At 58.9% G+C, this 56,653-nt stretch carries 58 protein-coding genes, 1 tRNA gene and 1 pseudogene (1 of these 60 cut by a window edge); 43 read left to right on the forward strand and 17 right to left on the reverse strand.

What is annotated here, in order from left to right; all coding sequences use genetic code 11:
- The 8 genes from K1X75_14220 to K1X75_14255 form a co-directional block, all read left to right on the forward strand.
- Positions 1-257, forward strand: a 257-nt coding sequence (locus K1X75_14220) for a hypothetical protein (GenBank protein ID MBX7059218.1), incomplete at its 5' end; no start/stop codon positions are given.
- Positions 258-506: 249 nt separating this feature from the next.
- The gene (locus K1X75_14225; protein ID MBX7059219.1) at positions 507-1,004 is read left to right on the forward strand and encodes a hypothetical protein; all 498 of its coding nucleotides are present in this window, start codon (positions 507-509) and stop codon (positions 1,002-1,004) included.
- A 55-nt stretch (positions 1,005-1,059) separates the two neighbouring features.
- Entirely contained in the window at positions 1,060-1,926 is an 867-nt protein-coding gene (locus K1X75_14230) for an alpha/beta fold hydrolase (protein MBX7059220.1), read from the forward strand.
- Positions 1,927-2,053: 127 nt separating this feature from the next.
- Positions 2,054-2,536 (forward strand): hypothetical protein, encoded by a 483-nt coding sequence (locus tag K1X75_14235; protein MBX7059221.1) that lies wholly within the window; start codon positions 2,054-2,056, stop codon positions 2,534-2,536.
- Positions 2,537-2,704: 168 nt separating this feature from the next.
- Complete coding sequence (locus tag K1X75_14240) at positions 2,705-3,250, forward strand: hypothetical protein (protein MBX7059222.1); 546 nt, start codon at positions 2,705-2,707, stop codon at positions 3,248-3,250.
- A 62-nt stretch (positions 3,251-3,312) separates the two neighbouring features.
- Positions 3,313-3,864 carry a hypothetical protein gene (locus K1X75_14245; protein ID MBX7059223.1) on the forward strand — a complete coding sequence of 184 codons (552 nt, stop codon included), beginning with the start codon at positions 3,313-3,315 and terminating at the stop codon, positions 3,862-3,864.
- Positions 3,865-4,090: 226 nt separating this feature from the next.
- Positions 4,091-4,357, forward strand: a complete 267-nt coding sequence (locus K1X75_14250; protein ID MBX7059224.1) for a hypothetical protein — start codon at positions 4,091-4,093, stop codon at positions 4,355-4,357.
- A 130-nt stretch (positions 4,358-4,487) separates the two neighbouring features.
- Complete coding sequence (locus K1X75_14255; GenBank protein MBX7059225.1) at positions 4,488-5,090, forward strand: hypothetical protein; 603 nt, start codon at positions 4,488-4,490, stop codon at positions 5,088-5,090.
- Between the two features lie 87 nt (positions 5,091-5,177).
- On the opposite strand, the gene katG is transcribed toward K1X75_14255, so the two are convergent.
- Positions 5,178-7,355: a catalase/peroxidase HPI gene (gene katG / locus K1X75_14260; GenBank protein ID MBX7059226.1), complete on the reverse strand. Its 2,178-nt coding sequence runs from the start codon at positions 7,353-7,355 to the stop codon at positions 5,178-5,180.
- A 154-nt stretch (positions 7,356-7,509) separates the two neighbouring features.
- Between katG and K1X75_14265 the strand changes: the two genes are divergently transcribed.
- The 8 genes from K1X75_14265 (at position 7,510) to K1X75_14300 (ending at position 15,701) form a co-directional block, all read left to right on the forward strand.
- Entirely contained in the window at positions 7,510-8,136 is a 627-nt protein-coding gene (locus tag K1X75_14265; protein ID MBX7059227.1) for a hypothetical protein, read from the forward strand.
- 12 nt (positions 8,137-8,148) lie between these two features.
- Positions 8,149-9,189, forward strand: a complete 1,041-nt coding sequence (locus K1X75_14270; GenBank protein MBX7059228.1) for an adenylate/guanylate cyclase domain-containing protein — start codon at positions 8,149-8,151, stop codon at positions 9,187-9,189.
- A 46-nt stretch (positions 9,190-9,235) separates the two neighbouring features.
- Positions 9,236-9,859 (forward strand): class I SAM-dependent methyltransferase, encoded by a 624-nt coding sequence (locus tag K1X75_14275; protein MBX7059229.1) that lies wholly within the window; start codon positions 9,236-9,238, stop codon positions 9,857-9,859.
- A gap of 68 nt (positions 9,860-9,927) precedes the next feature.
- Positions 9,928-10,386 (forward strand): transcriptional repressor, encoded by a 459-nt coding sequence (locus K1X75_14280; protein MBX7059230.1) that lies wholly within the window; start codon positions 9,928-9,930, stop codon positions 10,384-10,386.
- Between the two features lie 165 nt (positions 10,387-10,551).
- The gene (locus K1X75_14285) at positions 10,552-11,541 is read left to right on the forward strand and encodes a TRAP transporter substrate-binding protein (GenBank protein MBX7059231.1); all 990 of its coding nucleotides are present in this window, start codon (positions 10,552-10,554) and stop codon (positions 11,539-11,541) included.
- Positions 11,538-12,104, forward strand: a complete 567-nt coding sequence (locus K1X75_14290; GenBank protein MBX7059232.1) for a TRAP transporter small permease subunit — start codon at positions 11,538-11,540, stop codon at positions 12,102-12,104. The genes K1X75_14285 and K1X75_14290 overlap by 4 nt, the downstream gene beginning before the upstream one ends.
- A gap of 162 nt (positions 12,105-12,266) precedes the next feature.
- Positions 12,267-14,180, forward strand: a complete 1,914-nt coding sequence (locus K1X75_14295) for a hypothetical protein (GenBank protein ID MBX7059233.1) — start codon at positions 12,267-12,269, stop codon at positions 14,178-14,180.
- Positions 14,181-14,222: 42 nt separating this feature from the next.
- Positions 14,223-15,701 carry a TRAP transporter large permease subunit gene (locus K1X75_14300; protein MBX7059234.1) on the forward strand — a complete coding sequence of 493 codons (1,479 nt, stop codon included), beginning with the start codon at positions 14,223-14,225 and terminating at the stop codon, positions 15,699-15,701.
- A gap of 7 nt (positions 15,702-15,708) precedes the next feature.
- Here the strand turns inward: K1X75_14300 and K1X75_14305 are convergent, their stop codons facing one another.
- From K1X75_14305 to K1X75_14315, 3 genes are all read right to left on the reverse strand, one after another.
- Positions 15,709-16,395 carry a hypothetical protein gene (locus K1X75_14305; protein ID MBX7059235.1) on the reverse strand — a complete coding sequence of 229 codons (687 nt, stop codon included), beginning with the start codon at positions 16,393-16,395 and terminating at the stop codon, positions 15,709-15,711.
- A 41-nt stretch (positions 16,396-16,436) separates the two neighbouring features.
- Positions 16,437-16,934, reverse strand: coding sequence for a YaaR family protein (locus K1X75_14310; GenBank protein MBX7059236.1), 498 nt, complete (start codon positions 16,932-16,934; stop codon positions 16,437-16,439).
- A gap of 70 nt (positions 16,935-17,004) precedes the next feature.
- The gene (locus K1X75_14315; GenBank protein ID MBX7059237.1) at positions 17,005-18,159 is read right to left on the reverse strand and encodes an amidohydrolase; all 1,155 of its coding nucleotides are present in this window, start codon (positions 18,157-18,159) and stop codon (positions 17,005-17,007) included.
- Positions 18,160-18,277: 118 nt separating this feature from the next.
- Here K1X75_14315 and K1X75_14320 point away from each other — a divergent pair, with 118 nt between their 5' ends.
- On the forward strand, positions 18,278-20,035 hold the full coding sequence (locus tag K1X75_14320) for a GMC family oxidoreductase (protein MBX7059238.1): 1,758 nt from the start codon (positions 18,278-18,280) through the stop codon (positions 20,033-20,035).
- Here the strand turns inward: K1X75_14320 and K1X75_14325 are convergent.
- Together K1X75_14325 and K1X75_14330 are read right to left on the reverse strand one after the other, a co-directional pair.
- Positions 20,004-20,729 (reverse strand): type I 3-dehydroquinate dehydratase, encoded by a 726-nt coding sequence (locus K1X75_14325; protein ID MBX7059239.1) that lies wholly within the window; start codon positions 20,727-20,729, stop codon positions 20,004-20,006. The two genes, K1X75_14320 and K1X75_14325, sit on opposite strands and share 32 nt — an antisense overlap.
- Before the next feature lie 75 nt (positions 20,730-20,804).
- Positions 20,805-21,326: an OmpA family protein gene (locus K1X75_14330; GenBank protein ID MBX7059240.1), complete on the reverse strand. Its 522-nt coding sequence runs from the start codon at positions 21,324-21,326 to the stop codon at positions 20,805-20,807.
- Positions 21,327-21,548: 222 nt separating this feature from the next.
- Here K1X75_14330 and K1X75_14335 point away from each other — a divergent pair, with 222 nt between their 5' ends.
- Positions 21,549-22,496 carry an RluA family pseudouridine synthase gene (locus K1X75_14335; protein ID MBX7059241.1) on the forward strand — a complete coding sequence of 316 codons (948 nt, stop codon included), beginning with the start codon at positions 21,549-21,551 and terminating at the stop codon, positions 22,494-22,496.
- Positions 22,497-23,012: 516 nt separating this feature from the next.
- Here the strand turns inward: K1X75_14335 and K1X75_14340 are convergent.
- A complete protein-coding gene (locus K1X75_14340; protein ID MBX7059242.1) occupies positions 23,013-23,165 on the reverse strand; it encodes a hypothetical protein in 153 nt (50 codons plus the stop codon).
- Between the two features lie 32 nt (positions 23,166-23,197).
- Between K1X75_14340 and K1X75_14345 the strand changes: the two genes are divergently transcribed.
- The 7 genes and pseudogenes from K1X75_14345 to K1X75_14375 all read left to right on the forward strand — a co-directional run bounded on the left by K1X75_14345 (position 23,198) and on the right by K1X75_14375 (position 31,669).
- Positions 23,198-23,671, forward strand: coding sequence for a hypothetical protein (locus K1X75_14345; GenBank protein ID MBX7059243.1), 474 nt, complete (start codon positions 23,198-23,200; stop codon positions 23,669-23,671).
- Positions 23,672-23,929: 258 nt separating this feature from the next.
- Positions 23,930-24,909: pseudogene (gene lpxC / locus K1X75_14350) on the forward strand (UDP-3-O-acyl-N-acetylglucosamine deacetylase).
- A 94-nt stretch (positions 24,910-25,003) separates the two neighbouring features.
- On the forward strand, positions 25,004-28,237 hold the full coding sequence (locus tag K1X75_14355; GenBank protein MBX7059244.1) for a SpoIIE family protein phosphatase: 3,234 nt from the start codon (positions 25,004-25,006) through the stop codon (positions 28,235-28,237).
- A 13-nt stretch (positions 28,238-28,250) separates the two neighbouring features.
- Positions 28,251-28,814 (forward strand): hypothetical protein, encoded by a 564-nt coding sequence (locus K1X75_14360; GenBank protein ID MBX7059245.1) that lies wholly within the window; start codon positions 28,251-28,253, stop codon positions 28,812-28,814.
- Between the two features lie 20 nt (positions 28,815-28,834).
- Entirely contained in the window at positions 28,835-30,151 is a 1,317-nt protein-coding gene (gene add, locus K1X75_14365; GenBank protein MBX7059246.1) for an adenosine deaminase, read from the forward strand.
- A 55-nt stretch (positions 30,152-30,206) separates the two neighbouring features.
- A complete protein-coding gene (locus K1X75_14370; protein MBX7059247.1) occupies positions 30,207-30,917 on the forward strand; it encodes a methyltransferase domain-containing protein in 711 nt (236 codons plus the stop codon).
- Positions 30,914-31,669: an isoprenylcysteine carboxylmethyltransferase family protein gene (locus K1X75_14375; protein ID MBX7059248.1), complete on the forward strand. Its 756-nt coding sequence runs from the start codon at positions 30,914-30,916 to the stop codon at positions 31,667-31,669. The genes K1X75_14370 and K1X75_14375 overlap by 4 nt, the downstream gene beginning before the upstream one ends.
- Positions 31,670-31,683: 14 nt before the next feature.
- Here the strand turns inward: K1X75_14375 and K1X75_14380 are convergent, their stop codons facing one another.
- Positions 31,684-32,055 (reverse strand): hypothetical protein, encoded by a 372-nt coding sequence (locus K1X75_14380; GenBank protein MBX7059249.1) that lies wholly within the window; start codon positions 32,053-32,055, stop codon positions 31,684-31,686.
- Positions 32,056-32,242: 187 nt separating this feature from the next.
- On the opposite strand from K1X75_14380, the gene K1X75_14385 reads away from it, so the two are divergent.
- The 8 genes from K1X75_14385 (at position 32,243) to K1X75_14420 (ending at position 40,636) form a co-directional block, all read left to right on the forward strand.
- Positions 32,243-33,811, forward strand: a complete 1,569-nt coding sequence (locus K1X75_14385; protein MBX7059250.1) for a hypothetical protein — start codon at positions 32,243-32,245, stop codon at positions 33,809-33,811.
- On the forward strand, positions 33,789-34,583 hold the full coding sequence (locus K1X75_14390) for a HAMP domain-containing histidine kinase (protein MBX7059251.1): 795 nt from the start codon (positions 33,789-33,791) through the stop codon (positions 34,581-34,583). The genes K1X75_14385 and K1X75_14390 overlap by 23 nt, the downstream gene beginning before the upstream one ends.
- 7 nt (positions 34,584-34,590) lie before the next feature.
- Complete coding sequence (locus K1X75_14395; GenBank protein ID MBX7059252.1) at positions 34,591-35,964, forward strand: sigma-54 dependent transcriptional regulator; 1,374 nt, start codon at positions 34,591-34,593, stop codon at positions 35,962-35,964.
- Entirely contained in the window at positions 35,961-36,746 is a 786-nt protein-coding gene (gene recO / locus K1X75_14400; protein MBX7059253.1) for a DNA repair protein RecO, read from the forward strand. The genes K1X75_14395 and recO overlap by 4 nt, the downstream gene beginning before the upstream one ends.
- A 43-nt stretch (positions 36,747-36,789) precedes the next feature.
- Positions 36,790-36,993 (forward strand): hypothetical protein, encoded by a 204-nt coding sequence (locus tag K1X75_14405; GenBank protein ID MBX7059254.1) that lies wholly within the window; start codon positions 36,790-36,792, stop codon positions 36,991-36,993.
- 90 nt (positions 36,994-37,083) lie between these two features.
- Positions 37,084-38,952, forward strand: a complete 1,869-nt coding sequence (gene argS / locus K1X75_14410; protein ID MBX7059255.1) for an arginine--tRNA ligase — start codon at positions 37,084-37,086, stop codon at positions 38,950-38,952.
- On the forward strand, positions 38,936-39,292 hold the full coding sequence (locus tag K1X75_14415) for an MGMT family protein (GenBank protein MBX7059256.1): 357 nt from the start codon (positions 38,936-38,938) through the stop codon (positions 39,290-39,292). Before argS ends, K1X75_14415 begins: the two co-directional genes overlap by 17 nt.
- A 9-nt stretch (positions 39,293-39,301) precedes the next feature.
- On the forward strand, positions 39,302-40,636 hold the full coding sequence (locus tag K1X75_14420; protein ID MBX7059257.1) for an MATE family efflux transporter: 1,335 nt from the start codon (positions 39,302-39,304) through the stop codon (positions 40,634-40,636).
- A gap of 21 nt (positions 40,637-40,657) precedes the next feature.
- Here the strand turns inward: K1X75_14420 and K1X75_14425 are convergent, their stop codons facing one another.
- Genes K1X75_14425 through K1X75_14435 form a run of 3 tightly spaced genes read right to left on the reverse strand, consistent with a single transcriptional unit; the run spans position 40,658 to position 43,659 of the window.
- Positions 40,658-41,302 (reverse strand): Crp/Fnr family transcriptional regulator, encoded by a 645-nt coding sequence (locus K1X75_14425; GenBank protein ID MBX7059258.1) that lies wholly within the window; start codon positions 41,300-41,302, stop codon positions 40,658-40,660.
- On the reverse strand, positions 41,299-42,381 hold the full coding sequence (locus K1X75_14430) for a cyclic nucleotide-binding domain-containing protein (GenBank protein MBX7059259.1): 1,083 nt from the start codon (positions 42,379-42,381) through the stop codon (positions 41,299-41,301). The genes K1X75_14425 and K1X75_14430 overlap by 4 nt, the downstream gene beginning before the upstream one ends.
- Before the next feature lie 27 nt (positions 42,382-42,408).
- Positions 42,409-43,659, reverse strand: a complete 1,251-nt coding sequence (locus K1X75_14435) for an amidohydrolase family protein (protein ID MBX7059260.1) — start codon at positions 43,657-43,659, stop codon at positions 42,409-42,411.
- 149 nt (positions 43,660-43,808) lie between these two features.
- Here K1X75_14435 and rpsT point away from each other — a divergent pair, with 149 nt between their 5' ends.
- The 4 genes from rpsT to K1X75_14455 all read left to right on the forward strand — a co-directional run bounded on the left by rpsT (position 43,809) and on the right by K1X75_14455 (position 46,541).
- Positions 43,809-44,096, forward strand: a complete 288-nt coding sequence (gene rpsT / locus K1X75_14440; GenBank protein MBX7059261.1) for a 30S ribosomal protein S20 — start codon at positions 43,809-43,811, stop codon at positions 44,094-44,096.
- A gap of 45 nt (positions 44,097-44,141) precedes the next feature.
- Positions 44,142-44,214: transfer RNA gene (locus K1X75_14445), tRNA-Val, on the forward strand.
- Between the two features lie 83 nt (positions 44,215-44,297).
- Positions 44,298-45,593, forward strand: coding sequence for a histidinol dehydrogenase (gene hisD, locus K1X75_14450; protein ID MBX7059262.1), 1,296 nt, complete (start codon positions 44,298-44,300; stop codon positions 45,591-45,593).
- Positions 45,594-45,605: 12 nt separating this feature from the next.
- Entirely contained in the window at positions 45,606-46,541 is a 936-nt protein-coding gene (locus K1X75_14455; GenBank protein ID MBX7059263.1) for a DUF72 domain-containing protein, read from the forward strand.
- Here the strand turns inward: K1X75_14455 and K1X75_14460 are convergent.
- The 6 genes from K1X75_14460 to K1X75_14485 all read right to left on the reverse strand — a co-directional run bounded on the left by K1X75_14460 (position 46,538) and on the right by K1X75_14485 (position 50,968).
- Entirely contained in the window at positions 46,538-47,122 is a 585-nt protein-coding gene (locus tag K1X75_14460) for a C40 family peptidase (protein MBX7059264.1), read from the reverse strand. The genes K1X75_14455 and K1X75_14460 overlap by 4 nt on opposite strands.
- A gap of 106 nt (positions 47,123-47,228) precedes the next feature.
- Positions 47,229-48,053, reverse strand: coding sequence for a class I SAM-dependent methyltransferase (locus K1X75_14465; GenBank protein ID MBX7059265.1), 825 nt, complete (start codon positions 48,051-48,053; stop codon positions 47,229-47,231).
- Positions 48,050-48,721 (reverse strand): J domain-containing protein, encoded by a 672-nt coding sequence (locus tag K1X75_14470; protein MBX7059266.1) that lies wholly within the window; start codon positions 48,719-48,721, stop codon positions 48,050-48,052. The genes K1X75_14465 and K1X75_14470 overlap by 4 nt, the downstream gene beginning before the upstream one ends.
- 43 nt (positions 48,722-48,764) lie before the next feature.
- A complete protein-coding gene (locus K1X75_14475) occupies positions 48,765-50,342 on the reverse strand; it encodes a hypothetical protein (protein MBX7059267.1) in 1,578 nt (525 codons plus the stop codon).
- A 4-nt stretch (positions 50,343-50,346) separates the two neighbouring features.
- Positions 50,347-50,688 carry an STAS domain-containing protein gene (locus tag K1X75_14480; GenBank protein MBX7059268.1) on the reverse strand — a complete coding sequence of 114 codons (342 nt, stop codon included), beginning with the start codon at positions 50,686-50,688 and terminating at the stop codon, positions 50,347-50,349.
- A 58-nt stretch (positions 50,689-50,746) separates the two neighbouring features.
- Positions 50,747-50,968, reverse strand: coding sequence for a hypothetical protein (locus tag K1X75_14485; protein ID MBX7059269.1), 222 nt, complete (start codon positions 50,966-50,968; stop codon positions 50,747-50,749).
- Between the two features lie 83 nt (positions 50,969-51,051).
- Between K1X75_14485 and K1X75_14490 the strand changes: the two genes are divergently transcribed.
- From K1X75_14490 to K1X75_14515, 6 genes are all read left to right on the forward strand, one after another.
- Positions 51,052-51,732 (forward strand): hypothetical protein, encoded by a 681-nt coding sequence (locus tag K1X75_14490; protein MBX7059270.1) that lies wholly within the window; start codon positions 51,052-51,054, stop codon positions 51,730-51,732.
- Positions 51,733-51,829: 97 nt separating this feature from the next.
- Positions 51,830-52,780, forward strand: coding sequence for a transporter substrate-binding domain-containing protein (locus K1X75_14495; protein ID MBX7059271.1), 951 nt, complete (start codon positions 51,830-51,832; stop codon positions 52,778-52,780).
- A complete protein-coding gene (locus tag K1X75_14500) occupies positions 52,780-54,354 on the forward strand; it encodes a hypothetical protein (GenBank protein ID MBX7059272.1) in 1,575 nt (524 codons plus the stop codon). Before K1X75_14495 ends, K1X75_14500 begins: the two co-directional genes overlap by 1 nt.
- 95 nt (positions 54,355-54,449) lie before the next feature.
- Positions 54,450-55,973, forward strand: a complete 1,524-nt coding sequence (locus K1X75_14505) for a SpoIIE family protein phosphatase (GenBank protein ID MBX7059273.1) — start codon at positions 54,450-54,452, stop codon at positions 55,971-55,973.
- A 20-nt stretch (positions 55,974-55,993) separates the two neighbouring features.
- Positions 55,994-56,479, forward strand: coding sequence for a hypothetical protein (locus K1X75_14510; protein ID MBX7059274.1), 486 nt, complete (start codon positions 55,994-55,996; stop codon positions 56,477-56,479).
- On the forward strand, positions 56,476-56,653 hold the 5' portion of the coding sequence (locus K1X75_14515; GenBank protein MBX7059275.1) for a hypothetical protein. It continues 191 nt past the right edge of the window; 178 of the gene's 369 nt are visible here — the first part of the coding sequence; its start codon is at positions 56,476-56,478; its stop codon lies beyond the right edge, outside the window. Before K1X75_14510 ends, K1X75_14515 begins: the two co-directional genes overlap by 4 nt.

The following is a 56,653-nucleotide window of genomic DNA, read 5'->3' on the forward strand; positions in this document are numbered from 1 at the left end:
TGCTCTTGCTTGTAACCGCCTGCCATTCCAAAGCAGACTACTACGACGGTCACACCAGAATCGATATCAAATTTTCCTGCGGCCATTGTCGCACCGAGCGCAATTACTGGATCGACGCCTGCCTGTTCATGACAATGGCTGCGAAGCCATCGCCAGAAAACGAATCGATTGAGTATGCGTGTTTTGAGTACGCCCTCGGCCGTGATGACTATTACTACTACAAACCAGGCAAGGGTCGCGTCGATTTTGTAGATTGAGCTATTGACTGGGGCCTTGTTCCAGCTTGACTTTGCGCTCGACTTTGCGAAGCCGCGGCGCCTGGTTGGCTGCCACGGTATGCTGCCGCACCGTCCTGGAGAGCTTTTCAGATGAGAGTATCCCCTCGTAGCCGATTTCAGAAACTCCTTCCTGTCGTGGCGTCTCCTGTTTTTGCATTTGTTTCCGCCTGTGCGCTTCCGTCGCAAGCGACGATCTCAGTTGCGGATTCCGCAGCCACGATTCTTGTCATGAATCAGACGCCCTGTCCCAACTACGCGATGCCGCTTCCCGAAGGGTGGCAACACGCCCTCAATCCGCTGGAGGGAATTTCCCTGGTTCTCTGGCCAAAAAGCGCCGGTTTTCAGAATGCAGATCGAAGGATCTTTGTAATCATCCGCCCCTCAACCGAAACTCCGGCTGAATTTCAGCGAGCCGATGCCGAGCAGCATCGCAGCGCGGGACGTATTGTCGAAGTTTTGAAGACGGAATCGATCTCCAGCGCGACGATGGGTCCGCTGGTCCAATCGGCTTTATTGCAACAAGTCCGCATTCACACGGCGCAGCAGGAATCGTTCGACCAGATGATCACGCTTTCCGTCAAAGGCGCCGGCGCCAGCAGCTATATCTTCAACACCTGGCTGGCCTGTGAAACGCGGCAATGTTTTGACCAATGGGCGGAGAGGCACAAGACGGCGATTGCCGGCCGTTTCGTTGTGTTTCAGGGCGCGGCGCCCGGCGCGCTTTGACTTTTTCTGGGAGCAATTTGACAGAGTGCGACGGCCGAGGAGCCTCCGAACAAAGATGACAGTCTTTCCAGAAGATCGCTATATACAGGTCGGCGATATCAAGACCCGTTACTGGAGCAAGGGCCGTCGCGGCGCGCCCGTACTACTGATCCACGGCATCGGCGGCTATGTGGAATCCTGGACGCCGACTTTTGAAGCGCTGGCTTTGCATCACAGAGTTCTCGCCGTCGATCTGCCTGGCCATGGCCGAACGGACAAGCCGCTCGATCTGCCCTACACCATCGAATATCTGGCCGGTTTCGTTGCCGAATTCATGGACGCGCTCAAGTTGCGCAAGGCGCATATCGTCGGTCATTCGCTGGGCGGCGCCATCAGCACCCGCCTCACTTTGCGTCATCCGCATCTGGTAGATCGACTTGCTCTGGTCGGCAGCGCGGGCCTCGGCAAAGAGGGCAGTATCTTTTTGCGTCTGGCGACCATCCCTGGCCTTGGCGAACTCTTTACGCGCCCTTCGCTGGCCGGTTCGCGGACGGCCATTCGCATGGGCATGCACGAGGGAACTACAATTACCGAGGAGATGATCCAGATTGATTTTGCTATGAACTCCATACCTGGGGCGCAGCAGGCCTTCCTCCGGACGCTGCGCGCCAACGTGCAACTGTCCGGTCAGAAGGAAAGTATGTATGTTCCAAATACCGAGGAGCTGCCGACCATCCGCCGGCCGCTGCTGGCGATCTGGGGAAAGCAGGATCACGTTATTCCGGCCGATCATGCCAGCGTCGTGGCAAAGGCCCTGCCCGGGGCCAAATTGCATCTGATGGACCGCTGCGGACATCTTCCGATGTTTGAACACACTGAAGAATTTAACAGAACACTGCTCGCTTTTCTTGAGGGCCAAGCAGCGCGCTCATTCTGGCGCTGATCTGGCTGACGCGGCCGCCGTCAAAGGACGACGGGCGCCACGCATAGGCTGCAATACGTGGCGCGCGGAGGGCGGCGGTACAGGCAAAGTCGAATGACGCCACAAACAGCCAATGCACTTCTGCCAGATGAAACTACGGGTCCTCCCTGCTTCCATCTTTGCTTTTGGGCTGGCCTGTTCGTCGACGCCAATGCAGACCAGGGGCGCAATTGCTGTAGGCGATCCTTTGCCTGCGCTGCAGATCAATGACCAGCATGACCGCGCCTGGAATTCCGGCCTTGTCCTGAAACTTCTGCTCTTCACCGCCACGCGCAAAGGCGGCGAAGTGGTTCATGAAGTATTTCAAACCAATGGCGCGGAGTTGCTGCAGCAAAAGAACGCCGCCATCGTTGCTGACATCCATCGTATGCCCTTGATCATTACCAGGCTTGTAGCCTTGCCGCGCATGCGCGACTATTCCTATCCGGTGTATCTGATTCGCGACGATTCTGGCGGCGCGGCCTTTCCGCAGCGTTCGGATCAGGTGACGGTTCTGCGATTCGTGAATGGCAGGGTTGCGGCAATTGATTTTGCGGCGGATGCCGAGTCGCTACGAGCGTTGCTCGATTGACCGCAACCCTGCGATTAGAAAGGACCGCGCAAAGCGAACATTCCCAACTTCTGCGTCGTCAAACGAGATCGTTTCCGATCGGCCATGCCTCGTTCTCGGATTGTTCTGATTTGCCTTCTTTGCTGCCTGCAACTGCTGTCTATTTGCAGCTCCTGCTTTTCGGCCGCATTGCGCCGTAGGCTGGATGATCGACCGGCGCTTGCCGATCTTGATTCGGCCTGCGGGGACTTTGCCCGCGGCATCGATCCTTACGACCGACGCGCAGCCTGGGGCCCGACGGGGCTGATCGCCGCCATCGTTGGCGTTCTTAGTCTCGACGCTTATGCGATATACGCCCTGGCCATGAGCAATCCCTGGTACGGTTTTGCCTATTTTGGCTTCGGCTACGCCGGCGCCGCCTACGAAACATTTCCGCCCTTTCCCCTGGGCGGCTGGTGCGGTTCGCCCGTTACGCCCGAAGATCCGCCTGCCGAATTTTTCTACTTTCTGGTTCCAGGCGGCGAAACGCCCGCCGTCTGCCAGCTTGATGCGCCGCTTCAGCGACAATTGCTTGCCCAGCTTGAACTTGGTCCGAGGTCCGGCGACGATCAAGAAATCGATCGCTACATGGTTCAAAGCCGTATTGAGTTTGTTTCTTTACTGGCCGCAAACGGCCGCGATTGTGTTCTTGCTGTCCGCGCGCCGCCGGAGATACGCAACCTTCAACAAGAGTAACTGCTGCGCTGCATTGTTAGCGCTTGCAGGCTGCTGCCGCTGGCGCAACATTCAACATAGCAATGAGCAGCGAATTTGATTCCGGGGAATCGCCCTATCGTCCCGGCGCCGTGCAAAGCGTTGGTGCGGCGACCGTAAGTAATTCAACCAGGATGTTCCTCATCGTGAGCTGGACAGTTCTTGGCTGGATCCAAACCATTCCCTATATCAACCTGTGGTCTCGTTTGCACAACCGCTTCTGGATAGGCTCAATATCTCAAATTTTGCAAATGAATCCCTGGCTTACGAGCCACCTTTTCCTTGCGCTATTCGTATGCATTTCCGCTGCATTGTGGGCCCTTCGCCGCTCGGCTACCTATATCTTTCTGGGCGTCGCCCTGGCAGGGGCCTTTGGCGCCGGCGCGATTGCGTTGTTTCAAGATATGCGACGCTGGCCGCTGGTTGCGCTCTGTACTGGATTACTGGCTGTCGGCGCCTTACTGGAGTGGCGCAGCAAGCGGCGCGCAGCGCATTCCTCGGGCGGCGACTGGAACCGGGAGCGGTCGGGCCAGGCAGCGGCTGGCGGAGGTGCAAATAGTGCTGGAACAGAGCAAGGCAGACCCCAAATGAAGTAAGGTTGTGCCAACAGGTATTACTATGAAAATTGCCGCTCCAATTCCTGCAATTATTGCTGCTGCATTACTATCTCCGGCCTCCTGTGCATTGGTTACGGCAGATGCGCCGCAGCCGTCCGCACCGCTTTCTGTAGCAGCGTCCGCCTGCTCGAGATTTCGAACCGGCCACTTTGAAAACGTATGCTCCGACTTTCGATCCAGCTTTGTTCGCTATGCTGGGTACGAAATGCACCGTTTCCAGGAGTCCTACTATGTCCGCGAGCGGATTCACTGGATCTCGGACTGCGATTACGACCTGATCCTGGAGGATAGCAATTTTCCCGGCCTCGCCCCTCAACATCAAATCGGCCGGACCACTCATCAGCGCATCACAAATCCAGGCGCTGACCAATATGAGGAAGCGCATATTACTCCGCTGGGAGCAGAACCCACCGGTTGTGTGGAGATACTGATTCGCCCGTTAACGGAAGAAGAGCAGCGAGCGCAGACTTGATCGCCGATCCGGCGCCCGGGATGTAGATAAGAAGGTTCGAATCTGAGCTGAATGCGCCAGTGGGCGCCTGGATTCCAGGAACCTAATACTGCTTGAATTCTCAAATGTTCGGTCGCTATGAAGCATTGAGATGAAATCCAGCCTGTTTCCTGCCGCCTTAGTCGTCGTTTTTCTGGCAGCCTGCGCTGCCACCTTCTCCGGCGGCGAGCTGACAAACATTGTTTCAGAGGACGCGTCGCCTTTGGCCGAGGGACCGCGTCCCCTTGCTCTGCAGCTGCAAGTCTGGAACCGCAACGAGCAGGGACCTTCCGTATACCAGACGCTGCTTGTGCCGGATCTGGAGGCGCTTCTGCGCCATCGCGGCTGGCAGCCGACAGTAATTCAAAAGGTTCCCCCCAGCGGCGATGCCATGGTGCTGAAATACGAAACGGAGTCTACCGGCAAGATCAGCGGATTCTGCATGGTGTCGCTGCATCTCATCAGTCTGACATTGATTCCTGTGCGCAATAGAACCGACCTTTTGCTGGTTGCCGAATATTACCACGATGGCCGGCTGCAAGCACAGCGACGATTTGAGGACCACTATACGACCTGGTTTCATCCGCTGATGTTACTGTATTCGGATGGCCACGATATGCCGGTGACGATCGCACTGACTACAATGCGCAATATGGCGCTGCATTTCCTTGTCGCCTTGTCTGAGAATCAGCCGGACGCCGCCCAGCCGCGCTGAGCTGAGGCGAGTTGCGGCAAAAAAAAAGGGCGAGCAAATCATCTTCGCTCGCCCTCGCGTTTCAAGAGCTGCCTGAGCCCCAAGGACTCAATGTAAATCGAAGCGATCCAGCTCCATCACCTTGTTCCACGCGGCAATGAAGTCTCTTGCAAACTTCTCTCCGGAATCAGCAGCCGCGTAGACCTCGGCCAACGCGCGCAATTCGGAGTTCGATCCGAATACCAGGTCGACGCGAGTGGCCGTCCACTTCACGGCGCCGCTATTGCGATCCACGCCTTCGAATACTTCCTGCTCGTTGGACTTCGCTTTCCAGGCCGTCTTCATGTCCAGCAGGTTGACGAAGAAGTCCTGACTGAGCGTTTCCAGTCGCGACGTGAAGACGCCATGTTTGGAGTCGCCATAGTTTGCGCCCAGCACGCGCAGCCCGCCCACCAGCGCCGTCATCTCCGGCGGCGTCAGCGTCAGCAGCTGCGCCCGGTCGACCAGCAGCTCCTCTGCCGAAACTGCATAGCGTTCTTTGGCGTAGTTGCGAAAGCCATCCGCAATGGGCGCCAGCACGCCAAAGGATTCGACGTCAGTTTGCGCTTGCGAAGCGTCCATGCGACCCGGACGAAAGGGAACGCTCAGCTTGTGCCCGGCTTTGCTTGCCGCCTTCTCCACCGCTGCGCAACCAGCCAGAACAATTAGATCGGCCAGTGAGATTCTCTTTTTTCCGCTTTGCGACGAATTGAACTCCGTCTGGATTTTTTCCAATACGCTCAGCGTCCGGTCAAGTTCCGCCGGTTCATTCGACGGCCAGTCCTTCTGCGGCGCCAGTCGGATGCGTGCGCCATTTGCGCCGCCGCGCATATCCGAACCGCGAAAGGTCGATGCGGAAGCCCAGGCTGTCGCTACCAGACGACCGATGGACAGGCCTGCGCCCAGCGCCTTCGCTTTCAAGGCGTCGATGTCCTTTGCATCGACAAGCTCATGATTTACTTCCGGGATCGGATCCTGCCAGAGCAATGCTTCCGCCGGAACCTCCGGTCCCAGGTAGCGAGCGCGCGGGCCCATATCACGGTGCGTCAGTTTGAACCAGGCGCGGGCGAAAGCCGAAGCAAACCTGTCCGGATTTTCCAGAAAGCTGCGCGAGATCTTCTCATAGGCCGGGTCGACGCGCAGCGCCAGATCGGTGGTCAGCATCGCCGGCACATGACGCTTCGATGGGTCGTGTGCATCCGGTATAGCGCCGGCGCCAGCGCCGCCCTTCGGTACCCACTGATGAGCGCCTGCCGGACTCTTTGTTAACTCCCAATCATACTGAAACAGATTTTCAAAGAAATTGTTGCTCCACTTTGTGGGCGTCGTTGTCCAGGCGAGTTCCAGTCCGCTGGTAATTGTGTCGCCTCCTTTGCCCCTGCCGTGGGAGCTACTCCAGCCCAATCCCTGTTCCTCAATTCCAGCGGCCTCCGGCTCTGGTCCCACGGCGCTGGCCGGACCGGCGCCATGCGACTTCCCAAAACTGTGTCCGCCGGCAATCAAGGCGACGGTCTCTTCATCGTTCATCGCCATGCGCGCAAAGGTTTCACGGATGTCTCTGGCCGCCGCCAGCGGATCGGGATTGCCATTCGGTCCCTCGGGGTTTACGTAGATCAGTCCCATCTGCACCGCTGCCAGCGGATTCTCCAGCTGGCGCTCGCCTTCGTAGCGCTGGTCCTCCAGCCACTTCTTCTCTTTACCCCAGTAAATGTCCTTCAGCGGTTCCCAGATGTCGACGCGGCCGCCGCCAAAGCCGAAAGTTTTGAAACCCATTGTTTCCAGGGCGACATTGCCCGTGAGGATCATCAGATCGGCCCAGGAGATCTTACGTCCGTATTTCTGTTTGATTGGCCACAGCAATCGACGGGCTTTATCAAGGTTCACGTTGTCTGGCCAGCTATTGAGCGGAGCAAAGCGCTGGCTGCCTGTGCCGCCGCCGCCGCGGCCGTCGCCGGTGCGGTAGGTTCCCGCGCTATGCCAGGCCATGCGGATGAAGAGCGGACCATAGTGGCCAAAGTCCGCCGGCCACCAATCCTGCGATTGTGTCATCAACGCCGCGATATCCTTTTTCAGCGCTGCGTAATCCAGACTTTTGAATTCGCGTGCGTAGTCAAAATCGGCCCCCATCGGGTTGGCCTTTTCCGACTGTTGCCGCAGAATATCCAGATTCAAGCGATTGGGCCACCAATCGCGGTTTGAGGTTCCCCCGCCGCCGGTGTGATGGAAGGGGCATTTGCTTTCTGCCATAGCTGTAGCTCCAAATAAGAAGTATTCCGAAATAAGCATAAATCGTATTGAGTGGCGAGCAGAAATCGACCAGGGGAATGGCGGAAGGCCCGGCTCTCCGGCGGAAATAACACTTGCCGGATGCAGGCCGCGAGGCCCCGAATCGAAAGCGCTTATGCCTCAACCTGCTGCGGGGACGCCATCCCTGCTTCTGTTCCGCCGCCCGACCTGGGGATGGCTGTTAATTTCCTTCTTTTCCCTGCACTGCGCTACGCCGCAAACGACGGTACACGCCCTGGGACGCCAACCGCCGCTTTGCGCCGATCAGGATACAGTTCAGCAGAGCCTGGTATTCTGGGGGAGCGCCTGGCGCGCGAATCAGAAGGAGCCGACGCTGCGCGAGGAGATTGCGCGCAAGGCCATCAGCGCCTATTTTGGGGGGCGCAGCTGCCTTCACGCCGTCGGGATTGTAGAAAACGTCAGCGAGCGCTCGGCGCTTGAACTTTCCGATGCTGAACTCCTACTGCAGGCCCGATCCTATGGTCGGCCCATCGATCAAATTGTTGTCCTGCGTATAGAAGAGCTTGGACCGATCCTGATCCTGCGTCCCTGTCTGCTGTCCTGGGAAGGCGGAAGCGATCTTCGACTGCGAGTGCGGACGATCGATGTGCAGTCGGAGCGCTTGACCTCCGATATCTCCTATGATCGCCGAGAATCAGGAACATATGTAGTGCGCGGCGTCGGCCCGCTTGCCGAGCAACTCGAGCTTGGCCTGCAGGAAGTTTTCGAAGGGACCCGCTGAGAAAGGCAGGGAATGTCATCCACGATCAGAATTGAACGCAAGATTCGCAGCAAGACTCTGCGCACAGCATTGAATGCTTCGCTGTTCAGCGGAATTGTCAGCGCGGTGGTCAGCGCCGCGGCTACCGCCATCGCCTACCCCGATCTGCCGCTGCTGGAGTCGGCGCCGCTGGGAGCGCTTTCCGGGTTGGTAATCGGTTCGTTGATTCCGGCCACGCTGTTCTTGCTCAATTTTACTCTGGTCAATCCCGCGCATTTTCGCAAGATGCCGTACTACGCCTTTCTGTTGCTCAGCGGCGGCCTGCTGATCGCTGTTACCATGGCCGTCTACTTTCTGGTAGGCTCCGTGGTTTTCCCGGATCGATTGCTGGATTCGTCGCAACTGGCTCTGGCCTTTGGTCTCTCTGGATTTCTCGCGGTTACCATGTCGCTCTCCAGCGTCGTGCGCAGCCTGGCAGGACCTGGCGTAGTGGGGGCCATCGTCTCCGGTCGCTACCACCAGGCATTTGAAACCGAGTGCGCATTCCTCTTCATCGACCTCAGCTCCTCCACTGGCATTGCCGAACGTCTGGGATCAGCGCGTTTCTTCAGGATGATCAATGAATTCCACGCCATTGTTGATTCGTGTTGTCTCTACTATGACGGAACGCTTTACAAATACCTCGGCGATGGCGCCATTCTGGTCTGGACTGCCGACAGATGTTCACGGGCGCTGCAATGCGTGGAAGAGATCGCTTTGCAGTTGGAGCTTCGCGCCGAAGAGTTTAACCGTGAATACGGAACGCCGGCAAACTTTACCGCCGGTCTGCATTGCGGCAAGGTCATAACCGGAGAAATCGGCGACCAGCGCCGCGAAATCGGCTACTGGGGGGATACGGTCAATGCCGCCGCGCGCATCCAGTCGGCCTGCAAGGAATACAAGACTACCTTCTTGATTTCCGCCGATGCCGTTGCCAGGCTTGCAGAGTCGGAACGTCCACGCTGTCGCAGCGTGGGCCTTGCCAGCCTGCGCGGCAAGACCCAATCGCTGGAGCTCTTTCGCGCTCTGGATTGAGCTGTTGCAAAGCTTGCGACCAGACCGCCTTCCGTGAAAATCGGCTATGGACAAGTCCTGGTTACAGCGCTGGGAGGATCGTTACCGGGATCCACAATTTGCTTTTGGCAAAGAACCGAATGACTTTCTTTGCCAGCAGCTGCCGCAGCTCGCTCCGGGCCGGATTCTGCTGCCGGCCGACGGCGAAGGCCGCAATGGAGTCTATGCGGCAGGCCTTGGCTGGCAGGTTTATTCTTTTGATATTAGCAGCGAGGGTCAAAAGAAGGCGCTGCAGCTGGCGGCTGAAAAGCAGGTTGTCATCGACTTTCAGGTCGGGGAGTTTTCCGCGCTATCCTATGCGCCCGCATCCTTCGATGCTATGGCCTTGATTTATGCCCATTTTCCAGCGGCTATTCGCGCCGAACTGCATCGCCAGCTGGCAGCCGCACTGCGCCCTGGCGGACATCTGATTCTCGAGGCCTTCAGCAAGAACCACCTTCAATACGTCGATCGCAATCCGCGCGTTGGCGGTCCGCGCGAGTTGCCGATGTTATTTTCTGCGGAGGAACTGCGCCAGGAATTTCCTGACTTTGAATTCCTTCGATTGTCTGAAGAGATTCTTACGCTCCGCGAAGGAATCTACCATGATGGGGAAGGCGCCGTACTGAGGCTGCTGGCTCGCAAAAACTGATTGAAGCGGCCCCGGCCAGTAGGCTTCTTTTGAAATACCTCGGGCGTCAGCCGGAATCGATACATCCCATGGAAGCCTTTGCCGAAATCTGTCGAAAGCATGGCGTCAAGGTTACCATGCAGCGAAGGGCTATCTACCAGGCAGTGCAGCAAGAGGGCGATCATCCCACGGTCGACGCCGTTTTCCAGCGCCTGCATGCCGAGCACCCCAGCATCTCGCGCGATACTGTCTACCGCACGCTCTCGCTATTTGAGCGCTGGAAACTGCTGGGATCGGTGCAGGTGGGAGGCGACGGCCTGCGCTACGATCTGAACACCGAACGCCATCATCATTTTGTATGCGATTCTTGCGGCGCGCTTTTCGATTTTCCCTGGAGCGAATTCGATGCGCTGCGTTTGCCGGCCGCCGTCAAACATCTGGGCGCCGCCAGCGAACGGCAGCTGCAGATCCGCGGGACGTGCAAGCGCTGCCAGTCGCGCCCAAAGAATACGCGCCAGAGCAGGGCTGCTCCGCGCTTCTTTCCTTGACCGCCTCCCAGGCGCCGCGGCGCCCTTCGTATCATGCGAAGACGAGAGTTCCTCAGCCGTAGCGCGGCGGCAGCCGCGGGTCTTGCCGGCCTTGGCCTTGCCGGCGCATGTAAATCGGGAAGCGCCGGCGCTGCCTCCCGTTCAGGCAAATCGTATCGTTTGCGGATGGTCACAACCTGGCCTAAGAATTTTCCAGGCCTTGGGGCCGGCGCCAATCGACTGGCGCAATCCATCGAGGAAATGAGCGGCGGCCGTATTCAGGTGCGAGTCTATGCGGCCGGCGAACTGGTGCCTGCCCTCGAGTGCTTTGATGCGGTGGCTAACGGCGTAGCCGATCTGGGGCATGGCGCCGCGTATTACTGGAAGGGAAAAAGCGAGGCGGCGCAGTTCTTTGCGGCCGTGCCCTTTGGACTCAACGCTCAGGAAATGAGCGGCTGGATTCGCTACGGCGGCGGACAGCAATTGTGGGACGAACTCTACGCCCCCTTCAATCTGAAGGCCTTTGCCTGCGGCAATACCGGCGTACAGATGGGAGGCTGGTTTCGCCGCGAGATTCGCTCGCTGTCCGATTGGCGCGGGCTCAAGATGCGCATGCCGGGCCTCGGCGGCGATGTCATTCGCCAGGCTGGCGCGACGGTAGTACAGCTGCCGGGCGGCGAGATTTTCCAGGCCTTGCAGAGCGGCGCCATCGACGCCACCGAATGGGTCGGCCCCTACAACGATCTGGCCTTTGGCTTCTACAAAGCGGCGAAGTATTACTACTGGCCGGGCTGGCACGAGCCGGCCACGGCTATGGAATTGCTAATCAATCGTAAACTATTTGAGGAGCTTTCCGAGCAAGATCAGTCGCTGCTGCGCTACGCTTGCTCGGCCGCCTACGATGACGTGCTTTCAGAGTTTACGGCGCGCAACAACCACGCCCTGACCGAGCTGGTACAAAAACATGGCGTACTGCTGCGCCGTTTCTCTGATGACACCCTGGCGGCCCTGGCGCGCATCAGCGATGAGGTGACCGCGGCAATCGCCGGGAAAGACGCGCTTTCACGCAAAGTTTTCGACTCCTATCGCGCCTTCCGCAAGGACGCCATGGCCTGGGCGCGCATCGGCGAAGAAGGCTATTCTGTGGCGCGTTCCCTGACGGGGTCGCAGCCATGAAGGACTCGTCGCTGAAGCGGCTGCGCTGGCTCATTGCCGGCATTGATGCAGTCAACGTCAACGTTGGACGCGCCGCCGCCTGGCTCTTGCTGGCCATGGCTGTGCTGGTCTTTCTGATCGCTATCCTTCGCTACCTCTTCAATTTTGGCGCCGTATTCTTACAAGAAGCAGCGGTCTATTTGCACGCCGGCGCTTTCATGGTCGCCATAGGCTACGCGCTGCTGCGCGGCGACCATGTTCGCGTCGATATCTTCTATCACGATCGCAGTGTGCGTCACCGCGCGCTGGTCGATTTGCTGGGCGGTCTGTTGTTGCTCCTCCCCATCTGCCTGGTCGCTCTCTACTATTGCGCTCCCTATGTCCTTCAGTCCTGGTTGCGCCTGGAACAGTCACAGGAAAGCGGCGGCATTCCAGCGCTTTTTTTGCTGAAGACCTTTCTGCTTCTGGGACCGGCGCTGCTGCTTTTGCAGGGGATTGCCCAGATCTTGCGCGCCTGGCTGCGCTATGTCAGCGGCGTAGAAGACTCGCAAAGCGAAATGGAAGGCCGCCAAGAGGGTCTGTAACGTTAGTTATCTTTTATTGAATTTTGTTGTTTGAAAATTGTCGCTGTAAATTGTTCGGCAGCGGATTGCCCGCCGGCAATGGCGACGCACTCTCATTTACTCTGAGCATCGGCCCAGAAAAAGGAGATGACTGGACTTTGCTTCCTTGCCACGGGATCGGCCATGAAGTCCTGGATTCGCAAGATCGTACTGGCTCTCGTTCTGTTGCCCCTGGCCTGGCTGCAGGCGCAGCGCATTGTCCTTGATCGTACTGCCGCTACCGTAAACGTACGTGTTAGCGTGCGCGGCGCGTGGGGGCCGGATCAAATCCCGCTGCGTCTGGCTTACGTCGCTGTAAGCTACAGGCCCATGGGCCAGCCGGTCTGCAGCCCGATGCTATTCTTTTCGATCCGAGAGGAGGGCAGTTCCGGATTTGGCTGTCGCAATGGCCAGCGCGACAGTCGCGCCGCTTTGCAGACTGATATCGAAACCTCAGGCAATCGCGGCCTGGAAGCAAGGTTGATGGTTCCGATGACGCCGTCCGGCCCTGCCATGGCCCAGATTCCAGAGGATAGCGCCTTCATCCCTCAACAACTTGGGACGCTGCAGGTGCTGCGCGGCCTGCGGGTCCCAGGTGCGCCCGGATCGCGCACGCCCCCCGAAGGGCAGCTCTACTTCAAGCTGAATCCCGACTTCAATGTTGACACGCTCTATGAATTTGCCGGCGAACGACGGGCCGCAACGCTGAATGGCCAGCGCGGCATCGTACTCTTGCAGTATTTTCTGGAAACGCCGGAGCCTCCATCGGGCGGTTCCTGGATGCAATTCTATGATCTGCTGGTGGAGACCGCTGATGCGCGCGGCGCCGCACGCAGCCTGGGTTCCTATTTTGGCTTCGAACATCACAACACGCTTCAGTCGCTAGCCTATGATCGCGAAAACAAACGCTATGTATTTCAAATTTTTGTAAAGACTGGCGTCAGCGACGATCGAATCAACGAGGCCTTGCAGCGATTTCGCTTTGGCTTTGCGCGTAGATCCTGGGGCGGTTACGATGATTCCACTCCCTGCACACGCAGCGAATGTATTCTGGATCCGCTGCGCAGCTTTCAGGCCTCGATGCCTGGACGCCACGGATCGCTCAGCTACCGGATGGACGGACCCCTGGTCTTGCCGGCGCGCCTTTCCTACCGTCTGGCAACCCGCGATCGCCAGGGTCGACCGGTTGATAACAGCGAACTGGAACTGAGAGTGAGGGCAGTGCGCGAGGGAAGCGAGCGCACTGTGGAATCCGTGGCGCAATCGGGTCGCTGGAACCCCTACACCTCAAGAATGCTGGTCGAGCGGCCGGGCGTCTCCTATGGCGAGGTTGGCCCGCTGGCGTCCGAAACTCGCGCGTTGTTGAATCTTGATGATGTCGACGGCGCCCGCTACAATCTACAAGTGCGCGTCGTTTACCGTGGCGTCGAATTTCCAGCAGAAGCTATCGGGCCGGGCAAGCCCATTGAATCAATCACACTCATTGGAACCGTCCCCGGCGCCACCAGCGCCGCTGCGCGACCCAATTCCATTTTCACCGAAGCGCATCCCTACTGGCAGAGCTATCTGGTTGGCAAGGGCTTCAGCGATACCTGGCCGGCCAATCAGAGTTTCGATCACTATCCGCTCTTCGAAGTGCTGTTCAAGAAGCCAGAGGCGCGGCGCGAGACGCTACGCTTTGAACTTGCCCCGGACTCGCTGCCTGGGGTCATTCTCGCCTCGGCCCGGCGGCTTTCGGATAATCGCGTCTTTGAAAGCGTAGCCAGCGGTAATGCTGCATTGCTGAACCTCGAGGATATTCCGGGCGCAAAGTACCAGTTGAGTTTTCGCGTTCGCTATGAGGATCGCGATTATCTGCCTGGCCAGCGCCCCGGCCCGGTGCGTCCAGGCGGCCGATTGCCGCCCGCAGTGTTGTCTATTGAGCGCAACAACAGCGGCCAGCCGGCGCCTGCGACCGATATCAGCTGGCAGGATTTCAGCATTGGCCAGCGGCAAGAGCACAGCTACCGTGTTCGCTTCGTTGCAATGCTGCCAGTCCGTCCGCAACCGCTGCGCTGAGCGCCTTTGTCTTGACGCTGCAGCCAGGCGCCCGCCCTGGGTATGACTCTGTTGCTGCGGCGGCAAGGCGACTCTGGAAGCGCTTGCTTCGCCTTGCTGCGGCGCAAGGCCGGGTCAGTGCATTACACGTTCCTTGACATCCTGTTTCCTGTGGCGCTGTTTCTGGTTGTAATCGCCGCGCTGATGAGCGGTTATCACGTCGCCTTCAGTCTGGCCGGGGTCTCGCTGGCCTTTGCATTTCTGGGCGCTCTGACCGGCCATTTCGATCTGCCGCTGCTGGGCGCTCTGCCGGCGCGACTGTTCGGGATCATGAACAATGATACCCTGATTGCCATTCCCTTATTCGTATTGATGGGAGTGCTGTTGGAAAAATCGCGCATCGCCGAGGAACTCCTCGAAACCATGGCATTGCTTTTTGGCGGTCTGCGCGGCGGACTGGCTATCGCAATCTGTCTGGTTGGCGCGCTGCTGGCGGCGTCGACAGGGATCGTTGGCGCCACGGTAGTCGCCATGGGCCTGATATCGCTGCCAGCGATGTTGCGCTACCGCTACCAGCCGGAACTTGCCGCCGGCATTGTCGCCGCCAGCGGGACGCTTGGACAGATCATTCCGCCCAGCATCGTACTGATTATTCTCGGCGATCAGATCAGCTCCGCCTACCAGCAGGCGCAGCTTTCAATGGGCAATTATTCAGCGCGCACGGTCACTGTGGGCGACTTGTTCCTGGGCTCTCTGGCGCCGGGAATTTTGTTGGTAATCTTCTATATACTATTTGTCGGCTGGAAAGCCTGGCGCCATCCAGAATCCGCGCCGGCCGTGCCGCTTGCGGAGCGCCAGGCTGTTGAGCCGGGCGAGCTTCGCCAAAAAATTATCCATGCTCTGGCGCCGCCGTTGCTTTTGATTCTCGGCGTCCTTGGCTCAATCATTGCCGGCGTGGCCACTGCGACCGAAGCCGCTTCCGTTGGAGTGATGGGCGCCATTGCGCTGAGCGCGGTGCGTCGCCAGATGGACCTGTCGCGACTGCGCAGTTCCCTGGAGGGGGCTCTGCGCATCACTGCCATGGTCTTCATGATCCTGATTGGCGCTTCGCTCTTCTCCCTGGTCTTCCGCGGATTTGAGGGCGATCTGATGGTGGAAACGGCCCTGAGCGCATTGCCTGGCGGTCGCTGGGCGGCGCTGGCGACGGTCATGCTGGTGATCTTCTTGATGGGCTTCTTTCTGGATTTCTTCGAAATTGTCTTTATTGTGATCCCTATCGCCGGACCGATTCTACTCGCGATGGGTTTCGATCCAATCTGGCTGGGCGTTCTGGTCGCGCTGAATCTGCAGACTTCCTTCCTCACTCCTCCCTTTGGATTCGCGCTCTTCTATTTGCGCGGCGTTGCGCCTCCCGAATTGAAAACGGTCCACATCTATCGCGGCGTTGTTCCCTTCATCGGACTGCAGCTGATCGCGCTGCTGATTACCGTAGTCGCTCCCTCGCTGGCGACCTGGCTGCCGCGCTTGATATACGGAGAATGATACTCGGCTATTGTCCGCGGGCCGGTTTCTCAGCGGCGGGTTTTTCGGCCGTCGGATCTGGATTTGGCTGCGCCGTGATCGGAGTCTCCCTTCCGGTATGCGGCGGCCGCGTTCCTCCAGCCTCGGCGCCGGCGTCGCTGGCCGCCGGAACCGCCGGCTTGCTCTGATCCTCTGGCGGCGGCGCCGGAGGAAGCGGACGCTCGGCTGCCGCACGCAGCATGCCGGGCGGCAGAAAACTGACAGTCCAGGCTGCGGCTGATTCCGGCAATGCGGTCAGCTGCAGTCGTCGATTCGGCATGAAGTTGAGGATCAAGCATTCGCCGGCATCGACCCAATCGAGGCGCGCTTGCAGCGGCGTTGGCTTCTCGCGATCCGCCTTGAATTCGCGTGGCGCAACCGATTCCACGCATGCCCAGTACTCCCCACGCACCTGCTGTTTCACTGATAGCTGAATGGCCTGGGCGCCGCTTGTGCCGTACTGACGCGCCAGCAGCACGTTATCTGCTTCCACCTGCAAGTAGAGGCCGCCGTCTTCTTGCAGCCAGGCGCCGCGCGGAATACGATAGAAGAGGGGGATCGTCGGCGCGCTATTCTGTGCAGAAGCAGCTGCGGCCGGCTCAGCGGCGGCAGGCATTGTCGCAGGGCCCGCTCCGAGCAGCGCCAGGGCGCCGACCAGGGCCAGACGGCCTGGCATGGCGATTCCGGCCGAAGTCGGCGGCTCAGACCGCAAGAGTCTCATTCACGGACATCGATCAGGATTCCTCTGATTTCTTCCACTGCTTTCAAGATTTGAAAGGCGGAGTTGCCGCGGGAATGGATCAGGTTAGCCATGCGCTGCAGGCGCTCATCGACAAACTCGACGATGCTCAGCTCGACTTCGTCCCCGGAGCGACTGCGCCGCCGAATCTTACGAATGCGTGTGTTGCGCCGCAAGGTTTCGCGAGCAATGGCGGCGACCAGCTGCTTGTAGCGTTGCAGATTTTCATCGCTCTGTTTTTCGATCAGCTGGCGTTCCGCCTCGGGCAACTCGCTCCAGAGTTGCTTCAAATCGCGGGTTTCGCTGCGCTGCGCCGGCATCACTTCTTCCAGAATTTCCTGAAAGGAAGATCCGGAACGAACGCCACTGGCGGCGGTCTGGGCCCCGGTCTGGCTGGCCCCGCTTGCAGCTCCGCCTCCGGTCGCGGCGCCGCGCAAGCGTCTCGAGTCGCGAGGTCCTATGGCCGGAGACTGCATACCCTGATTCTATCGGATTTTCGCCTGAAAGCCTGAAGGATTATGTCTCTTCAGTCTTGCTGCCTTGCGATCAGGGGCGGCCCAGGCGAGTATGGACTAACTGTAGCCAGTAGCGGATCCCAATTTCGAGGGCCTCGTCATTGAAGTCATAGTGGGGACTGTGCAAGCCGGGCGTGTTTGGTCCGCCGCCGGTTCCAAGCCAGATGTAGCAACCCGGGCGCTGTTGCAAAAAATAGGAGAAGTCCTCGCTGCCCATGCTTGGCGGAGGGTCGAGGATCAAAGCGTCCTTACCGACCGCAGCCTCGGCGGCGCGACGGCAGTGTTCGGTTGCTACGCGATGGTTGATGGTGGCCGGATAGCCGTGAATATAGTTTATGTCGACGCTTGCGCCGTGAGCGCTGCACACCCCTTCGGCGCAGCGTCGGATCTCGGCTTCGATGTGCGTCCGGGTCTCCGCGTTAAGCGTGCGCACTGTGCCCGCCAGAAACATCTCTTCCGGAATGATGTTGTAGGCCTCGCCGGCGCGCAGCTTCGTCACAGAAAGAACTGCGGATTGCAATGGATCCAGTCGGCTGACGATACGCTGCAGGGATAGGCATAGCTCGGCGCCGGCCAGGATTGGATCGATCGCCTGTTGCGGCATGGCGGCGTGTCCGCCTCGGCCGCGGATGGAAATTTCAAAAAAGTCGCAGGCCGCCATCGCCGGCCCGGAGCGCAAGGCGATGACGCCAAGCGGCAGCGCCGGCCAGTTGTGCAGTCCGTAGACCTCTTCGATGGGAAATCGTTCCAGCAGGCCCTCTTGCAACATCGCCTGTCCGCCGCCGCCTCGCTCTTCGGCCGGTTGAAAGATGAAGTAAACGCTGCCCTCAAATGTACGATCGCGCGCCAGCGCTCGCGCTGCACCCAGCAGCATAGCCGTATGACCGTCATGGCCGCAGGCATGCATGCAGCCCTCATGGCGCGATCGATGCGCAAATTGATTGAGCTCCTGCAGAGGCAGAGCATCCATATCGGCGCGCAAAGCAATGGCCGGCCCCCGGCCGCGGTGCAGGACGCCGACGACGCCAGTGGCGGCAATCCCGCCGTGGATCTCTTCGAAGCCAAATTCCAGCAGGCGATCGTTGATAAAACTTGCGGCGCCACGCTCTTCAAAAGCCAGCTCTGGTTGCTGATGCAGATGGCGACGCCAGGTTCGGACGTCGCTGATTTCGATTTCGGCTGGCATGGAGAAAATTCCCTGTTCCGCAATCCGTCTGGCCTGATAGCGGCCCTCGGTCAAGCTGCGCGCTGCGTCGTTCGCGGTCTTTTTGCGCTTGCAGGACCCAGGGGCGCTCAGCCATGGAATGCAGATGAGCGCAGCAGGCAGCAAAGACAGTTTTGATTTCGACTACGTCATCATCGGTTCTGGATTTGGCGGCAGCGTTTCCGCCATGCGGCTGGCCCAGAAGGGCTATTCGGTGGCTGTACTGGAGTCCGGTAAGCGTTGGAATGAGCAAAGCTATCCGAAGACAAACTGGAACATCTTTAAGTCACTGTGGTTTCCGCGAATCTTCTGCTACGGCATCCAGCGCATCAACCTGCTCAACCATGTGATGATCTTGAGCGGCGCCGGCGTGGGCGGCGGAAGTCTGGTTTATGCAAACACGCTCTATGTTCCGAAAAAGCAATTCTTTGCCCATCGGATAGTAAAGGGCATCGGCGGCGACCGGGCATTGATGCCCTTCTTCCAGCTGGCGCAGCGCATGCTTGGCGTGGTCAAGAATCCGCAGCTCTGGGAGGTCGATCAGTTGATGCTTGCTACCGCCCGCGATATCAACTGCGAACAGACCTTCACGCCCACGCCGGTCGGCGTCTACTTTGGAGACAGCGAGCGTGAAAGCGATCCCTACTTTGGCGGCGAAGGTCCGCTGCGGCGCGGTTGCAACTTTTGTGGCGGCTGCATGGTTGGTTGTCGCTACAAAGCCAAGAATACCCTGGACAAGAACTACCTCTACTTTGCTGAAAAGCTGGGCGCGAAAGTTTTTCCTGAGACGCAGGCGGTGGATCTGATCTCCCTCTCCGAGGACGGCAGCGCCGGCTATGAAATTCACACCAGATCGCCGAGCGGGCTTTTTGGCTATCCGCATCGCCGACTGCGCACGCGCGGCGTGGTCTTTTCCGCGGGCGTTCTGGGAACAGTGTCGCTACTGTTGAAGCTCAAGCAAAATGGGCGACTGCCGCGCCTGTCTGCAACGCTGGGCGGTCTGGTGCGCACCAACAGCGAGTCCATCGTCGGCGTCCGCGCCGCGGGGCAAAAAGTTGATTACTCCCATGGAATTGCCATCACTTCCAGTGTACACCCCGATGAACATACGCACATCGAACCGGTGCGCTATTCCGCCGGCTCCGATGTCATGGGCGGGCTATCGACAATTATGACCGACGGCGGCGGCGCCATTCCGCGTCCCATGCGCTTCCTGCTCAATATTTTGCGGCATCCGCTGCTTTTCTTGCGCTCCCTTTCTCCCTTTGGCTTTGCAAAAGAGACGATCATACTGCTTGTAATGCAGACCCTGGACAATTCCATCCGGCTCGAACGGCGCCGGCGCTGGATCTGGCCGTTCACGAAGTCGCTTACCTCTGAGCATGGTCGCGGCGAAAAGATCCCGACCTATATCCCTGCGGCCAATGATTTTGCCCGACGCCTGGCGCAAAAAACGGGCGGCTTCCCGGTCAGCAGCTACAATGAAGTGCTGCTCGACGTGCCGACCACGGCGCACATCCTGGGCGGCGCCTGCATCGGCCAGAACAGCGAGGAAGGCGTCATCGACAGTCAAAACCGCGTGTACGGTTATCAGAATATGCTGGTTTGCGACGGATCAATGATTCCGGCAAATCCTGGCGTAAACCCCAGTCTTTCGATCACGGCCTTTACAGAGCGGGCTATGTCCTTTGTTCCGGTCAAGGACAGCGCGAATTACTTTAAGTTCGAACGAAAGTGGAAAGCGACTCCCGTGCTGGAGGCGAACCTCAAGCGCACGCGGAAAACAGGACAAAAAATCCGCGCCGGAGGCGCTGCAGGCAGCGCGCTCAAGCGTAAGCAGATCGATAAGCGGGGCTGAATTTCAAAAAAAGTTCGTGCAGTTCGCGGACGCTCAATTGACCGGGCGCATTGGGATGGTCGAGGTATCCGTAGCTGATCAGACTGCCAAAAAACGGAGCAGCGACGCGCGATAGCAAGCCGGCCTCGCCCATCGCAATCATGACCAGTCCGCGTTCTTTATGTTTTCCACAGTAGTTCAGGAGCCGCTCCAGTTCCTCGATGTTGCGTGCGCGCACTGCGATCTTGACGATTGCAGCCTGCAGGCGGTCCGCTTCCAGAAGCGTCAGATCCAATTGCGCGTCCGTTGGGGCGCTTTGAAAATCGTGCGTGGAAAGTAAGAGCAGCTTGCGTTGGTCATGAGCCAGCGCCGCCAGTTCGTCGCGTTGCAGAGATTCGAATTCTACATCGATTGCATCGACCAGAGGTGCAAGGCTGTGAAAGGCGGCCAATCGCTGCGAACCATGCCAGGCGTCGCCCTCGCGGATGGTGGCCAGCAAACCAAAGGACTGGCGCAGAAGCGGGTCGAGCCTCGCGGTAAATTCCGCCGCGCCATGCGGACCGCCCTGGAAGCTGTCGGCTCTCAGTTCGAGGAGACTGACCCCCGCCGCACTCAATTGCGACAGCTCCGCAGAGGAAAGCGGTCGTTCAAGGATCGCCGCAATATGCGGGCGCGCTCCCAGCTGCAGCGGACCAAGGCGAATTTCAGGAGGCACAGTCATCGCAACAAACAAAAAGGGCGACCCCTGCGGATCGCCCCTTTGCCATTTCGTTATGAAGTCTGACTTAGATCAGGGCTTCGGAACGATCTGGAAGGTCACACGGCGGTGAACCTGGCTATCGGAAGCAGCTCCCGAAACAGGCTCGTCGTCCGCTACGCCTTTGGCAATCATCTTGTCGGCTGGAACGCCGGCACGTACCAGTGCAGCCATCACGCCGCGGGCGCGCTGTTCGCTGTACCATTCGTTTCCGCGACGGCCATCGCCGGGAGCGGTGCGCGGTCCCGTGCTATCGGTGTGGCCAGTTACTTGAAGAACATAGCCATCGCCCACCTGGCTCAGCGCCTGGTTGATCTGGTCTTTAGCGGTCGTGACCCATGTGTTTACGTCAGATCCGGGTCCGGTGCTCTTGTAGCCGTAGCCAGCCTGATTTGGCGAATAGTTCAGGACGGCCAGAGCGCGGTTGGCGAGGCCCAGTGCGCCACTGCCCAGGTTGCCGCCGCGTGAAGACGAGCTGTCGCCCGAGGATTGGCAAGCGGTGAACATAGCGCCGAGAGCAACGGCTACGCTGACAGTAAGTATCAGCTTTTTCATAATTCGGAGGCTCCTAATTTTGACTCAAGTCGTGGAAGTAGCGGGGAACGGACCAACAAATCCAGGGTATTTCCGGTTGCTCTGGACCAAGCTCCTCGCCTGCAGGCAGCTATATTGGGACGGACCAAATCCGGAAACCCTTTTTTCGCTGCATAGATTCCGGAGCATTTCCCATAAAGAAGCGGACCTCCCGGCGCGCTTTGCAGTCCTAGAGCATCGGTCATGATATTGAGCGGGCAATGGGTGGTGGCAGACGAAGATGAGGGTCTGCGTCTGGATCAGTGGTTGGCATCATGCCTGGGCGACCGAAGCAGTCGCAGCCAGATCCAACGCTGCATCGACCTCGGTCTGGTCAGCGGACCCGGAGAAGTCAAAGCCAGCAGGCAGGTTCGCGCCGGGGAATGCTATGAGCTTGCCAGCGCCCCGCCGGCCATCAGCGAACTGCAGGCCGTGGACCTTGGCCTGCAGTTTGTCTACGAAGACCCTTACCTGGCAGTCCTGCATAAGCCGCCGGGGATTGCTGTGCATCCAGGACCCGGCGATTCGCGCCCCAGTATCGTCCATGGCCTGCTTCACGTCTGGAAGGAACGCTGGAGCGCTGCCTTTGCCGATGCCCCGGAACTTGCGTCGCGCCCGGGCGTTGTGCATCGCCTGGATCGAGACACCGAAGGCTTGCTGGCCGTGGCCCGCGATCCGGTCACACATCGGAAAATGTCGCGCCTCTTTGCCGAGCGGCAAGTGCAGAAAATCTATTTTGCCTGGCTGCTTGCTGCGCCGCAACCCTCAGCGGGTCGCATCGAACTGGCCCTCTCTCGTCGAGCTCATGATCGCCGCGGGATGCGCGTCGATCCGGCGGGAAGGCTGGCCATAACCGAATACAGGGTCCGCGATACAATCGCTTCCCGCCACGGACGAAAGTATTCAGCAGTCGACCTTTCCATTTTGACTGGCCGGACGCATCAGATTCGAGTTCATTTAGCGCACCTGGGCGCGCCGGTGGTTGGCGACCCGATCTACTCGCGCTCGGCGGCGCAGTACGAGCGTTTTGGCATGCTGCTCTTGGCTCGCAAGCTGGCCTTTGAACATCCGCACACCGGCGAGATGCTGCAATTTGAGCTCGCTTTGCCCGAGCGTTTTCTCGAATTCAACCGTAAGGCCGAATATCTCTGAGGTTTCTGTGAAGGTTTGTAGCTACTCAGCAATGCGCGGCCGATTGCCGGCCGCTTTTTCCCGAGTATCACTGTTCCTTTGCATAACCGCCCTATTTTTTAACACATTTTGCAACAGTATCGATTCGTCCTGCAGCAACGCCGATGGCAGCTGCCAGTCTTTGCTGATGGCTTTGAGTTTGCAGCGTTGGCCGACTTGTACTCAAGAAAGCAATCTTCCCTACCCGCTGCAATTGCAGGGTGTCCTATCGGTGGCGGCAGGCGCGCAGGGCATGATTGGCAGTGTCGACGGCATTGGGGCCGCTGCTCGGTTTGGACAACCGCGCGGGCTGGTCAGCGATTGTGAATACGTATATATCTTTGATCAGGGGAACCATAACATTCGGCGCATGGACCTGCGTACTGCTGAGGTCATCACCCTGGCCGGACTGGCCGGTTCGCCAGGCTCGGCCGATGGTTCCGGATCGGTAGCCCGCTTCCAGGGGCTGCGTTCAGGCGTTCCCTTAGGGGCATTCATTTACGTGGCGGACAGCAACAACCAGCTGATTCGGCGCGTGAACAAGTATACCGGAGATACAATCACCGTAGCAGGACAGGCCGGCGTAGCGGGCTCGGCGGATGGCGTCGGCACGGCAGCGACCTTTGCGGCGCCTTCGGCCATTGCTCGCATTGGCGACTCCCTCTACGTGGGAGAGAGCACCAATGCGACGCATTCGCTTGAGCGATTACACAGTTACCACGCTGGCAGGTCAGACGGGGCTCGCTGGAACAACGGATGGAATCGGCCAGGCGGCAACGCTGCCGGCCATAATCGGAATGGGATACGACTTTCGTTACCTGTATCTGCCCGACTCTGGCTCTCAGGTGATTCGACGCGTGGATGTCGTGACGGCGCGCGTGGATACGATTGCCGGCCAGCTGGCAACGACCGGCGCCAATGATGGGCCAGCCTCATCAGCAACCTTCAACAGTCCGCGCGGTGCGGCATCGGATGGTGTGAACGTTTACATTGGCGCTTACAACAACAATCGCATCCGGGTGATCAACACACTGACCTGGCAGGTAAGTTCGCTGGCGACATTTCCCGCTGCAGCGCTGGAGGGAAATCTGGCCATCATTCAAAATGCTATTTTTGCGGCTGATTTTAGCGGGGCCACCATCAAGCGGATCGATTGAGCCATTTGTGTGGCGGCGCCCTTCGGCTGTGGCAAAAATACCACAGCCGTTGCAGGTATACCACAGGGCTTCCGGGCCTGGATCCTGGCCGGCGTCGCCGCGTCGCATTTGGCAATTGTCGTAGAATTGCCTGAATGGGGCTATCGGGGCCAGTTTCGGGGCCGCGGCGATTATTGTACGCTGGCAGCCGCCCTGGCACAACCTTTGCTCTGATAGCCTGCAAGGCACCCGGCCATGGAGACTATGAGCGACCTATCAATGCTTCTTGAGCGGCAGGCGGCAGGCCAGACGAAGGCTGTTTGCCGCCGGCGCACACTCGCGCATACTATCGATCTGAGCGGCGTTGGCTTGCACTCTGGAGAGATCGTGCATCTGCGTTGTGAACCGGCGCCTGCCGGCAGCGGTCTGGTATTCCGGCACAATAAGGCCAGCAACGGTGAAATTCCCGTATCGCCCTTCCACGTTGCAGAAACAGTCAATGCCGTCACTCTGGCCAATCGCAGCTGGCGCGTGCAGACTGTGGAGCATCTGCTGGCCGCACTGGCGGCGCTGCGCATTACGGACCTCTACCTCTTTCTTGATGCGCAGGAAATTCCAATCATGGATGGTTCGGCAGCGGAATTTTATGCCGCCTTTGCCAGCGCCGGGATCGTTGAGCTGGACGAGGAGTTGAGTCCCATCCAGTTGAAAAACCCGGCCTGGGTGGTCGATGGCAACAAATACCTGGTAGCATTGCCGCACGATGGCCTGCGCATCAGTTACACCATCGATTTCAATCATCCTGACTTGCGCGGCCAATCGATGACAATGGATCTGGACGACGAGACAATTGCCCGCGAAATCCTGCCGGCGCGCACTTTTGGCTTTTTGCGTGATGTCGAGGCGCTGAAGGCCAGGGGCCTCATCAAAGGCGCATCCGCGGAAAACGCCGTCGTGCTTACCGATGATGGCTACCTGAATGAGCGTCGTTTCCCGGAAGAATGCGTACGCCACAAAGCCCTGGATCTGATTGGCGATCTATACCTGCTGGCCCGGCCGGTGGAGGCGCATTTCATAGCCCATCGCGCCGGTCATGCTATGGATGTTGCGCTGGCCCGTAAAATCCAGATGCAAGCGGCCATGGACGAGTTGGGCCGTCGTAAACTCGAGCGCCGCTAGTGCGGCGTAGATCCCTTACATTGCACTGCACCATAAGTCGCGGCTGCGTCCCAGAGCTGCGCCAAATAATTTCCAATTGACGCGGCCCCCGCTCCGATGATCAAAAAGGCGTCCGGGGAAAGCTAAGCCCGGACATACTTCGCCGGCGGTCGAGTCGCCCGGGAAGGGGGTCCCGTGGATTTTCTCAACCAGTTCTTCTATGGCCTGAACATCTACTTCAACTTCTATGCCTTCGCAAACTTGCTGGCGGGCATCTTCACGCTCCTTGTTGCCGTCTTCTTACTGACGCTCAAGCATCGTTCGAAGAGCACCACGGCCCTCGGTCTGGTGTTTGCCACCCTGACGCCCTTCAATTTCATCTACTTTCTGGCGCACGCCTACTACGGACCGCTGGCCAGCTACCATCGCTGGTTCACTGTCGGCTTGATTCTGGCGCCCGCCATCCACATGGCGCAGTGGGCCTACAAGTTTCCGGAAAACACTCATCCGCGCGCGGCCCGACTTACGTGGGTGCTGCAGTACCTTGTATCGATCACTTTCACTGTCGCCTTCATAGTGATTACCCTCCGCTCCCATCAGGTTTTCATCCTGAACGGTCAGTTGTGGGATTTTGACGCCGACCTCTTCAGCAAGATCTTTGGCGCAGTAATCATGCTCTTCTTCTTTTACGCCATCGGCGTTGGCGCCTGGAAGAGCATTAAGACCAAGGGCAAGGATCGCTGGACCATCGCCTTTATCATGGGCAGCATCTTCGTCGCCTTCTTCATCCCGGCGCTTTTCAATGTGGCTCAGCGCGACGGTCGCATTACCCGCGACACCTTCGTGATTACCTTCACGCTGGCGACGGTCCTCGGTTATTTCGGCATGCTGGTGCTCTACATCAACCGCACCAAGGATCGCACCTCTTTCATGGCCAAGATCCTTGGCGTTTCGCTGGTTACCTTTCTGTTGATGATGCAGGGCATCAGCTTTTTTACGCTGCGCGACCGCGAGGAGGAGTATGACTCCTTGCGCATTCAATACGCCGAACGCGCTCTGGAAGGCGGCGAACGTCACGATGATATTCGCTATATTGTGCGTTACAATCCAGGCGATGACAGCATCGCGCCTGCTTTCATGCCGACGCCAGCCGAGGTCGACTTCGAGGGGCACAAAGAGGATCTGGCCAATGCCATGATCTATGGCCAATTGCGCGCCCTCGATGACGTAAATTTTCGCGAATCAGCGTTGTCCTTGATTGGTCAGACGCGGCAGCCGTTTTTCAGCGGTTATCGCGACTTGATCAAGCGCTTTATCGACAGCTCAAATCTAGAAGACGATCAACTGCGCGAAGCATTGTTCGCATTTCTGGCAAAAATCCGCACCGACACGCAGGTCGCCTCCAACAAAGTACATGCGATGAAGGAGGAGAAGTTTCGAGAGGAACTTCTGGCTTACATTGCCAAGACCGAGGATCGCCTGCAGCCGATACAGCTGGCAATGGAAGCCTACCTGACGGCGCACCCGGATCTGCAGGGCGCCGAACTGAAGCGGGATATCATGCGTTTTCTGGCGCCCTTTGAAAAAGAGGAAACGCGCCACTTTCGGCGTATCATGGGCGAAAACAAGGATCATTACCGCCACTACACTGGGTTTGTTGTTGTCGATGAAAAGCAGAATGTCGCCTACGAGGTGGGCTTTGATTACCTGACTTACCGACGCTATATGTCGCCGGCGGCGCTGCAGCAGATCCTGATTCTTCTGATTGTGCTGGTTGTTCTACTGTATGCTTTTCCGCGCTTCTTTTCCGGAAGCTTGATCACGCCGCTGAATGAACTGGTGGGAGGCGTTACCCAGGTGAACGGCGGCGACCTGACGACCAAGGTGCCGGTCCATGTGCACGACGAAATTGGCTTTTTGGCATCCTCCTTCAACTCCATGGTGGTGTCCATTCGCGACGCCCAGGAGAAACTGCAGGACTACGCCAACAATCTGGAAGAAAAGGTCAAGGAGCGTACCGCCGAACTCAAGCAAACGCTTGATGAAGTTCGGGCCTTGAAAACGCAGCAGGATGGCGACTACTTTCTGACTTCGCTATTGCAGAAGCCGCTCAACTACAATGCTAACAAGTCGAAGCTGATATCAACAGCATTCTATCTGGAACAAAAGAAGAAATTCGAGTTCCGCACGAAGAAGGCCGACCTTGGCGGCGATATCTGTCTGACCGGCAACCTGCGCCTGGGCACGCCGGAGAAACACAAACGTTACATCGTAGCGCTCAATGGCGATGCCATGGGCAAATCGATGCAGGGCGCCGGCGGCTCCCTGGTCATGGGCGTGGTCATGAATACAATCATGGCCCGTTCTGCTAAGAACAACCGCATCATGAATACAACGCCCGAGCGCTGGCTGACCGACGTCTACGAAGAGATCCACGGCGTTTTTATGGCCTTCAATGGCTCCATGGTCATCTCCTGCGTGCTGGCTGCTATTGACGAGCAGAGCGGCGAGATGTTTTACTTCAACGCCGAGCATCCGCACACTGTACTGTATCGCAACGGGCGCGCTTCCTTCATCGAAGAGGAGCTGCAATTGCGCAAGTTGGGCCTCGAGTCCGAAATCCCCTTCAAAGTTCAGTTCTTTCAGCTGCAGCGCGGCGACGTGGTTATCATGGGCTCTGACGGCCGCGACGACCTTGATCTTACGCCGGGCGAAGTGGTTCGCACGATCAACGAAGACGAATACCTGTTCTTGCGGCGAGTGGAAGAAGGCGATGGCGACATTCATCGCATGGTCGATGCAATCAAGAGTTACGGCGAGCTGACCGACGACCTGTCCTTCGTCCGTATTGGCTTTCACGAGCAGACGGCCGATCTACGGTCAAGCGAGAGTGTCGTAGAGCCGGAGCGCGTGATCATTGACATCGATATCCATGACGAACTGGAGTCGATGCATGATAAGGCCCTGGAGGGAGCGGACCTTGAATTCGAGGATCTGTTCAGCAAAGGTCGCAGCCTGGCGCGCGACGGCAAGTTGGAGGAGGCGCTGCAGTACCTGAATCGCGCCTATACTTTGCGCGCCGATGTGCCCGCATTGAATAAAATCATGGGCGTTCTGACCTTCAAGGAACGGGATTACAATCGCGCCGTGGAGATCCTGAGCAGCTACCTGGAGCATGATCCTGGCCTGACTGATTTCTGGCTCTATCTATCGATTTCCAACAAGCGTATTGGCGAATACCATCAGGCTCTGGAGGCGGCGCAGAAGGTTTACAATATGAGTCCGGATCGCGTGGTGAACCTGATCAACCTGGCGGACATCCACCACAAGCTTGGAAATTATGACCGCGCTCGCGAATACATTGAACGTGCGCTGGATATCGATCCGCAGAATCGACATGCGCGCCAGCTACAGGCCAGCCTGAGCTGATTTGGGAGGAAGCTTGAGTCAGAGCGAATCGCAAAGTCGTCGTAAAAATCCGCGCAGCTTCCAGCTGGTCGATCGCGGCTTCCAGTTTCGCATGGTCTGGCGTGCGACTTTGCCCTTTCTATTCTCCCTGGGCTTTGCGGCCATTGTTGTTCTCTGGTTCAGCGATCACGACGAGCCAGTTTCTCCACGCAGCCTGCGCTGGATGGCGCTGCTCGGACTGGCTTTGATTGGCCTGGCCGCCTTTGCCGGCGGCGTATGGAGCATGCTGCTCTACTCTTCGCGGGTCGCGGGGCCCCTGCGCAGCCTGGACCGAGCGCTGGCGCGCCTGGAGGCGGGAGATCTGACGGCGCGATTTCAGGTACGACAGAAAGACGAACTCCGTCAGCATGCCGAGCGGATGAATCGTTCCTTGCTTTCCATGCAGGAGCGGGTGCGACGTGTGCGTCAATTCTGCCGCTATGCACGCGGCGTACTTGAGGAAATGAGCGCAAAAGGCGGCAAGGACGAACGACTGGAAAAGATGCTCGATCTGGTAAGCGCCATCGAAGCATCAGTGGGCGATTTCAAACTGGAGTAGGCGCGACGCGCGCCCCTGCGATGATAGTAAAGCTCGAACAACTTATTGGAAGAATCAAAGGAATCGATCGCGACATTCTGGAGCTGCGGCGACTGAAGGCGCGCCTGCCTGCCGGCCGCCAGTACAGTGCGGCGCTGGAAACCGCCTTTGACAAGCAGATCAATGATCTGCTCAACGACAAGATCGCCATGGAAGAATTGGAAATCGAAAGCCCGCCGGAGGACCTGGTGCATCAGATATTCTCCGCCGACCTGGTGACGGCCTCGCGCATTCGCACCGATCGCCTGCCGCACGTATCCGAGCCAACCGCCGCCGAGCAGAACCTGGCGGCCTTCATGCGCGAAATGCCGAAAGTAGAAATCCACCTGCACATGGAGGCTTGCATCAGCAAGGAAACCGTCGCAGCCATGCTGGAAAAGAACGGCGTTCCCTACTCCATGGAGGAGCTGGAGAAGCTCTATAAATTTACAAACCTGCAGGAGTTCATCAAGCTCTTTCTATTCATCATCGATTCGGTGAAGACGCCCGACGACTTTGAGCTGATATTCAATAATCTGCGCAAGTACATGGATGATAATTCAGTCCGTTACGCCGAGGTTTTCCTGGCGCCATCGCGCATGGTGCAAAATGGATTGGATTTCAACGAGATTGCTCAAACCCTGGAACGGCTTTCCAACGAATGTCGCCGTTCTGGCGGTCCGGAGGTGAAATACCTCATCGATGTCTCGCGAACCTTTGGCGTGGAGAACGCCAGTAAGAACCTGCAGCGCGTTCTGGCAGCGCGAGCCAGCAATATTATTGGCATTGGTCTGGGCGGCGCCGAATTGATGGGACCGGCGCGCGATTTCAAAGACGTTTTCGCACAGGCCCGCGCCGAGGGTTTGCATTGCGTGGCGCATGCCGGCGAGGACGATGGCCCCTGGTCCATACGCGATTCTGTTGAGCTGCTGAAGGCCGAGCGCATTGGTCACGGAACTTCCGCCATTCAGGACCCAACGTTGATGGAGCTGCTGCGCGAGAAGGGCGTGCCGATCGAAGTATGCCTGACTTCTAACATCTTTACCGGCAAGTACGTACGTCAGGAAAAAGACCATCCGGTGCGCCGCTACTACGATGAGGGCCTGGTCTGTACGGTGAATACTGACGATCCGGAAATCTTCAATGTCAATCTGAGCCAGGAGTATTTTAAGTACTATCGGCACCTTGATTTTACGGTAAGCGAGATCATTGACCTGAATCGGCAGACGGTGCAGTCCACCTTCATGCCTGATGCGAGCGCTTACTGGAAAAAATTTGAACAGCAGATCCTGAAGTTGCGCGAACGCTACGCGGTGTGAGTACGCTCTATATATTGCGCTGGCCGTGCCAGAAGGCCTGGCCGGAAGTGGACCGGTGAGCCGGGTCGGAGACGAAATCGAGGCCCCTAATGCGGGCTGGACCTTTGGCGGAGACGTGCCGCGAACCTTCGATTCGCATGTCAGTCGTTCGGTTCCGCTCTACAACGAAGGACACGATCTCATCCTGAAGGTTTCCGACTATTTCGTGGGCGACGGCTCATTGGTTTACGATCTGGGTTGTTCCACCGGCGAACTTCTGCGAAAACTGGCGGCCCGCCACAGCGCTCGTTCGATGCAACTGATTGGGGTCGATCGCGAGGCAGCGATGGTTGCCGAAGCGAGGAGTCGCGGCGCAGAGGATCCGCGCATCACCTTCGTCCATGAAGAGCTCACGGAATGCGAGCTGCAACCCTGCGACCTTGTCGTCGCCTACTATACCATGCAATTTGTGCGTCCGGCCTTCCGCCAGGAGCTGTTCGACCGCGTCTACCGAGCGTTGCGCTGGGGCGGCGCTTTTCTGCTCTTTGAGAAGGTGCGCGGGCCCGACGCACGCTTTCAAGATATTCTGACCGGACTCTACAATGATTTCAAATCCGAGCGCGGATTTTCCAGCGATGAAATTCTGGCTAAGACGCGCAGTTTGAAGGGCGTGCTGGAGCCATTCTCCACGCAGGGCAATCTGGAGCTATTGCAACGCTCCGGATTCAAAGACTGTACTACAGTCATGAAGTACATCTGTTTTGAAGGATTTCTGGCAATCAAATGAAGGCATTCACGCTTCGCTTTGGCAATTTCATCTTTCGCTGGCGGGATACGATCTTCACGCTCATTGTGCTGGGCGGCATTGTCGCGGTAGCCCTTGACCCGGCAGGCGGAATCGGCGACCGGCAGGCAGAGTTCATGTTCACGCTGCTGGGCGCCGTCGTATTTGTTCTCGGCGAGTTCGTCCGCTGCATCACCATTGGCTACGCTTACATCAAGCGCGGCGGGTTGAAGAAAGAGATTTTTGCCGAGCGGCTGGTTGTGCGCGGCCTGTTTGCCCATACGCGCAACCCAATGTACCTGGGTAACATATTGATTGCTCTTGGCGCAATTCTGACGATCAACTATTTGTGGTTCTATATCTTTGTACTTCCGCTGTTCCTCTACATTTATCTGGCTATTACCTATTCGGAAGAGAACTACCTGCGCGGCAAATTTGGTCCGGAATACGATCAGTACTGCCGCGACGTGAATCGCTTTTTGCCCGGTCGGCTCTCGGGTTTCAAGAAGTCCATTGAGGGCATGACTTTCACCTTTCGTCGCCTGTTGAAAAAGGAACACGGCACCATCACGGCCCTGGGCGTGATGGTGGCGCTTTTGAACCTGGTAAAGTTCCATGCACGCTATGCTGTCGGCTGGGATAGCGACTTCGCCTTGAACGTTTATACAATCATCGCGGCACTGCTGATCTTTGAGCTGATAACTTATATTCTGGCCAGCACGGGCAAGCTGGAGTGGGATCCGGATCGGCCCTGAGGGGGAGCGCCGCTTCAGTAGGAGCGCGGCGAGCAACTGTAGAGGAGCGCTACACGGCAGCTCTCCGGTTCGTCAGTGTAGAATCCCTGTTCGGAGGCCTCGTCCAGGCAATCGCTCCACAGTCCGCGAGCGCCCATGTTCAGGCGCAGCTTCCACTCGCCAGGGTCCTGCCACTCGCGATCGGTCAATGACAGCCATTTAGAATGGGCATCGATGGTTGCAGCTGCACGGCAGCGCTGCAGCCGCTCCTCGAAGCTGAGAAATCGAAGCTCAGATTTCGAATTGCCCTGGAGATCATCAGCGGGAAGGATCGCGCGTGGAGCTGGCATCGGGGCCCGTCCCTGGATCAGGACGGCGCCGCCGGCAAAGTAGTAATCATTGTCCAAACGCTCGTCTGCAATGCGAACGCTTAGAAAACAAGAAGCCGACAGGAGAGTTGGCAGCAAAGACGCGGCAAGGCGCAGCCTGCTCGTTGGGCGCGCAGTCCTGTGCCTGATCCTGTGCCTGATCCTGGGCCTGACTGCCTCCGGTGCGAAACGCACTTTGCAAGCGCAATCTGTTTCTCGCAACGGCATGCTGGCCCTACCCTTCCTGGTCGAGGGCGACACAGTGCGCGCCGGACTCGACCTGCCAGATCTGCCGGGCGAGTTCGCTGCGGCCACTCGCTTTCTGTTCAGCCTGCGCAGCGACTATCCGGTCCTGTCGGTTGAAGCGGCAACGCGCGCCTTGCGCGCCGCTTCTTTCCAGCCTCAGACGCCCTTTACCGATCGCGTGGCGCGCTCCGTTTGCGCTGAAAGCGGCGCCGGCTATTTACTGGCGGGAAGCGTGCGGGCCGTGGATCAGAATCAGGTCATGCTGCGCGCCTCTGTCTTTGGCTGTCGCTCGGCGCGCATCGAGGCGCGCGGCGCACAGTTGACTTCCGTTCAGCGTCTGCAGCGCGGATTGGGATCGCTGCTTGATCAGGCCATGCGCGGTTGGGCGCCGCCCGCCGCTCATCCCGAGCAGCATGGCGGGCTCGGCTCGGAGCGCATCGATCTGGCGGCAATCATCGACTACTCTGGCAGCATGGTCTATGATCTTCCTGCCATCCACGCAGCGCTTGCGGCAATTGGTCCACAGTTGCCGCAAGGTTCGCGCCTGGGCGCGGTGGCTCTGGAAAGCGGCGACCAGACTGATATCCTTCCCTTCAGCGAGCAGTGGACCCCGCTGTTGCGAGTACTGGGCCAGAAAGGCGCGCGTGGCGAAACGACAGTGCGCGGTCTGGACAATGCGCTTTCCATTGTGGAACGCTATCGCGACTGGCGCGGCGACACTCGCCTCCTGGTTTTTAGCGATGCATCCCTTGGCGGACGACGCAATCCAGGAATGGAAAGCAGACTCCGTCGACTGCGCGGACGCGGAGTTAAGACGCTGTTCTTTTCGCTCTTGAATCAACGCTACGCAGATCGTCAGGAATGGACGCGTCTCTCTCGTTCTGTTTCGACGGAGACAACGCAACCGCTCTATGCTCGCGAGGCGGCCTTCGTCGACGGGCGGCGACTCAATTTTGTAGTAGCCGGATCGCGCTTCTATACGACGGAGCAATCGATTCGACCGGCGCAACTGAGCGGCGATTTGCGTGAACTGCAGCTTCAGCCGCTGGAAACGGTGAGTTATCGACGCGAGGAATTGAACCTCAACGATCTTCCGCTGGCATTTGCCAGACTCGGCGGTACGCGCCTCAGTTCGGCTTCCGCCATCGTTTCCAATCTTGAATTGTGCATTGCGCGCGGCGTCGAGGGCCTGCGCCGGCAGAGTCCGGCGGCCGGTCGAGCCTTGCTCAAAAACGATGGACTTTCCTTTACGATCGACGTGGGCGATGCTGCAATCCTGGCCCGCCTGCAGGCGGAGCGCGGACGCCGCCTCTATGTTGGCTTACGATTGTCGCCCGCGCCGGCCGCCGAGAGCGCCGCCGCAGTGGTAAACGAGCCCGGCGATGTTTATATTGTGAACCAGGGGGAAGTGCCGCGTCTATTTGTCGATAGCTGGTCGCAGGTTTTGCGCCGCGCGCCGGAGGGAATCGATCGGCAGAATATTGTCTTCTTCCTGGTAGAACCAATCGAGGCTGGCCGAACTGGCGATGTCAGAGATCTCCGCGAATGAACAATTGCCCGCGCTGCCGGACTCAGGGGCCAGCCTTGGCGTAGCAGAACTGCCGGCGCTGGCCGCCGGTCTGGTGCACGAGGTCAAGAATCCGCTGGCGGCGATTCACATGCACCTGCAGCTGCTGGAGGGCTATCTCGATGAAATTGGAGACGTCGAATCGCGGCAGCGTGCACAGCAAAAGATCACGCTGATCAAACGCGAAATCTCCGGATTGAACAAGACCTTGCACGATTTTATCTCGCTGCTCCGTCCTCAAGCGCGCGAAAAGGACATTCATGTCGATCTCAATCAACTTCTCCAGGAGGTGATTGCTTTGATTGAGCCCCAGGCCTTGCGCGAGGGAATTGAGCTTAGATTTCAGGGCGGGGAAACGCCCCTGCTGAGTAATGTTGATAGCAGCTTTATCAAGCAAATCGCGCTGAACTTAGTGCTCAATGCAATTCAGGCGCTGCAGGAATCCGATCTACCTATGGAGGAACGGCGCATTGCTGTTCGCACGGCGGCTGCGCCTGGCGGCGCGCTGCTGCGCGTCGAGGATAACGGCCCGGGGGTTCCGGCGGAGTTGCAGGCCAAGATCTTTCAACCGTTCTTTTCTACCAAGCAGGGCAAGGGCAGCGGCCTCGGTCTGGCGCTGGTACAGAAGATGGCGGCAGAGCTGGGCGGTCGGGTCAGTCTTGACAGCTCCGCCGGGCGAGGGGCGCGCTTCGAGGTATTCTTGCCCGCAGATGGCGCCCGCCCGCAACTGAAAGCCCCGAATCCCGGCGACTGATTCTGTCATGGCAAATTTTCTGGTTATCGAGGACAATGCTGCGCAACGAGCGGCGCTGGAAGAATTCCTGGGCGCGCTGGGAAAGAAGGACGAGCATCGCGTTTACAGTGCGCCGGAACTGGAATTGGCCCGCGCCGTTCTGGCGGAACGTCCCATCGATATCATCCTCAGCGATTTGATGCTGCCCGACGGAATGAGCATCGAGCTGGTGCGCGAAGTGCGCACCGGCGGCCGTCTGCGGGACATTCCCATTTTGATTCTGACCGGTCAGCCTAGCATTGAGACGGCCGTGGAGGCGATCCGCGAAGGGGCCAGCGATTATTTGCTGAAGCCAGTCGATCTAACGCTGTTGCGCAAGAAAATGGATGCGCTGCTGGAAACGTCGCGTCTAAAAACGGAGAATCGTCAGCTGCGTCAGCGTCTGAGCGAGACCTTTCGAGCCGGCAGCATTGTTGGCAATTCAAGTTCGCTGCAAGATGTACTGGAACGAGTCAAACAGATCGCACCCACGGATGTGACCGTTCTGATTGAGGGCGAAAGCGGAGTTGGCAAAGAGCTGATTGCCAATCTTCTCCATGAAAATTCTCCGCGCGCCAGTCGACCCTTCGTTAAGGTCAATTGCGGCGCTTTAACCAAGAGTATCCTCGAAAGCGAACTTTTTGGCGCGGTCAAGGGGGCCTATACTGGCGCCGATCACGATCGCGCTGGCTTTTTCGAGGCTGCCAATGGCGGCACCATCTTCCTCGATGAAATTGGAGAAATGGACGCCGAAAGTCAGGTGCGGCTGCTGCGCGTACTGGAATCGCGCGAAGTTGTGCGCATTGGCTCCACGCGACCGATTGCCGTCGATGTTCGCGTAGTCGCGGCCACCAATCGCTCTTTGCTGGATGAAGCGGATCATGGACGCTTTCGCGAAGATCTATACTATCGATTGGCAGTCATACGCCTCTTTCTGCCGCCGCTACGGCAGCGGGGCGACGATATTCCTTTGCTGTTCAATCACTTTGTTACACAATTCAACGATCGCTACGGCAAATCGGTGCGCGGTCTGTCCGCAGATCTGCAGGCCTTTTTTCAGAACTACGATTGGCCTGGCAACATCCGGGAATTCCGCAACGTACTGGAAGGCATGGTCGTGCTGGCTCGCGATGATGTGCTCGGGAAGGAAGACCTGCCGCCAGAATTGCTGCGCGCGCCGCCGCGCGCCAGTGCGCGCAAACTGGCCGAAACCATTGTGGCTGGCGTATCCATGGAAGATTACGAAAAGGCAATCCTCGAACGTAACTTGAATTTCTACAATGGCAACCGTGAGCAAACGGCTTCAGCCCTTGGCATATCCGAAAGGACATTGTACAGAAAGATCAAAGACTTTCGCCTGTGAGCCAGATCTTACTCAGCGATGCCATCGTTCTTCGCCGCCGCCGACTTGGCGAGGCGGACCTGGCTGCAGATCTGCTGGCCCAAAGCGGTCAGCGCCTGTGCGTACGCGGTCATGGCCTGGCCGCTACCCGTCGACGCAGCGCCCTCCTGCTCGAGCCGGGCGCACTGGTTCGCCTGCACTACTATGCCCGCAGCAGCGAAACGCTACAGTCGATCAAGGAAGGACAGGTGCTTGAAGCCTTTGCGGAATGGAAGGGCGACTACGCCAGCATGACCATGTTGGCGCATTTGCTGGAGGTTGCCGATATCGCCGCCGATGGCGAGGCGCAGCCAGCGCGCTATCAATTGCTTCTGGGAGCGCTGCGCAGCCGGCCCGATACGCCGCAAACCGCGCTGGCTATTGAAGATCGTCGCGCTGCGGGCTTGTGGCTTTGCGCCTTTTTTAAACTGCGCACTCTGAAATTATCCGGATTGCTGGGCGATCTGCAGCATTGCTCGCAATGCGGCGCTGCACTTGGCGATGACGCCTGCTGGAATCTGCCGGAGGCCTTCTTCAGCTGCGCGCGCTGCCACCCCGATGCAAATCGCGATGGCGCAAGGTCGGCTCGTTTGCTGCACGCCATGGCAACGCAGCGCTTTGGCGATTTTCTTGCCGCCTGTCGACAGTCAGGCATGGAAATGCGCGCCGAGGACGGACTGCTGCGCTCGTTGGACGCTGGTTTGCATCGCTGTCTGGAGCAGGGCTTTGGACGTCCGCTGAAGACGCGACCGGAGACTGATTGACATTGGGCATCGCAGCTTTGCATTGCTGTGCGTGCGCGCTGGATTGATCAGACAGACCCTGCTGGCCTTGCTTTTTCTGTCGCTACCGTCGCTGGCCCTTGTTCGCTGGCAGGCGCCGGAGTGGAGCGGCCGCGCCGGGGCCATGACCGAAGAACGCGTAAAAAAACATCTGGCGGAATTGCATGCGCTGCTTGGGGATTGGGCGGCTCGCCAATCGCAACTCTTGCGCTCCGGGCCGCGGCGCTGAAATTGGAGCGGCGTCCGATGCTGGGCTGGGACGCCGTTGACGCTTGCCCGGCGCTTCGAAATCCTGGCCGGGCCCGCCACAGGATCTGGCATGCTACGCCAAACAATTGTTGAACACATCGGACGCGCATTGGAGGCGCTCAATCCGTCGATTGCCGCGCCAAACATTCGCCTGGAATACGCGCGCGAGGAGCAGTTTGGCGACTATGCCTGTACCATTGCGATGGATCGCAGCATTCGCGATCTCTATGCGGCAGAGCAGGCAGCGTTCAAGAATCCGCGCAACTTTGCCGGCGCCATACAGGAACGCCTGCAATCAGATCCTGGCGCATCTGCCTTCTTCGAACGGGTCGAAGTGGCCGGACCCGGATTTCTCAATCTTTTTGTTGCTCCGCAGCAATACTACACGCTGGCGCTTGCCGCCGCCGCAGAGGGCGGCGGCTACGGTCGCAGCAAACGTTCCGATGCGCGAAACATTATCTTTGAGTTCGTTTCGGCCAACCCCACCGGCCCACTGAATGTCGTTTCGGCCCGAGCGGCGGCGCTGGGCGATTGCTGCTGCAACTTACTGGAAGCAGCTGGCGATCAAGTTCACCGGGAATTCTACGTCAATGACTACGGCAATCAGGTCAATCTGCTGGGACGCAGCTGCCTTTTGCGCTATCTTGAATCGCGCGGGGCCCTGCTTAAGTTCGCAGAACGCGAAACGCCGCCAGATGAACAAGCAGCCGAGGACGCGCTGAGCACGCCGGCAGCACACTACAAAGAAGGTCCCGGTCTGCGCTTCCCCGCTGAGGGATACCACGGCGAGTATATCAAAGAGGCCGTCGCCGCCATTTGCAAGAGCCAGCCACGCCTGGAATTGTCGGCGGAATTGCTCGCCGAACTTGTGGATCGCAGCGCAAGGACTGATCTTGCAGAGGACTTCACTGCGACCGAAACCCTGCAGCCGGTTGCAGAACGCTTTGGCCTCGCCGCGATAGCCTATTTTCTGGAATCACAACGAGCGGATCTCGATCGGTTTCGCGTTCGCTTCGATAATTTTTTCAGCGAGCGCGAACTCCACATGAAAGGCGCCGTGCTGGAGGCCCGGACGGCGCTGGGAACGCAGACCAAAGAAAGCGAGGGCAAGGTCTTCTTTCGCAGCAGCGAATACGGCGATGACAAGGACCGCGTAATCGTTCGCGAGGATGGCCGCCCCACCTATTTGCTGGCGGACATCGCCTATCACAAGAGCAAGGCCGACCGGGGATTCAGCCATATCTTCAACGTGTGGGGCCCTGACCACCACGGCTACATCAAGCGCCTGGCCGGCGCGATGCAAGCAATGGGCTTTCCGCAACCAAACTTTCAAGTGCTCATTGCGCAGCAGGTCAATCTGCTCGAGCAGGGCAAGCCGCTGCGTATGAGCAAGCGCGCCGGCCGCCTGATTACCATGCGCGAGCTGATCGAGGAAATTCCGGTGGATGTTTCCCGTTACTTCTTTGTAATGCGCGCCTTTGAATCGCACCTGGACTATGACCTGGCCGAAGCCAGAGACACTTCGGAAAAGAATCCATATTACTACGTCGCCTACGCTCACGCCCGGATTGCTTCCATATTTCAGGCGGCAAAAGAACGAGGTTTGGAAGCGGAGCAGCAAGGCGAGTTACAGATTGAATTGACGCCCGAGCGTCGTCGTCTGCTGGTCCTTGCCGCTCGTTTTCCGGAGGAAGTGCAGGATGCCGCCGCATCTCTGGAGCCCCATCGATTGTTAACATATCTCTATCATCTGGCGACGGCCCTTTCCCAATTTTACGCCCCGCGCGAAAATCGCATCATACAACAGAGCCCGGAAATTGCCGCCCAGCTGCTGGCAATTCTTGCGGCGGTAAAGTTGAGCCTGGCCAATGGGCTGCGGCTGCTCGGCATGGACGCGCCTGAGCGCATGACCCGCGAGGAAGATGGAGCGCAAAGCTGAGTCGAAACTGGCGGCATTCACAGAGCGCGTTTGTCGAATCGCCGCTGCAATTCCTGCCGGCCGCTTGATGAGCTATGGGATGCTGGCCGCGTGCGCCGGCAATCCTCGCGGCGCGCGTCAGGTGGCGCGAATTCTGCACAGTCTCTCCCGCAAGCGTCGCCTGCCATGGCACCGTATTGTGAACCGCCAGGGGCGCATTTCCCTGCCGCTCGATTCCGGCGGCCGCCGTCAACAGCAGCTGCTTGCCCGCGAGGGGCTGTTGCCAAACGCCAGCGGCGTGTTTGACCTGCAGGCGCGGCAGTGGCAGCCTGACGGGGTTCCCGAAGCTGCGGGCCATTGAACCCTGACCATGCTTGCCGCGCGTTACAGTCGTATCATTTCCGTTTCCCTGCCCATCATTGGCGGCATGCTCTCGCAAAACGTTCTGAACATGGTGGACTCGGCTATGCTTGGCCGATTGCCGGCGGACGTACGCGTGGCCGGTCTCGCCGCAGTGGGACTTGCTGGATTTGCTAACTTCCTGGCCGCATCACTGATCCTCGGGCTCAGTGCAGGCGTGCAAGCCATTGCCGCCCGGCGCGTCGGCGAAGGCCGACTTGCAGATACAGCCGAGCCGTTGCACGCTGGAATCGTTGTATCGATATGCTTCGGAGCGCCAGTCGCTGTGGCGCTCTACGCGCTGACACCTTCTATCTTTCCCTTTTTGCACCCCGACCCGCTGGTCTCGGAGTTGGGCTCGCCCTATCTGCAGGCTCGCTTGATTGCCATGCCCATCATGGGCGTCAATTTTTCCTTTCGCGGTTTCTGGAATGGCGTCCAGAAGTCCTGGGTCTATATGGCCACGCTCCTGACAATGCACGCTTCGAACATATTTCTAAATTATTGTTTGATCTATGGTAATTTGGGGGCGCCGGCGCTTGGCGTCGCCGGCGCCGGCATTGCTACCGCGGTCTCCGTCTACCTCGGCACCGGACTCTACATATTCCTTGGCTGGAAAGAGGCCCAGCAGTACGGCTTCCTTCATGCTCGGCCCTCGCTACAAACTTTCCGCAGCCTGCTGCGGCTGGCGCTGCCGGGGAGTATGCAGCAGTTATTCTTTTCCGGCGGCTTGCTGGCGCTCTTCTGGATTATCGGACGCGTTGGCACAGCGGAGAGCGCTGCTGCTAAAATTATGACGGACCTCTTGCTTCTGGCTTACTTGCCGGGCATGGGCCTGGGCATGGCGGGCGCCAGTCTGGTAGGCGAGGCCCTTGGCAAGAAGGATCACGACGATGCTGCGCGCTGGGGCTGGGATGTAGCTCGTACCGGCGGCGCGTTGCTTGGCTTGATTGGACTGCCGCTGGTCCTTGCGCCCGATTGGTGCGTTTCGCTTTTCTTAAATGATCCAGCGGTAGTGGAGCTTGCTCGCTGGCCCTTGCGCATGGCGGGTGTCTGCATGTTCATCGAGGGCGTTGGCTTCGCCCTGATGAACAGCCTGCTGGGCGCAGGCGATAGTCGTCGGGTGATGATGATTTCTATCGGCCTGCAGTGGGGGCTTTTTTTGCCGCTGGCCTATGCGCTTGGGCCAAGCATGAAACTTGGATTGCTGGCGATCTGGGCGGCAAATGTATTTTACCGCATGTTGCTGGCTGGAGCGTTTTACCTGAGCTGGCGCGGCGGACGCTGGAAGCATATCCGCCTTTGAGCAAGACAGCCCGTCGCCAAATCAGGCAAGAGCCTTGCGCCGCGCCTGAACTATTCGCGTAAAGTCATTCAGATTCTTGACCACGATGCGATCGGCAAAGAGCTCGATTTTGGCCTGCTTTACAAAAGCGCTGATCACGCGCTGTACATCGGCGGGCGGCATGCCGCACCAAGCCGCAACATCGTCAACAGTGACATTGAATACCATCTGCGCCGAATGGCCGTACTGCGAATCTTTTTCCGCAAGCATACAGAATACATCGGAGACTCGCGCCTGCGGTTCATCCAGCAACAAGATCTGCAATCGTCGTCTGGCATCAAAGATACGACGGGCAAAGATCATCATCAATCGATAGGCCAGTTGCGGCTGTCCGTTCATCAGCGAATCGAAATTCACCCGATTGAGCTTCAGCGCCCGAATATGATCGATGGCGATCGCCGAGGCGCTTCTCGGCTCCTCCTCAAGAATCGCCATCTCGCCAAAAAAGTCGCCGTTGGTAAGCACATCCAGGGTCTTCTGCGTATTGCCTACGGTCTTGGTGATCTTCACCCGGCCATCGAGAATAAAATAGCATTCGTTCCCCGGCTCATATTCACAGAAGATGATCTGTCCAGGCTCGAAGCCGATGCCAAATTTTTCGTACAGGGACTCGGGGAGCATACTCAGTGCAGCGCCTCTATTCGCTTGCGCGCTTCCATGGACACATCATCGGGCGGCGGCATGGTGGCTACTTTGTGGAAAAGAGTGCGCGCTCGCTCGCTATTGCCCTGGGCCTCGGCGACGGCGCCCAGCTGAAATATGCTGCTCTTTACGCTCTCCCCCGTTGGGAACTTCTTGAGATAGAGCGAAAAGGCCGCACTGGCATCAGCGTGGCGTTCCAGCGCCAGCAATTCTACGCCGCGCTCATAGTGCGCCTGTGCAAAAACGTCCTGCTCGTCGGAGTTGCGCAGGTTGGAAAAACCCAGGCACTCTTCGTAAGCGGAAAGGGCGTCGTCATGGCGTCCATCCATGGCAGCGGCTTGCGCCTTTTCATAGATAGTATGCAGACTGCGCTCCACTTTTGCAGCAGGCGCCGGTCCGCCGTCAAAGGCAAAGGGATCGTCGAGCGCCTGATCGGCCAGTCGCATGCCGCTTTCCAGAGTTCGCGTCCGCACCTCATCCGGTTCGGCGTCGGAGTCCTCAGGTTCGGGCGGCGCCATGTTGGGCGGATAGATCATCCCCTTGCGCGCCATCTGCAGCAAGTCCTGGGCGCGCTTGACATTGCGGCCATTGGGGTTGTATTCCAGATAACGTGAGAAGGCGTAAACGCAGTGTTCAATGGCGCCGTTCTTGTAGAAACTCTCTGCGACATTCAACAATTCCGAGGCGGGATTCTTGGCGGCGCCGGCTTTGAGTATGTCGCGCACCTGGCGGTGGATCTCGCGTAGCTGACGGGAGAATACGCGCAGCATCTTCATGATCAGGCGCGTATTCTTCATTACAAATTGTTCAAATTCGGGGACTTTGAAGACAATCAGCGAGGTCTTGCCCATGACCTGCGCCGTTTCCTCGCGGCCCAGCCGGGTCAGCGCCGACTTTACGCCAAAAAACTCGCCAAGCTTTACCTCTTCTTTGATCTCTTCGCCGGTATCAAGGGCGGTTGCAATCAGGGCGACGCGCCCCTTCTGAAGAATATAGACCTCATCGCCTACATCTCCCTGGAAGTAGACAATGGAACCGCCATTGTAATTTCGCGCTATGGGCATGATTGTTGTAACGATTCAGCGATCGCTTTACCCCTGGGCCAGTTCCGCCGGCAGGAATGAGAAATTGACTCTGCGACCCAGCGTCTTGTTTGCCTTCTCAATGGCTTCGCGAAAGCCGCGCTGGATCAGCTTGCGGCTGCCGCGCACCGTAATGCGATCAAAGGTCAGGCCGTGCTCGGTGAATGCTTTCTCCAGCGTCTCCTCGCCATAAACCGGTTGTCCATTGCGGATCACCAGATAAATTTCATCCAGCTCCGCCGTTACAAATGAAGCCAGGGCGTCCTGGGGCCGCTTACCCCGCAGAACGACCAGATCGGCGCGCGCCCCGCTGCGCAGTTGCCCCCTGTCCTTGAGACGGAAGGCGCGCGCCGCATTCACGGTGACCATGGCCAGCAATTGCGCCGGATCCAGGTCCTGTCCCAGTTGCGATTGGAAATAGCCGCTGGCTGCGTGAACATCTTGAAGCAGGTTCTGGCTGCCATACATTGCCGCGTCGCTGCCCAGAACGACATTGATGCCGCGCTGCAGGGCTCGCTCTACCGGGGCGGTCTTACCGTAGATGTGCAAATTGGCTGCCGGACACCAGACCAGGCTGGCCTTGCGCTCAGCTATGCGGTCCAGATCGCTCTCCGAGAGTGCAAGGCCGTGAACCAGAACGCTTCGTTCGCCCAGGGCGCCCATCTCATCGAGCCGGGCCAGCGACTGTCGACTTTCCGGATCGAAGCCCTCGGCGATATGCGTGATGTAGGCAAGGTCCAGCTTCTCCGCCCGTTCGTACTCGCGGCGCGGCCCGTCGCCCCAGCGCAAATCGTAGCTACAGATGGAATGGGAGATGCCATAGTCGGCCAGCAGCTCGACCGGCAGCTTGCCGACAAAAGGGCCGCGGACAAACTCAGGGATATGGTCCACGACGGTGGTAGCGCCGCTGATCAGATTGCGGTAGGCCCCCAGTCGATAGAGGTCCGAGACCTCAAGAAACATCCGTTCTTTGAATAGCGCCGAGCTTTTGAGTTCTGTGTCCCATGCCAGCCAGTTCAAGTAGGGGGCGCGCTCCCCCTTAAACGGAAGATAGCTGGCAATCAGCGAGTCGTGGCCATTGATCCAGCCGGGAAAAACAAACAGACCGTGCAGGTTCAGTGTCAGCAGATTGTCTTCGGATTCGGCCGGCGCCAGCTCACGCTCAATCTTGCCGCCAGAAAGCAGCAGCCCCGAGGCGCGGCGGGAGCTGTCAGCCTCGACCAGAGTAGCATTGGTGATTTGCCAGCGGATGCGGGACATAGCCAGGGGTGTCCTTGCATTGTCGGAAGCCCCGGCCAGAGTGCGACATAATCCAGCAGACAAAGCTGAGGGCCGGATCCGCAGCCTTTGCTTGACCTTGCAGGCCCTGCCCGAACTCTGACCTTTGATTCCAGGTCAGGCAGCGATCCGTGGCAAATATCAAGTCATCCAAGAAAGACATCCGGCGTATCAAGCGCCGTCATGCATTGAACACCAGCCAGCGTTCCCGTTTGCGTACGCTGGATAAGAAAATCCGTCGGCTGGCCGGCGAAGGCCTGCTCGATGAAGCCAGGCTGGCGCTTCGCGAATACAGCGGCGCGCTGGACCGCGCCGGTCGGCGTAACTTAATCCATCCTTCGCAAGCCAGCCGCCGTAAAAGCCGCATGCAGCTGTTTTTGAATCGCAGCGCCGCCGAGGCTGCGCCTGCGGCAGGCTGAAAAGTCGAACTCATATCGCGAAGCATCGCGAATCATTGAGAAAAAGGGCGATTAGCTCAGCTGGGAGAGCGCCTGCCTTACAAGCAGGATGTCGGCAGTTCGATCCTGTCATCGCCCACAAGAAGGCCGCGCGTCGATTGCGATGCGCGGCCTTTTCTTTTTGAATGGCGGCGCCAGCGCTGCAGGCGCCCGCTGACACACATGTTGCGCATCTATCGCGATTCCGAGCTCAGCATCGCCGACCGCCAGCAGTTGATGCAGCGAGCATCCATGGCGGATCAGGCTGCTGTCCAGCGCGTCGAAGCCATTGTTGATGGCGTGCTGCAACGCGGCGCAGCTGCGGTACGCGAATTTGCTGAGGAATTTGATGGCGGGGCGCCTGAAACGCTGCTGCTCGATGCCACGCAAATTGCCAGCGGCGGCCAGCAACTCTCAGCGGAACTGCGCGAGGCTTTTGGACAGGCCTACCAGAACATCAAGCGCTATCACCAAATGCAGCGCGAAGCGCTGCGCGATCAGGAGCAGGAAATTGACGGCGCCCGTCTGGGATTCCGTTACCAGCCAGTGGAGAGCGCCGGGATCTACGTTCCTGGCGGTCGCGCCCGTTATCCATCCTCGGTGCTGATGGGCGTTACGCCGGCGCAATTGGCGGGAGTACAGCGTATTGTCGTAATCACGCCGGCGGCGTCGGACGGCGCCGTGGATCCGGCGGTGCTCTACTGCGCCAGCCTGGCCGGCGCCACAGAACTTCTGCGCGTCGGCGGAGCGCATGGCATTGCCGCAGCGGCGGCCGGCGTTGGCGGGCGTCGCGTCCGCGTCATTTCCGGACCAGGCAATCGTTACGTGACGGCGGCCAAGGCGCTGCTGGCAGCGCGCGGATTGGTGCGCATCGACATGCCGGCCGGACCCAGCGAGGTCGTCGTAGTTGCCGATCGCAGCGCTCGTCCTGAATTTGTGGCCGCAGATCTGCTCAGTCAGGCGGAACACGGCGAAGATAGCCCGGCCGTGTTGCTGACCGACTCCAGCGAACTGGCGCAGGAAGTGGACCGCGCCATTCAGCGCGGCCTGGAGCAGCGCCCCCAGCGGCGCGCGATGAAGGAGCGATCCATCCGCGAACATTCCTTTGCCGTCGTTTTTGCTTCGATCGATCGGGCGCTGGAATTTGCTAACGAGTATGCGGCCGAGCATCTTGAGCTCTGCACCAGCGATCCGGAAGGCGATTTGCAACGGGTGCACAATGCCGGCAGCATTTTTGTGGGACACTACGCGCCAGTGGCGCTTGGCGATTATTACAGCGGCACAAACCATGTGTTGCCAACTGGCGGCGCAGCTCACGCTTATTCCGGACTTGGCGTGGAGTTCTACATGAAGCGCCTCAGCTACCAGATCCCTACAAAGGAAAGCTTGCGGCGGGCTCTGGATCCGATTCTCAAGATGAGCGCTCACGAAGGCTTCGATCAAGAGCACGGCAACAGCGTTGCTGTTCGCTTTCGCTGAGCGCGGAAGGCTATGGACTACGGTCGCCTTGCGTCACTGGAGGGCGTTGACTTTCGCTTCCCGGCGGACGACCCCGCTAACGCCGGCCGCGTGGCCCAGGCAGTCGCCGGCCGCGACGCCGCGCCCGCTCGGCCCGCGCAACTCTTCTGCGGTCCGCCCATCTGGAACCACGTCGGATTTGCAGGAAAGGTCTATCCGACAGGGTCCAGGCGCAGCGAGTTCCTGCGGCATTTCTCCGAGGCCTTCAATTCTATTGAGTTGAATCCGACCTACTACGGCGTAGATGTCCTCAAGCTGCAGTCCTGGGCCAGGCAGGTTCGCCCGGGCTTTGTGTTTGCGCCCAAGTTCCCGCGCCAGGCTACCCACGATGCAATGCTGGAGGGCGTGGAACGAGAGACTGAAGCATTCTATGCCGCCGTTCGCCAACTGGGCGCCGCGCTGGGGCCGCTGTTTGCCGTGCTCCATCCGCGCTTTGAACCGCAGCATTTGCCGCGCCTGCAGCGCCTGCTGGCGAGCCTGCCCGACGATCTGGAAGCGGCCATCGAGTTTCGGCATCCAAAGTGGTTCAGCGATGCGGGGGCGTGGCGCGAGGCCATTGCCTTGCTCCGACAGACGCGCGCCATGACGGTGATTACCGATTCAGCCGGTCGGCGCGATGCTGTGCATCAAAGCTTGAGCACGACAGCGGTATTCATCCGCTTTCTGGCCAACAACCTGCACCCTACAGATGCCTTGCGAGTGGAGCGCTGGATCATCAGGCTATCCGAATGGATTGAGATTGGATTGAAGCGAATCTACTTCTACGTCCACCAACCAAGCGAACCCCTGGCGGTGGAACTGATCGAGCAATTGATTCGCGGATTGGGCCAGCGTTTTGGTCCGCAGCGGCTGCAACTGCCGAAGCTGCCGCCGCGCTATGATGAGGGCGAACAAAGGCTGCTGTTCTAATCGGGCTGCGTACGGAAAGTGCGCGCGCCAGCAAATCGCTCCTGCCAGTAGTTTGCGTTCAAATCGGCGAATTCTACCTGCCGCCCGGGTCGCGGGGCGTGGACAAACAGGCCGCCGCCAATGTACAGACCGACATGGCTTACCGTTCGACGGTTGATTCGAAAGAAAATCAGGTCGCCAGTGGCGGGCGTCTGTGTCAGTCGCAGCGTCGTATCATCGAATTGATCCTTTGCGCTGCGCGGCAGGTCGTAGCCAAATAGCTTGTAGACGTAGCCGGAAAGTCCGGAGCAATCAAAGCCGCTTTCCGGCGCGCTGCCGCCGGTGCGATAAGCAATTCCAATGTAGCGTCGCGCATAGGAGGCGATCAGCTCGCCGCGCTGTTCATCGCTGAATAGCTGATCCGGCTGCGGCGCAACTTCTGGCTGAGTTGAATCACGCTGGGCGAAATCGAGCAAGGCGCGGGCATCGACGGGCGGCTCCGGCATATCCGCCCCCGGCAATTCATCGCCCTGCGGTGCGCCGGTCACGGCGCCGCCCAATATCAATGCCACGCTGATGCAGGCAAAATATCGAAGGCTCATCTGAAGATTAGACGTTGCTGTAGCCATCGGGTTCGGTCCGGCGGGCCTTGCTGAGCTGCCCCTTCCCTGCAATTTCGGTTCTCGGGCCGCAAGCTTTAGCAAGGGCTCAGGGAAGTCGAAGGGCGCTGCCTTCCATCGTATCGCCAAAGGCCCGTGCGTCTGCATACATTCTGTAGAAGGGACGAAAGAAGAGCGCGCCGCGCCAATCGCGAGCGCGTAGCGGATGATAGCTAGCCGGCCGTAGGGCGCCCAGCGTCATCCCGTAAACGTTCAGGGTGCGTTGCAGAGAGCTCGGGGAATAGTCAGCAAAGTGATCGACGGGATGCGTGTCCGCCCACTGTGCGCGCTGCGTACAGAACAGCGGACCGAAGGAAGAAGGAAGTGCAAAGAGCAGCGCGCCGCCCGGCTTCAGAGCCGTCGATAGCCATTGAAACAACTGCCGTTGCTGTGGAAAATGCTCCAGAACGTAAAAAGCGGCAATCACATCATAGCGCTTGGTCGGCGCCGGCAGTTCCAGCAGTCCTGCGTTTTGTACTGATAGCTGCAGCTTCTGGCGAGCATAGCTGGATGCGTAGGTCGAAATTTCTACTCCCTCGGTTTCAAATCCGATGCGTCGAGCTTCATCGAGAAAAAATCCAGCGGCGCAACCGATCTCCAGCAGGCGCGGCGCGGACGCAAGGCGACGGCGCAGCGCTGCACGACCAAGCAGTCGAAGTCGTCGCTGCGCCAGGCGGCGAAGATGTGCTTCGTCTTCCATGTAGCTGCGGCCGTACTGAGTGCGGTACTCTTCAAGAAAGTAGTCCGGGCCGTAGTCCACGCTGCGAGCGTTTTCATAGTAAATGGTTGCAGTCGACTGACCGACGCTGAACTGCGGCGCATCAGATAGCGGCAGGCGTTGTTCGTCGCCGGGATGAAACTCTCGCTGGCTCATGCCGAGAATTCGGCCACAACGGCGCTCGTGAATTCCGCCGGGCACAGCCGCCACTCGTCGCCGCGACGCAGCCAGAGGCCCTCGCGCCAGGGCGCCGGATTGTTGCGCCGCAGGCTCGCTTCATCCATCTGCAGAATCGACTCAAAGCGTACGCGACGATGCAAAGGAATGGCCAGCTTTCCGCGTTGCGCCCGAGCAAAAAGTACAAAACCGATCTCCGAAGCCGGCAGTTCGCCCATCAAAGAGCTGAGCGGATAGATCTCGCCTTGCAGAGAGGCGCAGGGCAAGGGCGGCGCCAGACGCAGTCCTGCTTCCAATCGACTGTGGACGCGGACGATGGCAGATACCGGTATGGCCAGTCCGTGCACCCCATCCTGAATCGTCTGGAAGGAGACGCTGCGCGCCGGACGCGGACTCTCGGAGGCCTCTGGCGGCGCCGATGGCGCGGCCGTTTGCTGCAAGAGCGCCTCGAGATTGCGTGCAGCTCGAATGACGCGCCGGCTCTTCTGTGTGGCCCACTCCACCCGCCCCGGATTGGCATCGGGATGGTAGAGTTTGATCAAACGTTTGAATTGCCGTTTTAATCCGGCGAGGTCGGGCAGCTCGCGAAGTTCAAGCTCGCTGAGCAGCTCGGCGGAGGCAGCTGCCGGCGCAGAATGTACGGCCATCCTTCAGCTGATCGGCAGTTTGCGGGGCTTTTTGTCGAAGTTTTCAGAATCGGCGGCGCCAGAGCCAAGCGGCTTCGAGGTGCTCAATGGCTGGCAGCCTGCGCACCTCCCACTGTCCGGCCTGCGACCAGAGGTATAGATGCAGCAGAGGTTCCCAGCTGTGGTTTGCGTCCAGCAGGAAGCAATCAATCTGCTCATAGCGCTGAATCAGAAAGGCTGCCGGCGATTTGCCGCTTTCCGGATCGACGCCAAAGCGCAGTTTTCCGGGCACAAATTCCAAACGCTCGACGCGAGGATGGTTCCGGCCCAATTCGAAGTAAGGGTCGGGTCGCACGCGCAGATAGACGCGGCGGCATTCGGCGGCCGCTGCGCTTTCGTCCTGCAAGCGTTGCCGGTAGGCCGACGCCAGATGTCGCTGGCTGGCGTGATGGACGTAGTAAGCGCTCAGCGCCGGAAAGAGCAAAAAGGCCAGAGCAGCCGGCGCGACGCGCCAGCTGCCGGTCTCTGCAATCATCGCAGCCAGCAGAATCAAATAGGCGTTGAATTGCAGAGGATACCACATTTCCGAGGCGGCCAAAGTCATGGCAAAGAGCGCCGCACTCATTATGCTGAAGCGCAGCAATTCTGGCGGCCGACGCCAGAATTGCTGCGCCGGAAAACGCAGCAGGTTGCGCCAGGTCAGCGGACGCCCGGCGCCTTCCTTGTGCAGCAGGCGCCAACCCTGCCACAGCCCCAGCGCCAGACTGGCGCCGATCAACAATGCAACCAACATCATGCCCGGTCGGCGCAGCGAATACTGGGCAAGATAGACGACAAATACTCCGCCGGTGTCGCCGCCGCTCCACTGGACAATATCGCTCTTGCGACGAAGCTGAGAGAGAAACTGAACTTGAAACAAGGACCAGTTGCTCAGGATGTAATAAATCCAGGCGCAGGAAGTCAGGAGTGCGCCAATAACCGCCGCCCGCAGCCCGCGCCAGTGCGGCCAGAGCGCTACCACGGCCAGCGGCGCCAGCACGATGGCAATGGGATGACTGCAAGCAGCGCCGCCAATGGCCATTCCGCCCAGCAGCGCATAGCGCAGCGATCGCGGCTGTTCTTGTTCGAGCAGCGCCAGTCGACTGGAACGCAATAGCGCCCACATTGCCGTGAGCGACAGTCCAAGGGCCAGCATGTCCATGCGTGCAGCATTGGCCGAGCGTAGAAACAATGGATCCAGTGCAACGGCGACGCCGGACAATGCTGCCAGCAGCGACGAGCGCAGCAGGTCGCGGGCCAGCATCTGGAAGGCCAGCAGGGTCATGGCGGCAAGTGCTGTGGAAAGCCATCGCGCCGCTTCCAGGCTTTCGCCGCTGAACTGGTAAACGGCGGAAAGTAAGAGCATATACAGCGGAGAATTCCAGAGTGTGGCCTGGTCCATTCCCGGGATCAAGCCGCTGAGCACGCGCGTAGCAAAAGGACCGCCAGCTGCCAGACTGGCCGCAGGACTGGAAAACAAGGCTTCGTCAGGCCAAACAGGCGGCAAAAAGGAAGCTGTAAAATGGCGCCCAAGCAGGAGGGCCGCAATGCTCGGCAAGGCAATGACCAGACTGCGGCGCAGCCCCAGGAGCGCCCCTTTCATCTGGCTAATCCTGAAGCGCCAGCTGGATGGCTTCCGGTTCGCGCAGCGCGCTCTTGAAAAGCTGACCGAGCTCGACTACATCGAGCAGTTTTTGCACTGCCGGCGAAATCTCGCAGAGCACCAGTTGCTTGCGATGCTCGCCCATGAAGCGATAGATGCCCAGCAAAGCGCCAACGCCGGAACTTGAAATATAGGTGACGCGCGCCAGATTGATCACCAGCGGCTGCATATTTTCTTTCAGCCGATTGCGCACCGCGGTCTCCAGCGTATCGCTGCGCGATATGTCAAGACGGCCGCTGAGTTTCAGCACCCATACTCCGCGCGTTTGTTCCCAGGTGGCGTCCATGGCTCTACGGGGGGCAGGGTTACATCGCCGGGCGGGCAACGCGAGAAAAAAAGTCCCGCTATGCTACGCGGCCAGTGTCGCCAGGAGCGGCGGCGATTGGCGCCAGCAGACGCAAGCTTTCGTCATCCAGCCACTGGCGACGCCAGCGATGGCTGTATTCGCGCCAGGCATCGCGCCGCGCTCGGTTGAGGGCCAGCTCCTCCGCAGTACGCTCCGTAAGGCGATGCAGTGCGCCGCCCAGACTGGAGACCCTTCGCCAGTGTTCCAGAGGAGCATCCATTCCGCTTTAAGTATCGACGTCGGCAGCGCCCGGTCCTGAGTGCAATTTGTCGCCCTTGCGCCACACTGGCGGCGTCGCAGGAGATGATTCAATTCGCGCCCGTCTATCGCCGGCTGCTGGAAGCTCGCGGTCCCCTTGGCTGGTGGCCCGGCCGTACGCCTTTCGAAATCATGGTCGGGGCAATTTTGACGCAGAATACCAGCTGGCGGAATGTGGAGCTGGCCATTGCAGAACTCCGCCGTCGCGGCTGGCTGAATCCGCGTCGCATGGCAGCTGCCGATCCAGAGCAGCTTGCCCTCGCAATTCGCAGCTCAGGCTACTACAACCAGAAGGCGCAAAAACTCAAGACCCTCTGTCGCTGGTTTTGGCGATATGGATATTCCACAAGGCGTCTGCAACTGCAGTTCGCCAGTGATCCCGAGCATCGTCTGCGTGCGGAGCTGCTTGCCTTGCGTGGAGTCGGACCAGAGACGGCGGATTCTATACTTTGCTATGCATTGCAGCTGCCTTACTTCGTAGTGGATGCCTACACCATGCGCTGGTTGCGGCGTTACGCGCCACAGACCGGACACTTGCGCTATGAAGAGTTGCGCGTAGCGGTGGAGGGTCAATTTCGGCGCCGATTTGCCGCTGCCGAATTGCCCGGCCACTTCAATGAGTTTCACGCGCAGCTGGTGCATCATGGAGCTCGCGTTTGTACTGCGCGCAATCCAGATTGTGCGCAATGCGTTTTGCGCAAGCGCTGTCGTCGCCAGCTGGAATGATCAGGCGCAGCTTCAGGCCATGTTCGCGGCTGCGCGGCTAATCCGTTCTAAAAAATCCGGTGGACGAGAACATGCCAGCTCGTCCAAAATCCGCAGCATGTTGCGCCCTGCTGGATCGCTGCACGTCGTGCGCAAGCTTTTGTTTCAGGCAATCCTCGTCCTGAGCTTCTCTGCGCTGGTTGCCGCGCCTGAACATTTCTCCGGCGGCGATCAGGAAGCGACGGGCAACGAAGTTGACCAGGATGAGTTTCGCGACCTGAAGCCATTTCCGACGCCCTCGCCGGCGATTCGGCGCATTGCGGCCGCAGGCGAAATTCGCATCGGCCTGCAGCGCGACTACCAGCCCTTCCATATTGAAGACGGGCGTCCCGGCTATCCCGGGATCGATCCCGAATTTGCTGAAGCGCTTGCCGGGGCGATGAATGTTCGTCTGCGCTACGAGTTCTCCGACGTGGCGACTTTGATGCGCATGCTGCAGGACGGTCGCATCGATGCGGCCTTTGGCGGCATCTCCAGCAGCCCGGAGCGCGCCCGCTACGTACGTTTCAGCGATCCCTATTTGGTCTCCGGGCCGGCGGCCTTGCTTTCCAGGCGCAGCCTGCCGGCAGAATCGGAATCAGTGGAGTTTTCACGCGTGCGCCTGCGCAGTGTCGGCGACCTGGCGACCCTGGAATCGCTGAACGTGGCAGTGCGACGCGGAACGACAACAGAGCAGTTCTTGAATATGGAAGCTTCGCTCCATCGACATCGCCTGCATAGCTTTACGGCGCGCGAAGACGCTTTGACCGCCCTGCTGGACTCTCAGGTTGACGCCCTGGCGGCCGACCGCCTTTATCTGCAGGCTCTGCTGCTACGGCGACCGGAGCTGCTGGGCCGATTTCTGCCCCTACTTGAACTTTACCGGGAGGAGCATCTGTGCATCGTCCTGGCCCAAGGCGATCCGGAGTTTGCCAGCTACTTGAATTTCTTTTTGCGAGAAATGCGGCGCACGGGCGCACAAGCGGCAATCCAGCGTCGCTACCTTGAAAATCGCGAGTGGATCCCTTGATGGGCTCAGGCGCCTTGACCGCCCGATGGCAACGCATTGCCGCGGCGCTTGCCCTCTGGCTGACCTTTGCCTCATTGGCCGCCGAAGGCGCCGGGCAAAGCGAGGATTCGGAGCGGTTGCAATACAATGGCGAGGTCTTTGCGCGGGGATTTGTTCTAACCCGTGATTTGCCGGCCGCCGGGTCGGCAAACGGCGCGGGGGGTTTGCGTGCGCCGCAGAGCTACGCTGAATACATTCGCTGCAACATTTCTCCGGAGCTCTGCAAGCAATCGCCACAGCGAGAATCTCAAGATTACTATGGCATGCGCTTGCGCCTCGACGCCAGTTTTCGCGCCAGCGATTACGTGGACGCGTTGTTTGGCATCGAAGTTGGCGAATTTGTTTTTGGTCGGGAGCAGAGTCGCAGCGGGCCGGGATCTGGCGGTCGCGGCGAAGGCGCATCCAATCTGGAGACGCGGCGTCTGCTGCTGCGCGCACATGATCGCGAGAATTTGCGCGTCCTGGATATTGGCGTCTTTTCTTTCAGTACTCCGGGGGGTCTCGTGCTGGCGCGCAGCGGCGCCGGGGCCCGCTTCTACCTGGATCCAGATCTTGCCGACCTCAGCCTCGACACGGTTTACTTCCGGGCTGTCGACTCCTCGCAGATTGATGGCGATTCTAACGGCTTTTCCGACCGAAACTTCGCGGACATTGACATTGCGGCGTTTCGTCTGCGCTACAGCGGCCTGCGCTGGATTCGACCGGAGCTTTATGCAGTCTACCGTAACGATGGCGACCTTTCCCGGGAGGATCCGCTGCAAACGGATGCCGAACGTTCTCGCGTTTACTGGGCCGGACTGTACGCACAGTTTCAGCGCGATTGGTTCGAGGCCACCCTTCATGGCGTCGGCAACTGGGGGCGATTTGAGCGACCTTTGAGTGAAAACCCTCGATTGATTCGTATCGCCGTAGATCGCTCCGATCCGCTTTCAGCGCCGCTGGCCTCCGCTCTACAGGCGCCGATTCAGAAGCAGTACCGGATCAATGCTGGCGCCTGGCAAATTGAGATCGCGGCGCGTATCTTCGATCAACTTCGTCTGGCGCTGGTGAGTACCGGCGCCAGCGGCCGGCCCGAAGGCGATCAGGAACCAGACGGCAGTTCGCCGGCCTACCGCGCGGATCAATTTCGCACCGCCGGCTCGTCCTATCAGTTTTCAGAAATCGCAATCGATGATTCCGGCGGCTACTCCTTGTTTGTTTCGGGACGACTGACCGGGGTTGCTGCGGAGGGCATCCGGATTCGCTATCGACCGCTGGAGCAGCTGGAGATCAAGCTGGCCTACTATCGCCTGCGCAGCATCCATCCAATTACGCTGCGCTACAATTCGAACTACAATTTTCTCCAGCTGCGATCGCCCAGCTCCTTTCTGGGGGAGGAAAGCAACCTGCGCTTGCAGTACGACATATTTCGCGACTTGAAGCTCTTTGCGAGTTTTGCCTGGTTCAATGCCGCCGCCGGCTACAAGAGTCTGGCCGACGCCCGTTATGGAGATTATCTGGCCGAAGCTCAATTTGGCGTGACACAAGAGTTCTGATTTTGACGGTCGCCCGCCGGAGCCCGGGCCGGATGAAATAATTCTTGAAATCGGAGAGAACCCATCCCGACCTTCGGTTGGCAGTGTGGTCAGCGATGAACAGGTTATTCCGCATACAGGGGAAAATCCTGGTTCTGGCCCTGATTGTTGGCGCCCTGAGCGCCGGCATGGTGGCGGCTGCAGCGCTCACTCGTTCGCGTTCGGTGCTCGTCGATAAGACTCTCGAGGTTTGCCGGAATCTATCGGTGAACATTTCTCGCGCCGCGCGCGAGGAACTGTTGCTCGATACGATTTATGATAATACGCGCGCCGCTGTCAGCGGACTCAGCGATCGCGACGGTCGTATCGAGGGACTTGCGGCCTCCTTTGTGATCAATCGCGAGGGCCTGATCGTTGCCCATACCGATCCGGCCCGCCTTGGCGGACGGGTCAGCGCAGGCGAACTGCAGAACTGGCGGGGTCTCGAATCGCTAACCCAGAGCGAAGTACGAGCGGATGGCAAGGCCTACCTGCGCTTTGCACAACCCATTCGAATTCCATTTGAGAACCGATCCTACTGGGTTGGGGCCGCTATTTTTGATTTTGACCGGGATACGATCTACGCGCCTGTCTTCCGCATCCAGCGCGACATCATTCTTCTGGCGGCGCTGGCGCTGATTCTGGCGGCGGCAATCAGCTATGCCCTGGCCCGCCGACTTTCGCGACCAATTGTTGATCTTGCCGGGGCCGCCGACCGCATTGGCCGGGGCGACTTCAGCGTCCGCCTCAAAGCCACGGGACGCGATGAAATTGCGACGTTGACCGAGGTCTTCAACTCAATGTCGGTGCGCTTGAAAGCCAGCGAAGCGCAACGCGCTCAGCAGGCGGCAATGAAGCGCGAGTTTGAAATTGCCCGCGGCATCCAGATGGGCTTGCTGCCTGCCAACGGCGATTATGGTCCCTACTATTTCCAGGGTTTGATGCGCACTGCGGACGAGGTCGGCGGCGACTACTTTGACTGCATTCCACACGGCGCGGGTCGCGATCGCGGCTGGTGGTTTATCATTGGCGATGTCTCCGGCCACGGACTGTCCGCCGGACTGACCATGTTGATGGCGCAAACAGCGCTCCATGCCGCCCTGCTGCACGATGCAAAACTCGATCCGGCCCGGGCTTACGAGGTCGTCAACCGTACGCTCTACCGAAACCTGAATCTCCTGCAGCAAAACCGCTACATGACCGCCGCCTTCTACCGCGCGGACTCCGCTGGACGCTTTCGTGGCGCCGGCTTGCATCTTGACGCGCTGATCTGGCGCAAACGCAGCCACAAGGTGGAAAGCGCGCAGACCGATGGACTCTGGCTTGGCGTGGAACCGGACCTGCGCGGAATTCTCCGTCCGCTGCGCTTTCAGTTGCAATCTGGCGACGCCGTTCTGTTGTACACGGATGGTCTGGTGGAAGCCGCCAGTCCCTCGGGCGAGCTGTTTGGGGATGAGCGCCTGATCGCAGCCGTAGCCGAATTTGGCGATCTGCCCGAAGAGCAATTTTGTAAGCGACTGAATTCCGCACTCGAAAAATTTACGGGCGGGGCGGCGCTGGCAGACGATGTAAGTTTTGCCTTTGTGCGGCGCAGGAAGTAGCAGCAGGAGTAGATTGAGTCATGTCCTTTTCGCTTAAGATTGAGCCGGAATGGAACGTAATCAAGAGGATCAAAGAAATGATCCTGAAAGACGAGGCCGTCGCCGCCTATGGCAAGGATTTTCAGGAACAGGCGTTGCTGGCGGCGATTGAGCTGGTTGAGAATGGACTCAAATACTCCGATGGTCCTCAGGCCTTTCCCGTTGATTTTCGTTTTGAAATGAGCAAAGAGCAATGCTTGATTGAAGTTCGCAACCGCACCAGCAGCGAGCTGCATCGCCAGGCGCTGCGCGAGACTTTGGACAAGATGCGCAGCGGAGATCCATTCGAGATGTATGTGGAACGTCTGGAGCAGGTCAAGCACCGGCCGGACGGCTTCAGTCGTATGGGATTGATTCGAATCATTTACGAAGCGGAGTTTGAGCTGTCGGCCGATATCCAGGGCGACCAGATAGTGATGCGCGCCGTTCGGAAGCTTGAGCCTCAGGGCACAGTCGGGAAAGAATGAAGCTGAAGAATCTGGCCATTGACGAGTTTTCAGTCGAGCCCTCCGTGGAGGAGGGGCGGATGAATCTGCATTTTCGCGGGGCGATCCACGCTGCGCAGCCGGAAGAGTTTCTATCGCCGTACCTGGACCGGGCTCTGGAAGAAGCAAGCGAGGGCAAACTACGTTTGGTCTGCG

It is taken from the genome of Leptospirales bacterium, assembly GCA_019694655.1.
In the GTDB taxonomy this organism is placed as follows: domain Bacteria; phylum Spirochaetota; class Leptospiria; order Leptospirales; family Leptonemataceae; genus SSF53.

Bases quoted from the DNA above. Each gene is read 5' to 3' on its own strand.
- K1X75_14265 (MBX7059227.1), top strand. From the start codon at position 7,510: ATGCCTCAACCTGCTGCGGGGACGCCATCCCTGCTTCTGTTCCGCCGC.
- K1X75_14430 (MBX7059259.1), bottom strand. From the start codon at position 42,381: ATGCCCATAGCGCGAAATTACAATGGCGGTTCCATTGTCTACTTCCAG.
- K1X75_14330 (MBX7059240.1), bottom strand. From the start codon at position 21,326: ATGAAAAAGCTGATACTTACTGTCAGCGTAGCCGTTGCTCTCGGCGCT.
- K1X75_14485 (MBX7059269.1), bottom strand. From the start codon at position 50,968: ATGGATGCTCCTCTGGAACACTGGCGAAGGGTCTCCAGTCTGGGCGGC.
- K1X75_14270 (MBX7059228.1), top strand. From the start codon at position 8,149: ATGTCATCCACGATCAGAATTGAACGCAAGATTCGCAGCAAGACTCTG.
- K1X75_14235 (MBX7059221.1), top strand. From the start codon at position 2,054: ATGAAACTACGGGTCCTCCCTGCTTCCATCTTTGCTTTTGGGCTGGCC.
- K1X75_14315 (MBX7059237.1), bottom strand. From the start codon at position 18,159: ATGCCAGCCGAAATCGAAATCAGCGACGTCCGAACCTGGCGTCGCCAT.
- K1X75_14290 (MBX7059232.1), top strand. From the start codon at position 11,538: ATGAAGGACTCGTCGCTGAAGCGGCTGCGCTGGCTCATTGCCGGCATT.
- K1X75_14475 (MBX7059267.1), bottom strand. From the start codon at position 50,342: ATGAAAGGGGCGCTCCTGGGGCTGCGCCGCAGTCTGGTCATTGCCTTG.
- K1X75_14230 (MBX7059220.1), top strand. From the start codon at position 1,060: ATGACAGTCTTTCCAGAAGATCGCTATATACAGGTCGGCGATATCAAG.
- K1X75_14415 (MBX7059256.1), top strand. From the start codon at position 38,936: ATGGAGCGCAAAGCTGAGTCGAAACTGGCGGCATTCACAGAGCGCGTT.
- K1X75_14390 (MBX7059251.1), top strand. From the start codon at position 33,789: ATGTCAGAGATCTCCGCGAATGAACAATTGCCCGCGCTGCCGGACTCA.
- K1X75_14480 (MBX7059268.1), bottom strand. From the start codon at position 50,688: ATGGACGCCACCTGGGAACAAACGCGCGGAGTATGGGTGCTGAAACTC.
- argS (MBX7059255.1), top strand. From the start codon at position 37,084: ATGCTACGCCAAACAATTGTTGAACACATCGGACGCGCATTGGAGGCG.
- K1X75_14470 (MBX7059266.1), bottom strand. From the start codon at position 48,721: ATGGCCGTACATTCTGCGCCGGCAGCTGCCTCCGCCGAGCTGCTCAGC.
- K1X75_14420 (MBX7059257.1), top strand. From the start codon at position 39,302: ATGCTTGCCGCGCGTTACAGTCGTATCATTTCCGTTTCCCTGCCCATC.
- K1X75_14255 (MBX7059225.1), top strand. From the start codon at position 4,488: ATGAAATCCAGCCTGTTTCCTGCCGCCTTAGTCGTCGTTTTTCTGGCA.
- K1X75_14375 (MBX7059248.1), top strand. From the start codon at position 30,914: ATGAAGGCATTCACGCTTCGCTTTGGCAATTTCATCTTTCGCTGGCGG.
- K1X75_14505 (MBX7059273.1), top strand. From the start codon at position 54,450: ATGAACAGGTTATTCCGCATACAGGGGAAAATCCTGGTTCTGGCCCTG.
- K1X75_14395 (MBX7059252.1), top strand. From the start codon at position 34,591: ATGGCAAATTTTCTGGTTATCGAGGACAATGCTGCGCAACGAGCGGCG.
- K1X75_14385 (MBX7059250.1), top strand. From the start codon at position 32,243: ATGCTGGCCCTACCCTTCCTGGTCGAGGGCGACACAGTGCGCGCCGGA.
- K1X75_14250 (MBX7059224.1), top strand. From the start codon at position 4,091: ATGCACCGTTTCCAGGAGTCCTACTATGTCCGCGAGCGGATTCACTGG.
- K1X75_14280 (MBX7059230.1), top strand. From the start codon at position 9,928: ATGGAAGCCTTTGCCGAAATCTGTCGAAAGCATGGCGTCAAGGTTACC.
- K1X75_14500 (MBX7059272.1), top strand. From the start codon at position 52,780: ATGGGCTCAGGCGCCTTGACCGCCCGATGGCAACGCATTGCCGCGGCG.
- hisD (MBX7059262.1), top strand. From the start codon at position 44,298: ATGTTGCGCATCTATCGCGATTCCGAGCTCAGCATCGCCGACCGCCAG.
- K1X75_14310 (MBX7059236.1), bottom strand. From the start codon at position 16,934: ATGCAGTCTCCGGCCATAGGACCTCGCGACTCGAGACGCTTGCGCGGC.
- K1X75_14275 (MBX7059229.1), top strand. From the start codon at position 9,236: ATGGACAAGTCCTGGTTACAGCGCTGGGAGGATCGTTACCGGGATCCA.
- K1X75_14285 (MBX7059231.1), top strand. From the start codon at position 10,552: ATGGTCACAACCTGGCCTAAGAATTTTCCAGGCCTTGGGGCCGGCGCC.
- K1X75_14305 (MBX7059235.1), bottom strand. From the start codon at position 16,395: ATGCCAGGCCGTCTGGCCCTGGTCGGCGCCCTGGCGCTGCTCGGAGCG.
- add (MBX7059246.1), top strand. From the start codon at position 28,835: ATGATAGTAAAGCTCGAACAACTTATTGGAAGAATCAAAGGAATCGAT.
- K1X75_14245 (MBX7059223.1), top strand. From the start codon at position 3,313: ATGAGCAGCGAATTTGATTCCGGGGAATCGCCCTATCGTCCCGGCGCC.
- K1X75_14295 (MBX7059233.1), top strand. From the start codon at position 12,267: ATGAAGTCCTGGATTCGCAAGATCGTACTGGCTCTCGTTCTGTTGCCC.
- K1X75_14335 (MBX7059241.1), top strand. From the start codon at position 21,549: ATGATATTGAGCGGGCAATGGGTGGTGGCAGACGAAGATGAGGGTCTG.
- K1X75_14495 (MBX7059271.1), top strand. From the start codon at position 51,830: ATGTTGCGCCCTGCTGGATCGCTGCACGTCGTGCGCAAGCTTTTGTTT.
- K1X75_14345 (MBX7059243.1), top strand. From the start codon at position 23,198: ATGCGACGCATTCGCTTGAGCGATTACACAGTTACCACGCTGGCAGGT.
- K1X75_14435 (MBX7059260.1), bottom strand. From the start codon at position 43,659: ATGTCCCGCATCCGCTGGCAAATCACCAATGCTACTCTGGTCGAGGCT.
- katG (MBX7059226.1), bottom strand. From the start codon at position 7,355: ATGGCAGAAAGCAAATGCCCCTTCCATCACACCGGCGGCGGGGGAACC.
- K1X75_14510 (MBX7059274.1), top strand. From the start codon at position 55,994: ATGTCCTTTTCGCTTAAGATTGAGCCGGAATGGAACGTAATCAAGAGG.
- K1X75_14460 (MBX7059264.1), bottom strand. From the start codon at position 47,122: ATGAGCCTTCGATATTTTGCCTGCATCAGCGTGGCATTGATATTGGGC.
- K1X75_14320 (MBX7059238.1), top strand. From the start codon at position 18,278: ATGCAGATGAGCGCAGCAGGCAGCAAAGACAGTTTTGATTTCGACTAC.
- K1X75_14465 (MBX7059265.1), bottom strand. From the start codon at position 48,053: ATGAGCCAGCGAGAGTTTCATCCCGGCGACGAACAACGCCTGCCGCTA.
- K1X75_14490 (MBX7059270.1), top strand. From the start codon at position 51,052: ATGATTCAATTCGCGCCCGTCTATCGCCGGCTGCTGGAAGCTCGCGGT.
- K1X75_14225 (MBX7059219.1), top strand. From the start codon at position 507: ATGAATCAGACGCCCTGTCCCAACTACGCGATGCCGCTTCCCGAAGGG.
- K1X75_14300 (MBX7059234.1), top strand. From the start codon at position 14,223: ATGACTCTGTTGCTGCGGCGGCAAGGCGACTCTGGAAGCGCTTGCTTC.
- K1X75_14340 (MBX7059242.1), bottom strand. From the start codon at position 23,165: ATGCGAGCAATGGCCGAAGGCGCCGCAAAGGTCGCTGCCGTGCCGACG.
- K1X75_14455 (MBX7059263.1), top strand. From the start codon at position 45,606: ATGGACTACGGTCGCCTTGCGTCACTGGAGGGCGTTGACTTTCGCTTC.